This window comes from Pseudomonas sp. B12(2026), assembly GCF_057767015.1.
Genome location: NZ_CM173430.1, coordinates 5,705,491 through 5,760,610, shown reverse-complemented (window position 1 = coordinate 5,760,610; position 55,120 = coordinate 5,705,491). Strand labels below are relative to the sequence as shown.

At 66.7% G+C, this 55,120-nt stretch carries 52 protein-coding genes and 2 rRNA genes (2 of these 54 running past the window's edge); 28 read left to right on the top strand and 26 right to left on the bottom strand.

Annotation, left to right across the window (positions count from 1 at the left end):
• The 9 genes from AC3B6A_RS26740 to AC3B6A_RS26700 form a co-directional block, all read left to right on the top strand.
• A 23S ribosomal RNA gene (locus AC3B6A_RS26740) occupies positions 1 to 1,596 on the top strand (it extends 1,295 nt beyond the left edge of the window).
• Between the two features lie 132 nt (positions 1,597 to 1,728).
• Positions 1,729 to 1,844, top strand: a 5S ribosomal RNA gene (gene rrf / locus AC3B6A_RS26735).
• A gap of 346 nt (positions 1,845 to 2,190) precedes the next feature.
• The gene (gene pstS / locus AC3B6A_RS26730; protein WP_488400110.1) at positions 2,191 to 3,162 is read left to right on the top strand and encodes a phosphate ABC transporter substrate-binding protein PstS; all 972 of its coding nucleotides are present in this window, start codon (positions 2,191 to 2,193) and stop codon (positions 3,160 to 3,162) included.
• A 394-nt stretch (positions 3,163 to 3,556) separates the two neighbouring features.
• Positions 3,557 to 5,590, top strand: coding sequence for an ABC transporter permease subunit (locus AC3B6A_RS26725; RefSeq protein WP_488403728.1), 2,034 nt, complete (start codon positions 3,557 to 3,559; stop codon positions 5,588 to 5,590).
• A 24-nt stretch (positions 5,591 to 5,614) separates the two neighbouring features.
• The gene (gene pstA, locus AC3B6A_RS26720; protein WP_488400109.1) at positions 5,615 to 7,291 is read left to right on the top strand and encodes a phosphate ABC transporter permease PstA; all 1,677 of its coding nucleotides are present in this window, start codon (positions 5,615 to 5,617) and stop codon (positions 7,289 to 7,291) included.
• Between the two features lie 52 nt (positions 7,292 to 7,343).
• A complete protein-coding gene (gene pstB, locus AC3B6A_RS26715; RefSeq protein WP_488400108.1) occupies positions 7,344 to 8,180 on the top strand; it encodes a phosphate ABC transporter ATP-binding protein PstB in 837 nt (278 codons plus the stop codon).
• An 86-nt stretch (positions 8,181 to 8,266) separates the two neighbouring features.
• Positions 8,267 to 9,007 (top strand): phosphate signaling complex protein PhoU, encoded by a 741-nt coding sequence (gene phoU, locus AC3B6A_RS26710; protein ID WP_488400107.1) that lies wholly within the window; start codon positions 8,267 to 8,269, stop codon positions 9,005 to 9,007.
• A 133-nt stretch (positions 9,008 to 9,140) separates the two neighbouring features.
• Positions 9,141 to 10,031 carry a response regulator gene (locus AC3B6A_RS26705; RefSeq protein ID WP_488400106.1) on the top strand — a complete coding sequence of 297 codons (891 nt, stop codon included), beginning with the start codon at positions 9,141 to 9,143 and terminating at the stop codon, positions 10,029 to 10,031.
• 115 nt (positions 10,032 to 10,146) lie between these two features.
• Positions 10,147 to 11,046, top strand: a complete 900-nt coding sequence (locus AC3B6A_RS26700) for a M23 family metallopeptidase (protein ID WP_488400105.1) — start codon at positions 10,147 to 10,149, stop codon at positions 11,044 to 11,046.
• A gap of 171 nt (positions 11,047 to 11,217) precedes the next feature.
• Here AC3B6A_RS26700 and AC3B6A_RS26695 read toward each other — a convergent pair whose 3' ends face one another.
• The 3 genes from AC3B6A_RS26695 to phoB form a co-directional block, all read right to left on the bottom strand.
• On the bottom strand, positions 11,218 to 12,558 hold the full coding sequence (locus tag AC3B6A_RS26695) for a hemolysin family protein (RefSeq protein ID WP_488400104.1): 1,341 nt from the start codon (positions 12,556 to 12,558) through the stop codon (positions 11,218 to 11,220).
• A gap of 84 nt (positions 12,559 to 12,642) precedes the next feature.
• Positions 12,643 to 13,947, bottom strand: a complete 1,305-nt coding sequence (gene phoR, locus AC3B6A_RS26690) for a phosphate regulon sensor histidine kinase PhoR (protein ID WP_488400103.1) — start codon at positions 13,945 to 13,947, stop codon at positions 12,643 to 12,645.
• Between the two features lie 39 nt (positions 13,948 to 13,986).
• Positions 13,987 to 14,676 (bottom strand): phosphate regulon transcriptional regulator PhoB, encoded by a 690-nt coding sequence (gene phoB / locus AC3B6A_RS26685; protein WP_488400102.1) that lies wholly within the window; start codon positions 14,674 to 14,676, stop codon positions 13,987 to 13,989.
• Positions 14,677 to 14,981: 305 nt separating this feature from the next.
• Here phoB and AC3B6A_RS26680 point away from each other — a divergent pair, with 305 nt between their 5' ends.
• Positions 14,982 to 15,350, top strand: coding sequence for a COG4315 family predicted lipoprotein (locus tag AC3B6A_RS26680; protein WP_488400101.1), 369 nt, complete (start codon positions 14,982 to 14,984; stop codon positions 15,348 to 15,350).
• A 48-nt stretch (positions 15,351 to 15,398) separates the two neighbouring features.
• Here the strand turns inward: AC3B6A_RS26680 and ubiA are convergent, their stop codons facing one another.
• Positions 15,399 to 16,289, bottom strand: coding sequence for a 4-hydroxybenzoate octaprenyltransferase (ubiA, locus tag AC3B6A_RS26675; RefSeq protein WP_488400100.1), 891 nt, complete (start codon positions 16,287 to 16,289; stop codon positions 15,399 to 15,401).
• A gap of 26 nt (positions 16,290 to 16,315) precedes the next feature.
• Positions 16,316 to 16,870: a chorismate--pyruvate lyase family protein gene (locus tag AC3B6A_RS26670; RefSeq protein WP_488400099.1), complete on the bottom strand. Its 555-nt coding sequence runs from the start codon at positions 16,868 to 16,870 to the stop codon at positions 16,316 to 16,318.
• Between the two features lie 207 nt (positions 16,871 to 17,077).
• On the opposite strand from AC3B6A_RS26670, the gene AC3B6A_RS26665 reads away from it, so the two are divergent.
• The 5 genes from AC3B6A_RS26665 to AC3B6A_RS26645 all read left to right on the top strand — a co-directional run bounded on the left by AC3B6A_RS26665 (position 17,078) and on the right by AC3B6A_RS26645 (position 19,902).
• Entirely contained in the window at positions 17,078 to 17,245 is a 168-nt protein-coding gene (locus AC3B6A_RS26665; protein ID WP_488400098.1) for a rubredoxin, read from the top strand.
• A gap of 202 nt (positions 17,246 to 17,447) precedes the next feature.
• Positions 17,448 to 17,615 (top strand): rubredoxin, encoded by a 168-nt coding sequence (locus AC3B6A_RS26660; RefSeq protein ID WP_488400097.1) that lies wholly within the window; start codon positions 17,448 to 17,450, stop codon positions 17,613 to 17,615.
• 121 nt (positions 17,616 to 17,736) lie between these two features.
• Positions 17,737 to 18,891 carry an NAD(P)/FAD-dependent oxidoreductase gene (locus tag AC3B6A_RS26655; RefSeq protein WP_488400096.1) on the top strand — a complete coding sequence of 385 codons (1,155 nt, stop codon included), beginning with the start codon at positions 17,737 to 17,739 and terminating at the stop codon, positions 18,889 to 18,891.
• Between the two features lie 202 nt (positions 18,892 to 19,093).
• Positions 19,094 to 19,366 (top strand): HU family DNA-binding protein, encoded by a 273-nt coding sequence (locus tag AC3B6A_RS26650; protein WP_009614168.1) that lies wholly within the window; start codon positions 19,094 to 19,096, stop codon positions 19,364 to 19,366.
• A gap of 134 nt (positions 19,367 to 19,500) precedes the next feature.
• A complete protein-coding gene (locus AC3B6A_RS26645; RefSeq protein WP_488400095.1) occupies positions 19,501 to 19,902 on the top strand; it encodes a helicase in 402 nt (133 codons plus the stop codon).
• Positions 19,903 to 19,958: 56 nt separating this feature from the next.
• On the opposite strand, the gene AC3B6A_RS26640 is transcribed toward AC3B6A_RS26645, so the two are convergent.
• From AC3B6A_RS26640 to oxyR, 4 genes are all read right to left on the bottom strand, one after another.
• Complete coding sequence (locus AC3B6A_RS26640; protein ID WP_488398960.1) at positions 19,959 to 21,287, bottom strand: IS4 family transposase; 1,329 nt, start codon at positions 21,285 to 21,287, stop codon at positions 19,959 to 19,961.
• A gap of 242 nt (positions 21,288 to 21,529) precedes the next feature.
• Positions 21,530 to 22,936, bottom strand: coding sequence for an aminoacyl-tRNA deacylase and HDOD domain-containing protein (locus AC3B6A_RS26635; protein WP_488400094.1), 1,407 nt, complete (start codon positions 22,934 to 22,936; stop codon positions 21,530 to 21,532).
• Between the two features lie 91 nt (positions 22,937 to 23,027).
• Positions 23,028 to 25,103 (bottom strand): ATP-dependent DNA helicase RecG, encoded by a 2,076-nt coding sequence (gene recG / locus AC3B6A_RS26630; protein WP_488400093.1) that lies wholly within the window; start codon positions 25,101 to 25,103, stop codon positions 23,028 to 23,030.
• On the bottom strand, positions 25,100 to 26,032 hold the full coding sequence (gene oxyR / locus AC3B6A_RS26625) for an oxidative stress transcriptional regulator OxyR (RefSeq protein WP_488400092.1): 933 nt from the start codon (positions 26,030 to 26,032) through the stop codon (positions 25,100 to 25,102). Before oxyR ends, recG begins: the two co-directional genes overlap by 4 nt.
• A 93-nt stretch (positions 26,033 to 26,125) precedes the next feature.
• On the opposite strand from oxyR, the gene AC3B6A_RS26620 reads away from it, so the two are divergent.
• From AC3B6A_RS26620 to AC3B6A_RS26610, 3 genes are all read left to right on the top strand, one after another.
• A complete protein-coding gene (locus AC3B6A_RS26620; RefSeq protein WP_488400091.1) occupies positions 26,126 to 26,995 on the top strand; it encodes an NAD-dependent epimerase/dehydratase family protein in 870 nt (289 codons plus the stop codon).
• 1 nt (position 26,996) lies between these two features.
• Positions 26,997 to 27,797: a helix-turn-helix transcriptional regulator gene (locus AC3B6A_RS26615; RefSeq protein ID WP_488400090.1), complete on the top strand. Its 801-nt coding sequence runs from the start codon at positions 26,997 to 26,999 to the stop codon at positions 27,795 to 27,797.
• A 67-nt stretch (positions 27,798 to 27,864) separates the two neighbouring features.
• On the top strand, positions 27,865 to 28,488 hold the full coding sequence (locus AC3B6A_RS26610) for a LysE family translocator (RefSeq protein WP_488400089.1): 624 nt from the start codon (positions 27,865 to 27,867) through the stop codon (positions 28,486 to 28,488).
• A 19-nt stretch (positions 28,489 to 28,507) separates the two neighbouring features.
• Here AC3B6A_RS26610 and AC3B6A_RS26605 read toward each other — a convergent pair whose 3' ends face one another.
• The 6 genes from AC3B6A_RS26605 to AC3B6A_RS26580 form a co-directional block, all read right to left on the bottom strand.
• Entirely contained in the window at positions 28,508 to 29,242 is a 735-nt protein-coding gene (locus tag AC3B6A_RS26605) for a putative periplasmic lipoprotein (protein ID WP_488400088.1), read from the bottom strand.
• A gap of 60 nt (positions 29,243 to 29,302) precedes the next feature.
• Positions 29,303 to 29,683: a deaminase RidA gene (gene ridA / locus AC3B6A_RS26600; RefSeq protein WP_488400087.1), complete on the bottom strand. Its 381-nt coding sequence runs from the start codon at positions 29,681 to 29,683 to the stop codon at positions 29,303 to 29,305.
• 20 nt (positions 29,684 to 29,703) lie between these two features.
• The gene (spoT, locus tag AC3B6A_RS26595; protein WP_488400086.1) at positions 29,704 to 31,815 is read right to left on the bottom strand and encodes a bifunctional GTP diphosphokinase/guanosine-3',5'-bis pyrophosphate 3'-pyrophosphohydrolase; all 2,112 of its coding nucleotides are present in this window, start codon (positions 31,813 to 31,815) and stop codon (positions 29,704 to 29,706) included.
• 60 nt (positions 31,816 to 31,875) lie between these two features.
• Complete coding sequence (gene rpoZ, locus AC3B6A_RS26590) at positions 31,876 to 32,142, bottom strand: DNA-directed RNA polymerase subunit omega (RefSeq protein WP_488400085.1); 267 nt, start codon at positions 32,140 to 32,142, stop codon at positions 31,876 to 31,878.
• A 100-nt stretch (positions 32,143 to 32,242) separates the two neighbouring features.
• Positions 32,243 to 32,854: a guanylate kinase gene (gene gmk / locus AC3B6A_RS26585; RefSeq protein ID WP_488400084.1), complete on the bottom strand. Its 612-nt coding sequence runs from the start codon at positions 32,852 to 32,854 to the stop codon at positions 32,243 to 32,245.
• A 51-nt stretch (positions 32,855 to 32,905) separates the two neighbouring features.
• Positions 32,906 to 33,769, bottom strand: a complete 864-nt coding sequence (locus tag AC3B6A_RS26580) for a YicC/YloC family endoribonuclease (RefSeq protein WP_488400082.1) — start codon at positions 33,767 to 33,769, stop codon at positions 32,906 to 32,908.
• Between the two features lie 166 nt (positions 33,770 to 33,935).
• On the opposite strand from AC3B6A_RS26580, the gene rph reads away from it, so the two are divergent.
• Both rph and AC3B6A_RS26570 read left to right on the top strand, forming a co-directional pair.
• Positions 33,936 to 34,655 (top strand): ribonuclease PH, encoded by a 720-nt coding sequence (gene rph, locus AC3B6A_RS26575; RefSeq protein ID WP_416751264.1) that lies wholly within the window; start codon positions 33,936 to 33,938, stop codon positions 34,653 to 34,655.
• Positions 34,656 to 34,690: 35 nt separating this feature from the next.
• Positions 34,691 to 35,062, top strand: coding sequence for a DUF4870 domain-containing protein (locus AC3B6A_RS26570; protein ID WP_488400080.1), 372 nt, complete (start codon positions 34,691 to 34,693; stop codon positions 35,060 to 35,062).
• 73 nt (positions 35,063 to 35,135) lie between these two features.
• On the opposite strand, the gene crc is transcribed toward AC3B6A_RS26570, so the two are convergent.
• Complete coding sequence (crc, locus tag AC3B6A_RS26565) at positions 35,136 to 35,915, bottom strand: catabolite repression control protein Crc (RefSeq protein ID WP_488400079.1); 780 nt, start codon at positions 35,913 to 35,915, stop codon at positions 35,136 to 35,138.
• An 81-nt stretch (positions 35,916 to 35,996) separates the two neighbouring features.
• On the opposite strand from crc, the gene pyrE reads away from it, so the two are divergent.
• Both pyrE and AC3B6A_RS26555 read left to right on the top strand, forming a co-directional pair.
• Positions 35,997 to 36,638 (top strand): orotate phosphoribosyltransferase, encoded by a 642-nt coding sequence (gene pyrE, locus AC3B6A_RS26560; protein ID WP_488400078.1) that lies wholly within the window; start codon positions 35,997 to 35,999, stop codon positions 36,636 to 36,638.
• 56 nt (positions 36,639 to 36,694) lie between these two features.
• A complete protein-coding gene (locus tag AC3B6A_RS26555; RefSeq protein WP_488400077.1) occupies positions 36,695 to 37,282 on the top strand; it encodes a DUF4124 domain-containing protein in 588 nt (195 codons plus the stop codon).
• A gap of 10 nt (positions 37,283 to 37,292) precedes the next feature.
• On the opposite strand, the gene AC3B6A_RS26550 is transcribed toward AC3B6A_RS26555, so the two are convergent.
• The 5 genes from AC3B6A_RS26550 to coaBC all read right to left on the bottom strand — a co-directional run bounded on the left by AC3B6A_RS26550 (position 37,293) and on the right by coaBC (position 43,101).
• Positions 37,293 to 37,739, bottom strand: a complete 447-nt coding sequence (locus AC3B6A_RS26550) for an acyl-CoA thioesterase (RefSeq protein WP_488400076.1) — start codon at positions 37,737 to 37,739, stop codon at positions 37,293 to 37,295.
• 102 nt (positions 37,740 to 37,841) lie between these two features.
• Positions 37,842 to 38,747, bottom strand: a complete 906-nt coding sequence (gene argB / locus AC3B6A_RS26545) for an acetylglutamate kinase (RefSeq protein WP_488400075.1) — start codon at positions 38,745 to 38,747, stop codon at positions 37,842 to 37,844.
• Between the two features lie 26 nt (positions 38,748 to 38,773).
• The gene (gene algC, locus AC3B6A_RS26540; RefSeq protein ID WP_488403726.1) at positions 38,774 to 40,165 is read right to left on the bottom strand and encodes a phosphomannomutase/phosphoglucomutase; all 1,392 of its coding nucleotides are present in this window, start codon (positions 40,163 to 40,165) and stop codon (positions 38,774 to 38,776) included.
• Positions 40,166 to 41,429: 1,264 nt separating this feature from the next.
• On the bottom strand, positions 41,430 to 41,885 hold the full coding sequence (dut, locus tag AC3B6A_RS26535) for a dUTP diphosphatase (RefSeq protein ID WP_488400074.1): 456 nt from the start codon (positions 41,883 to 41,885) through the stop codon (positions 41,430 to 41,432).
• Between the two features lie 7 nt (positions 41,886 to 41,892).
• Positions 41,893 to 43,101: a bifunctional phosphopantothenoylcysteine decarboxylase/phosphopantothenate--cysteine ligase CoaBC gene (gene coaBC, locus AC3B6A_RS26530; RefSeq protein ID WP_488400073.1), complete on the bottom strand. Its 1,209-nt coding sequence runs from the start codon at positions 43,099 to 43,101 to the stop codon at positions 41,893 to 41,895.
• Positions 43,102 to 43,242: 141 nt separating this feature from the next.
• Here coaBC and radC point away from each other — a divergent pair, with 141 nt between their 5' ends.
• Entirely contained in the window at positions 43,243 to 43,917 is a 675-nt protein-coding gene (gene radC, locus AC3B6A_RS26525; RefSeq protein ID WP_488400072.1) for a RadC family protein, read from the top strand.
• 40 nt (positions 43,918 to 43,957) lie between these two features.
• Here radC and AC3B6A_RS26520 read toward each other — a convergent pair whose 3' ends face one another.
• A complete protein-coding gene (locus AC3B6A_RS26520) occupies positions 43,958 to 45,529 on the bottom strand; it encodes an ABC transporter substrate-binding protein (protein WP_488400071.1) in 1,572 nt (523 codons plus the stop codon).
• A gap of 365 nt (positions 45,530 to 45,894) precedes the next feature.
• Here AC3B6A_RS26520 and rpmB point away from each other — a divergent pair, with 365 nt between their 5' ends.
• Together rpmB and rpmG are read left to right on the top strand one after the other, a co-directional pair.
• A complete protein-coding gene (rpmB, locus tag AC3B6A_RS26515; protein WP_009614118.1) occupies positions 45,895 to 46,131 on the top strand; it encodes a 50S ribosomal protein L28 in 237 nt (78 codons plus the stop codon).
• Between the two features lie 11 nt (positions 46,132 to 46,142).
• Entirely contained in the window at positions 46,143 to 46,298 is a 156-nt protein-coding gene (gene rpmG / locus AC3B6A_RS26510; RefSeq protein WP_488400070.1) for a 50S ribosomal protein L33, read from the top strand.
• Between the two features lie 128 nt (positions 46,299 to 46,426).
• On the opposite strand, the gene AC3B6A_RS26505 is transcribed toward rpmG, so the two are convergent.
• Positions 46,427 to 46,789 carry a cupin domain-containing protein gene (locus AC3B6A_RS26505; RefSeq protein ID WP_488403725.1) on the bottom strand — a complete coding sequence of 121 codons (363 nt, stop codon included), beginning with the start codon at positions 46,787 to 46,789 and terminating at the stop codon, positions 46,427 to 46,429.
• 301 nt (positions 46,790 to 47,090) lie between these two features.
• Between AC3B6A_RS26505 and AC3B6A_RS26500 the strand changes: the two genes are divergently transcribed.
• Positions 47,091 to 48,584 carry an aldehyde dehydrogenase gene (locus tag AC3B6A_RS26500; protein ID WP_488400069.1) on the top strand — a complete coding sequence of 498 codons (1,494 nt, stop codon included), beginning with the start codon at positions 47,091 to 47,093 and terminating at the stop codon, positions 48,582 to 48,584.
• A 157-nt stretch (positions 48,585 to 48,741) separates the two neighbouring features.
• The gene (locus AC3B6A_RS26495) at positions 48,742 to 49,911 is read left to right on the top strand and encodes an MFS transporter (protein ID WP_488400068.1); all 1,170 of its coding nucleotides are present in this window, start codon (positions 48,742 to 48,744) and stop codon (positions 49,909 to 49,911) included.
• Here AC3B6A_RS26495 and AC3B6A_RS26490 read toward each other — a convergent pair.
• The 3 genes from AC3B6A_RS26490 to dadR all read right to left on the bottom strand — a co-directional run bounded on the left by AC3B6A_RS26490 (position 49,908) and on the right by dadR (position 53,461).
• Positions 49,908 to 51,461 (bottom strand): phospholipase D family protein, encoded by a 1,554-nt coding sequence (locus AC3B6A_RS26490; protein WP_488400067.1) that lies wholly within the window; start codon positions 51,459 to 51,461, stop codon positions 49,908 to 49,910. The two genes, AC3B6A_RS26495 and AC3B6A_RS26490, sit on opposite strands and share 4 nt — an antisense overlap.
• 55 nt (positions 51,462 to 51,516) lie before the next feature.
• Positions 51,517 to 52,836 (bottom strand): NAD(P)/FAD-dependent oxidoreductase, encoded by a 1,320-nt coding sequence (locus AC3B6A_RS26485; RefSeq protein ID WP_488400066.1) that lies wholly within the window; start codon positions 52,834 to 52,836, stop codon positions 51,517 to 51,519.
• Positions 52,837 to 52,972: 136 nt separating this feature from the next.
• The gene (gene dadR, locus AC3B6A_RS26480; protein WP_015479539.1) at positions 52,973 to 53,461 is read right to left on the bottom strand and encodes a transcriptional regulator DadR; all 489 of its coding nucleotides are present in this window, start codon (positions 53,459 to 53,461) and stop codon (positions 52,973 to 52,975) included.
• A gap of 162 nt (positions 53,462 to 53,623) precedes the next feature.
• Here dadR and AC3B6A_RS26475 point away from each other — a divergent pair, with 162 nt between their 5' ends.
• Positions 53,624 to 55,120: the 5' portion of an intermembrane phospholipid transport YdbH family protein gene (locus AC3B6A_RS26475; RefSeq protein WP_488400065.1), read on the top strand. 1,062 nt of this gene lie beyond the right edge of the window; 1,497 of the gene's 2,559 nt are visible here — the first part of the coding sequence; the start codon lies at positions 53,624 to 53,626; the stop codon falls past the right edge of the window.

Genomic DNA, 55,120 nt, shown 5'->3' with positions numbered 1-55,120 from the left:
GGGTTCCTGCGCAACGTTAATCGACGCAGGGTTAGTCGGTCCCTAAGGCGAGGCTGAAGAGCGTAGTCGATGGGAAACAGGTTAATATTCCTGTACTTCTAGTTACTGCGATGGAGGGACGGAGAAGGCTAGGCCAGCTTGGCGTTGGTTGTCCAAGTTTAAGGTGGTAGGCCGAACACTTAGGCAAATCCGGGTGTTCAAGGCCGAGAGCTGATGACGAGCTTTCTTTTAGAGAGCGAAGTGGTTGATGCCATGCTTCCAGGAAAAGCTTCTAAGCTTCAGGTAACTAGGAACCGTACCCCAAACCGACACAGGTGGTCGGGTAGAGAATACCAAGGCGCTTGAGAGAACTCGGGTGAAGGAACTAGGCAAAATGGCACCGTAACTTCGGGAGAAGGTGCGCCGGCGAGGGTGAACGATTTACTCGGTAAGCCCATGCCGGTCGAAGATACCAGGCCGCTGCGACTGTTTATTAAAAACACAGCACTCTGCAAACACGAAAGTGGACGTATAGGGTGTGACGCCTGCCCGGTGCCGGAAGGTTAATTGATGGGGTTAGCGAAAGCGAAGCTCTTGATCGAAGCCCCGGTAAACGGCGGCCGTAACTATAACGGTCCTAAGGTAGCGAAATTCCTTGTCGGGTAAGTTCCGACCTGCACGAATGGCGTAACGATGGCGGCGCTGTCTCCACCCGAGACTCAGTGAAATTGAAATCGCTGTGAAGATGCAGTGTATCCGCGGCTAGACGGAAAGACCCCGTGAACCTTTACTGTAGCTTTGCACTGGACTTTGAGCCTGCTTGTGTAGGATAGGTGGGAGGCTTTGAAGCGTGGACGCCAGTTCGCGTGGAGCCAACCTTGAAATACCACCCTGGCATGCTTGAGGTTCTAACTCTGGTCCGTAATCCGGATCGAGGACAGTGTATGGTGGGCAGTTTGACTGGGGCGGTCTCCTCCTAAAGAGTAACGGAGGAGTACGAAGGTGCGCTCAGACCGGTCGGAAATCGGTCGCAGAGTATAAAGGCAAAAGCGCGCTTGACTGCGAGACAGACACGTCGAGCAGGTACGAAAGTAGGTCTTAGTGATCCGGTGGTTCTGTATGGAAGGGCCATCGCTCAACGGATAAAAGGTACTCCGGGGATAACAGGCTGATACCGCCCAAGAGTTCATATCGACGGCGGTGTTTGGCACCTCGATGTCGGCTCATCACATCCTGGGGCTGAAGCCGGTCCCAAGGGTATGGCTGTTCGCCATTTAAAGTGGTACGCGAGCTGGGTTTAGAACGTCGTGAGACAGTTCGGTCCCTATCTGCCGTGGACGTTTGAGATTTGAGAGGGGCTGCTCCTAGTACGAGAGGACCGGAGTGGACGAACCTCTGGTGTTCCGGTTGTCACGCCAGTGGCATTGCCGGGTAGCTATGTTCGGAAAAGATAACCGCTGAAAGCATCTAAGCGGGAAACTTGCCTCAAGATGAGATCTCACTGGGAACTTGATTCCCCTGAAGGGCCGTCGAAGACTACGACGTTGATAGGTCGGGTGTGTAAGCGCTGTGAGGCGTTGAGCTAACCGATACTAATTGCCCGTGAGGCTTGACCATATAACACCCAAACAATTTGTGTGTTAGACGGTGAAGTCGACGAACCGAAAGTTCGTGAGAACCGCAAATACCTGTCACATACCCGAATCCGGATGAGCGTGTGCTGCAAGCCACGAGCGTCCTAAAGAATTGCTTGACGACCATAGAGCGTTGGAACCACCTGATCCCATCCCGAACTCAGCAGTGAAACGACGCATCGCCGATGGTAGTGTGGGGTTTCCCCATGTGAGAGTAGGTCATCGTCAAGCGCCTATCCCAAAGCCCCTGATCAGCCAACGCTGGTCGGGGGCTTTGCTTTTGCGCGCGGGAAAATTGGCGGGTTCTGGGCTGGCCAGGGTGCGGATAACCTCCGCCCTGCGTCGTTCGTGCTCGTCGTCAGCGGCCTGGCCGGGGTCGCGAGCACGCTCGCTCCTACAGAATCCTCAATGGCTCTATTTCCCTGCCTTTATTGCAGCTGTTTTGTCCTGCCAACCGTTCGTACAATTTTCCGATGCTGCTTCATCTGTCTGTCACATTCGTGTCATAGAGTCATCATGCGGCCTGATGAATTTGGCCCCTGTTCCATCCAACCTCATACTCCTCGAGGAGCAAGGCATGAAACTCAAGCGTTTGATGGCGGCCCTGACCTTTGTCGCCGCAGGCGTAGGCACCGCCAGCGCAGTTGCTGCGATCGATCCGGCCCTGCCGGAATATCAGAAAGCCAGTGGTGTGTCGGGCAACCTGTCGAGCGTTGGTTCCGACACGCTGGCCAACCTGATGACCATGTGGGCCGAAGAGTACAAGCGCCTTTACCCGAACGTGAACGTGCAGATCCAGGCTGCTGGCTCCTCTACCGCGCCGCCGGCTCTGACCGAGGGCACTGCCAACCTGGGCCCGATGAGCCGCAAGATGAAGGACGTCGAGCTGCAGGCTTTCGAGCAGAAGTACGGCTACAAACCGACTGCCATTCCGGTCGCCGTGGATGCCCTGGCAATCTTCGTGCACAAGGACAATCCCATCAAAGGCCTGACCATGCAGCAGGTCGACGCCATCTTCTCCTCTACCCGCCTGTGCGGCGCCAAGAAGGAAGTGAAGACGTGGGGCGATCTGGGGCTGACCGGCGACTGGGCCAACAAGCCCGTGCAACTGTTCGGTCGTAACTCGGTATCCGGCACCTACGGCTACTTCAAGGAAGAAGCCCTGTGCAAAGGCGACTACAAGCCGAACGTGAACGAGCAGCCGGGTTCGGCTTCCGTGGTTCAGTCGGTCAGCCAGTCCCTGAACGGCGTCGGCTACTCCGGCATCGGTTACAAGACCGCCAGTGTGAAGACCGTTGCCCTGGCCAAGAAGGAAGGTGGCGAGTTCATCGAGGACAACGAGGCCAATGCCCTGAACGGCACATACCCGCTGTCGCGCTTCCTCTATGTCTACGTCAACAAGGCTCCGAACAAACCGCTGAATCCGCTGGAAGCCCAGTTCCTGAAGATGGTGCTCTCCAAGTCCGGCCAGCAGGTCGTCGTGAAAGACGGCTACATCCCGCTGCCGGCGAAGGTCGCGGAAAAGGCAGCCAAAGAGTTGGGCCTATAATCAGCCCGCCAGCCGGGCGGCCAGAGTCGTCCGGCATGGGCTGAGGGATACTCGACCGGGCCCGCCAGCATGGCTCTGCTGGCGGGTTTTGGCGTGCCATTTCGATGTCATTTTTCTGTCATACAGAGCCGCTAGTCTGTCATCCATGAACGACCTGGCAAAATCCTCGATGACTTCTTCTCTCCCCGAGCGGATCGATTTCAATACGCCAGCGCTGCAGCGCAAGCGCCGCCTGCGCGCGCTCAAGGATCGGCTCACGCGCTGGTACGTCCTGGTCGGTGGCCTCGCAGTACTGGTCGCCATTACCCTGATTTTCTTCTACCTCGCCTACGTTGTGCTGCCGCTGTTCCGCGGTGCCACGCTGGAGGCGCACGACCCTCTGGCTCCGGCCTGGCTGAAGACGGCGCAGGCGCCGCTGCTGCTGAGTCTCGAAGAGCAGAACATGATGGGCCTGCGCGTCGCCGCCAATGGCGAAGTGGTGTTCTTCGATGCGAAGAAGGGCGATGAAGTGGAGCGTGTCGCGCTCAAGCTGCCCGCCGGCAGCAGCGTGACCTCCATCGCCGAGGATCAGCCGGGTCATCCGACCGTGGCGCTGGGCCTGTCCAACGGCCAGGCGCTGGTGTTCAAGCACACCTACATGGTCACCTACCCGGACAACAAGAAAACCATCACCCCGCAGATCAGCTACCCCTACGGCGAAGCGGCGATCACCCTGGACCCCCAGGGACGTCCGCTGGAGCACGTGGCGGTCGTTTCCGGTGATGACGGCCTGCTGCTGGCGGCCTCTACCGGCAGCGAGATGCTCCTGCTCAGCCTGACCAGCCAGGAAAACATGCTGACCGGCGAGACCTCGCTGGAAGAGGAGCGGGTCAACCTGCCGCAGATCGCCGAGCCGGTGAAGGCCCTCTACATGGACCCGCGCAAGCAGTGGCTCTATGTGATCAACGGCCGCGCCCAGGCCGACGTGTTCAACCTGACGACTCACCAGCTCAACGGCCGCTACAAGCTGCTCGATGACGCCTCCGCCGAAGTGACCGCCAGCAGCCAGCTGCTGGGCGGCATCTCGCTGATGGTCGGCAACTCCAAGGGTGGCATCGGCCAGTGGTTCATGGCCCGTGGCGAGGACGGTGATCCACGCCTGTCCCACGTGCGCGACTTCAAGCTCGGCGACCAGCCGGTGACCGGCATCGCTCCCGAGCAGCGCCGCAAGGGCTTCCTGGCCATCGACAAGCAGGGCAACCTCGGCATCTTCCACAGCACCGCGCATCGCACCCTGCTGGTGGAGAACATCGCCCCGGCGGCCGGCCTGATGGCCCTGTCGCCGCGCGCCAACCACCTGATCGTCGAGCAGGGCGGCGAACTGCGCCGCTACAGCGTCAGCAACCCGCACCCGGAAATTTCCTGGAGCGCGCTGTGGGGCAGGGTCTGGTACGAAAGCTATGACAAGCCCGACTTCGTCTGGCAGTCCACCGCTGCGAGCACCGACTTCGAACCCAAGCTGAGCCTGTCGCCGCTGACCTTCGGCACCCTGAAGGCAGCGTTCTACGCGATGATCCTCGCCGCCCCGCTGGCCATTGCCGCCGCTGTCTACACCGCCTACTTCATGGCGCCGGGCATGCGCCGCAAGGTGAAGCCGGTGATCGAGCTGATGGAAGCGCTGCCGACCGTGATCCTCGGCTTCTTCGCCGGCCTGTTCCTGGCGCCCTACGTCGAAGGCCACCTGCCGGGCATCTTCAGCCTGCTGCTGCTCACGCCGCTGGGCATCCTGCTCGCCGGGCTGACCTGGAGCCGGCTGCCCGAACGCATCCGCCTGAGCCTGCCGGCGGGCTGGGAAGCGGCGATCCTGATCCCCGTGGTCCTCGCCACCGGCGCCTTCTCCCTGTGGATGAGCCCGCACCTGGAAACCCTGTTCTTCGGCGGCGACATGCGCCTGTGGATCACCCATGACCTGGGCATCACCTACGACCAGCGCAACGCCCTGGTGGTCGGCCTGGCCATGGGCTTTGCGGTGATCCCGAACATCTTCTCCATCGCCGAAGACGCCGTGTTCAGCGTGCCCAAGAGCCTGACCTACGGCTCCCTGGCCCTGGGCGCCACGCCCTGGCAGACGCTGACCCGCGTGGTGATCCTGACCGCCAGCCCGGGCATCTTCTCGGCCCTGATGATCGGCCTCGGCCGCGCCGTGGGCGAGACCATGATCGTGCTGATGGCGACCGGCAACACCCCGGTGATGGAAATGAACCTCTTCCAGGGCATGCGCACCCTCGCGGCGAACGTCGCGGTGGAGATGCCCGAATCGGAGGTGGGCGGGACCCACTACCGCGTGCTGTTCCTCTCGGCACTGGTACTGCTTTCCTTCACCTTCGTGATGAACACCCTGGCAGAGCTGATCCGTCAGCGCCTGCGCAAGAAATACGCGTCGCTCTAAGCGACGGCGACGAGGCTACGTTCCGTGAAACAGAAACAGGAATCCGTCAAAGCGTGGTTCGCCAGCGGTTCGCCCTGGGTGTGGCTGAACGCGGGTGCGGTGTCCATCGCCGTGATCATGACCATCGGTCTGCTCGCGGTGATCGCCGTGCGCGGTCTCGGCCACTTCTGGCCGGCGGACGTGCTCGAGGCGACCTACACCGTTCCCGGCGATACGCCCAAGACCCTGATCGGCGAGGAAGTGCAGAGCGAACAGGTGCCGCGCGAACGCCTGCGCGCCGCCGGCCTGCCGGTGCCGGAGGATGCCCCGGCGTTCATGACCCGTGAGCTGCTCAAGCTGGGCAACCGCGACCTCTACGGCAGCGACTTCTCCTGGGTGATCGGCGAGTGGCTGAGCGACCGTCACTATCCGGCCGAGCTGGTGACCCTGGAGCGCCGAGAGTGGGGCAACTTCTACGGCTACCTGCTGAAGGTCAAGGAAAGCGGCAAGGTGGTCGCCGAAGGCCCGGCCGCCATGGCCGAGCTGCAGACCCGCCTCAAGCGCGTCGACGAGCTCTACGACAGGCTGTACCGGCTGGAGAAGGGGGACATCGGCGGGATCAACCACGGCCTTGAACGCCTGCGCCTGCGCGAGCGCCGCCTGCAGCTCGACGGCACGCTGGATGCCGCCGCCGAGGCCGACATCGCCGCCGGCCGTGCCGAGCTGAATGCCCAGTACCAGGCACTGGAAAGCCAGCTCAACGGCCTGCACCAGGAATTCAGCCGCGACAGCATCGTCATGCGCGATGCCACCGGCCAGGAAACCGAGATCAGCGTCGGCAGGCTGGTGCACGCCTACCAGCCAAACCAGATGGGCACCTGGGCCAAGCTGGGCTTCTACTTCGAGAAGTTGTGGGAGTTCCTCAGCGAGGACCCGCGTGAAGCCAACACCGAGGGCGGCATCTTCCCGGCGATCTTCGGCACCGTGATGATGACCCTGGTGATGGCGGTGATCGTCACCCCGTTCGGCGTCCTCGCAGCGGTCTACCTGCGCGAGTACGCGCGCCAGGGCCTGCTGACCCGCATCATCCGCATCGCGGTGAACAACCTCGCGGGCGTTCCCGCCATCGTCTATGGCGTGTTCGGCCTGGGCTTCTTCGTCTACGTGCTGGGCGGCTCGCTCGACCGGATGTTCTTCCCCGAAGCGCTGCCGGCGCCGACCTTCGGCACACCGGGCCTGTTCTGGGCCGCGCTGACCCTGGCGCTCCTCGCGGTGCCGGTGGTGATCGTGGCCACCGAGGAAGGCCTGGCGCGCATTCCGCGCGCCACCCGTGAAGGCTCGCTGGCCCTGGGGGCGACCAAGGCCGAGACGCTGTGGAAAGTGGTCCTGCCGATGGCCAGCCCGGCGATGATGACCGGCCTGATCCTCGCCGTGGCGCGCGCCGCCGGTGAAGTGGCGCCGCTGATGCTGGTGGGCGTGGTGAAGCTGGCTCCGGCGCTGCCGGTGGACGGCAACTACCCCTACGTGCACCTGGACCAGAAGATCATGCACCTGGGCTTCCACATCTATGACGTCGGCTTCCAGAGCCCGAACGTCGAGGCCGCGCGCCCGCTGGTGTATGCCACCGCGCTGCTGCTGGTGCTGGTGATCGCCCTGCTGAACTTCTCCGCCATCGCCATCCGCAACCGCCTGCGGGAAAAGTACAAGGCGCTGGAAAACTGATTCTGCCGACGGCGGGCCCGGCCCGCCGCCAAGCCTCCGAGGGAGACTGAGCATGCAACAACACACCGCCAGCCATGGCATCGACATCAGCGCGCTCGGCCGCGGCGATCGCCAGGGCATGGACCTGGGGAGCGAGACCGTCGCCCTCGAAGTGCCCGGCCTGAGCCTGTTCTACGGCGACAAGCAGGCGCTGTTCGACGTCAGCATGAACATCCCGAAGCAGCGCGTGACCGCCTTCATCGGCCCGTCCGGTTGCGGCAAGTCCACCCTGCTGCGCTGCTTCAACCGCATGAACGACCTGGTCGACGGCTGCAGCGTGAAGGGCGAGATCCGCCTGGACGGCCACAACATCTTCGCCAAGGGCGTGGACGTCGCCGAGCTGCGGCGCCGCGTCGGCATGGTGTTCCAGAAACCCAACCCGTTCCCCAAGAGCATCTACGAGAACGTGGTGTACGGCCTGCGCATCCAGGGCATCAACAAGAAGCGCGTGCTCGACGAAGCCGTCGAGTGGGCGCTCAGGGGCGCCGCGCTGTGGGACGAGGTCAAGGACCGCCTGCACGAATCCGCCCTTGGCCTCTCCGGCGGTCAGCAGCAGCGTCTGGTCATCGCCCGCACCATCGCCGTGGAGCCCGAAGTCCTGCTCCTCGACGAACCCTGCTCGGCCCTCGACCCGATCTCCACCCTGAAGATCGAAGAGCTGATCTACGAACTGAAATCCAAGTTCACTATCGTCATCGTGACCCACAACATGCAGCAGGCCGCGCGCGTCTCGGACTACACGGCATTCATGTACATGGGCAAGCTGATCGAGTTTGGTGACACCGATACGCTGTTCACCAACCCGGAGAAGAAGCAGACCGAAGACTACATCACCGGTCGTTACGGCTAGGTTCTCGGTATTGCACCTGCGGTAGAACCTTCCCTGAGAACACATCAAGCCAGCGGCCCGGAGCCTGCGGCTTTCGCGGAGCGAACATGATCAACAAAGAAAGTCTCACCCACCACATCTCGCAGCAGTTCAACTCCGAGCTGGAGGATGTACGCAGCCACCTGCTGGCCATGGGCGGCCTGGTGGAGAAGCAGGTCAACGATGCGGTCAACGCGCTGATCGACGCCGACTCGGGCCTGGCCCAGCAGGTGCGCGACATCGACGACCAGATCAACCAGATGGAGCGCAACATCGACGAGGAGTGCCTGCGCATCCTCGCCCGTCGCCAGCCGGCGGCCTCCGACCTGCGCCTGATCATCAGCATCTCCAAGTCGGTGATCGACCTGGAGCGCATCGGCGACGAAGCCTCGAAGATCGCCCGCCGCGCCATCCAGCTGTGCGAGGAAGGCGAGTCGCCGCGCGGCTACGTCGAGGTCCGCCACATCGGCGGCCAGGTGCGCAAGATGGTGCAGGAGGCGCTGGACGCCTTCGCCCGCTTCGACGCGGACCTGGCGCTGTCGGTCGCCCAGTACGACAAGACCGTCGACCGCGAGTACAAGACCGCCCTGCGCGAGCTGGTCACCTACATGATGGAAGACCCGCGGGCCATCTCCCGCGTGCTCAACGTCATCTGGGCCCTGCGTTCGCTGGAGCGCATCGGCGACCACGCGCGCAACATCGCCGAACTGGTGATCTACCTGGTGCGCGGCACCGACGTGCGCCACATCGGCCTGACCCGCATGAAGGAAGAAGTGCAGGGCATCGGCAACGACGGCAAGCCCGAGTAAGGCTTCCGCCCGCCGCATCGACGAACCCGGCCAGGCGCCGGGTTCGTCATTTTATGCTCGGGCGGTGCCACGCCGATGGCATGTCGCCACCTGGCGAGGCTATCCTTCGCCCTATCGTTCGAAGGAGTCGCCGATGGGCAAGGTCAGTGTACTGGTCGTGGATGATGCCCCGTTCATCCGTGACCTGGTGAAAAAGGGGCTGCGGGACCACTTCCCCGGCCTGCAGATCGAGGAGGCGGTCAACGGCCGCAAGGCGCAGCAGCTGCTCGCGCGCCAGCGCGTGGACCTGATCCTCTGCGACTGGGAAATGCCCGAGATGTCGGGTATCGAACTGCTGGGCTGGTGCCGTGAGCAGGACGCCCTGAAGACCACGCCGTTCATCATGGTCACCAGCCGCGGCGACAAGGACAACGTGGTGCAGGCCATCCAGGCCGGCGTTTCCGACTTCATCGGCAAGCCGTTCTCCAACGACCAGCTGGTGAGCAAGGTGAAGAAGGCGCTGTCCCGCGCCGGCAAGCTCGAAGCGCTGGCCGCCCAGGCGCCGCAGCGCAGCCTGGCCGGCGGGCTGCCCAACGATTCGCTCAGCGCGCTCACCGGCGGCAAGGCCGAGGTGGTGCGTCCGGCTGCCCCCGCGGCGGCGCGCCCCGCCGCCGCTGCCCCGGCGGCCGCGGCGCCTGCCGCGCGCTCCGCCGCGAAGGGCCAGCAGGGCCAGTTGCGCCTGCCCCAGGTCAACCTGCCCTGCGTGATCAAGGCCCTGAGCCTCAAGGAAGCGCTGCTGCTGGTGAAGCGCGGCACACCGCTGCCGCAGGTGCTGGAAAGCGCCGTGCTGGACCTGGAGGAAGACAGCGACGTGGCGCGCCTCAACGGCTACCTGCATGCCGTGGCGGCGCTGGAACCCAGGCCCGACAGCGACTGGCTGCAACTGACCTTCCGTTTCGTCGACCGCGACCCGCAGAAGCTCGACTACCTGTCGCGCCTGATCGCCCGCGGCAGTTCCCAGAAGCATTACGTACCGGGCGCCTGAGCCGCTTGCCGACCGGCGGAGGGGACTGCATCACACCCCGGCCGCCGGCCGGTCGCCCGCCGGGAGCCGCGCTGCTAGTCTTGCCTCTGTCGCCATACCTATAACCAGAGTCGACATGCTAGGGCGCAGTATCTTCCTGTGCGGTCTGCTGGCCGTATCGGGGACGGCTTCGGCCGTGACCATCTACAAGTACACCGACGCCAACGGCGTGGTCACCTACACGGACAAGGCCGTGTCGGGTGCGGCGGTGTTCGTCTTCCGCGACCGCATGGTCGAGCACCTGGAGCAGCAGGTGAAGCTGGAGACCCGCAAGCACGCCGGCGGCGAGACGCTGCAGGTGCGCAACGACCTGTACGCGCCAGTGGAGGTGGAACTGAGCGTGACCGGCGCGCAGAACGCCGTCGGTGCGCCGGAGCGGCCGATCCGCTGGGTGCTGGCGCCGCGCAGCGCCATCCGCCTGGCGACGCTCACCCCGCGCGATCCCGGCAAGCCCATGCAGTACCAGCCCAAGCTGCGCTATGCCCTGGGCGATCCGCGCCTGCAACCGCTGTCCTACCTCTACGCGCTGCCCTGGGTGGGCGGCCCGTTCCGCCTGACCCAGGGCGCCAACGGCCGCTACAGCCATTTCACGCCCAAGGGCCGCTACGCCATGGACATCGCCATGCCGGTGGGCACGCCGATCATCGCGGCCCGTGGCGGCACCGTGGTGAAGATCGAGAATGGCCAGGACGGGCGCGGCAACAACCCGTCCGGCAACTTCGTGCGCATCCTGCATGACGACGGCACCATGGGCGTGTACCTGCACCTGATGCGCGGCTCGGTGCTGGTCCGCGAGGGGCAGCGGGTCGCCACCGGCATGTCCCTGGCGCGCTCGGGCAACACCGGCAACAGCAGCGGTCCGCACCTGCACTTCGTGGTGCAGCGCAACGTCGGCCTGGCGCTGGAGTCGATTCCCTACGACTTCTCCCAGCCGGTGGACAGCCTGCCGAACTTCGCGGTGGTGAAGGGCAACTGAGGCTTTTGGGGCGTGCACCGACGCGGGTGCTTTCGTAGGAGCGGACCTTGTCCGCGAAAGGGCCGACAGACCGCCTGCCGGCGGATCGCGGAGAAGCTCCGCTCCTACGGGAGCCGCACACCGCCCAATAAAAAAGGCTGCCCGAGGGCAGCCTTTTTCGTTCAGGGCCGTTCAGTCCAGCTTCACCACCTTGGCGAGGACGATCTTCGGGCCCTTCATCTTCTTCACGATGATGCGCAGGCCTTCGGCTTCGAGCACTTCCTCTTCCTCGGGCACGCGCTTGAGGGTGTCGTAGACCAGGCCGGCGAGGGTGTCGGCCTCCACATGGTCAAGGTCGATGCTCAGCAGGCGCTCCAGCTTGAACAGCGGGGTGTCGCCGCGCACCAGCAGCTTGCCCGGCTGGTAGGCGACGATGCCGCGCTCGGCCTTGCGGTGTTCGTCCTGGATATCGCCGACCAGCACTTCCAGCACGTCTTCCATGGTCAGGTAGCCGATCACCTTGTGGTCGGCTTCCTCCACCAGGGCGAAGTGCGAGCCGCCCTGGCGGAACTGCTCCAGCAGGCGCGCCAGCGGCATGTGCTTGGTGACCATCTCCAGCGGGTGGGTCAGCTCGTCGAGGTCGAAGGATTCCGGCAGGCTCTCCAGCGTGGTCAGGGCCAGCAGCAGGTCCTTGATGTGCAGCAGGCCGATGAACTCGCCCTTGCCGCTGTCGTACACCGGGTAGCGGCTGTACTTGTGGCGGCGGATGGTGGCGAGGATATCGTCCAGCGGCGCGTTGCGCTCCAGGTAGATCAGGTCCTCGCGGGAGTTGGCCCAGTCCACCACCTCCAGCTCGCCCAGTTCCACCGCCGAGGCCAGCACGCGCATGCCCTGGTCGCTGGGATCGTGGGCGCGGCTGGAGTGCAGGATCAGCTTGAGCTCGTCGCGGCTGTAGTGGTGCTCGTGGTGCGGGCCCGGTTCACCTTGCCCGGCGATCTTGAGGATGGTGTTGGCGCTGGCGTTGAGCAGCCAGATCGCCGGGTACATCAGCCAGTAGAACAGGTACAGCGGCGCCGCCGTCCACAGCGACAGCAGCTCCGGCTTGCGGATCGCCCAGGACTTGGGCGCCAGCTCGCCGACCACGATGTGCAGGTAGGAAATGATGAAGAACGCGGTGAAGAACGACGCGCCGCGGATGACTTCCTCGGAGTGCACGCCGACGGCGCCCAGCAGTGGTTCCAGCAGTTCCGCGAAGGCCGGCTCGCCGACCCAGCCCAGGCCCAGGGAAGCCAGGGTGATGCCGAGCTGGCAGGCGGACAGATAGGCGTCGAGCTGGTTGTGCACCTTGCGCAGGATGCTGCCCCGCCAGCCGTGCTGCTTGGCGATGGTTTCCACGCGGGTGGCGCGCAGCTTGACCATGGCGAACTCGGCGGCAACGAAGAAGCCGTTGAGCGCGACGAGGAGGAGGGCGAAGAGAATGAGACCGAAATCGGCGAAATAGGCGAGCAGGTTGCTACTGGGGGAAGGGTCCATGGTTCTGTTGGATAAGGAGTTGGACGGACAAGGATGCGGTTCACGGGCGCCACTGGCAAGCCCGTCGGGAGCAAACTCGGTGGCTCAGTTGCGGCGCTCGACCTGTTGCGGCGGGAAGTTGCAGGTAAAGCTGCTGCCCTTGCCCGGCACGCTGCTGATGTCCAGGCTGCCGCGGTGGCGCAGCAGCACGTGCTTGACGATGGCCAGCCCCAGGCCGGTGCCGCCGGTGCTGGCGTTGCGGCTGGAGTCGACGCGGTAGAAGCGCTCGGTCAGGCGCGGCAGGTGCTTGGGATCGATGCCGATGCCGCTGTCCTGCACCGCCAGGTGCGCGCCCTGCTCGTCGCCCCACCAGCGAATGTGGATATCGCCGTCCTCGGGGGTGTACTTCACGGCGTTGAACACCAGGTTGGAGAAGGCGCTGCGCAATTCGGCCTCGCTGCCCTTGAGCTTCAGCCGCGCATCGGCCTCCAGGCTGATGCGGTGGTTGCGCGCGCCGGAGAGCGCCTGGGCGTCGTTGCGGATCGACAGCAGCATCAGGTCGATCGCCACCGGCTTGTTGTCGGCCGGATAGTCCGTGGCTTCCAGCTTGGCCAGCAGCAGCAGGTCGTTGAGCAGGGTCTGCATGCGCCCGGCCTGCTGCTGCATCTGCTGCAGCGCGCGGGACCAGCGCGGATTGACGTCCTCGGCGTTGTCCAGCAGCGTCTCCAGGTAGCCGGTGATCACCGTCAGCGGCGTGCGCAGCTCGTGGGAGACGTTGGCGATGAAGTCCTTGCGCATCTGTTCCAGCTGGTGGACGCGGGTCACGTCGCGCACCAGCATCAGGTGCTCGCCGGCGCCGTAGAGGGTGATGTGGAACTGCAGGCGCAGGTGGTCGTTGACCGGCGAGGTGAGCTCCAGCGGCTCGCTGTAGTCCTCGTGCGCGAAGTATTCCTTGAAGCGCGGGTGGCGGACCAGGTTGGTCACCGGCTGGCCGCCGTCCTGCGGGCTTTTCAGGCCGAGCAGGCGTTCGGCGGAGATGTTCCACCATTCCAGGTTGCCGTCGCGGTCGAGCAGGATCATGCCGTCGCGCAGGGCGGCGGTGGATTCCTGCATGCGGTCGATCACCGCCTGCAGCCGGCCGCGGGCCTTCTGGTTGTGCCGCTGCAGGTGATAGATGCTGTCGAACACCTCGCCCCACAGGCCGTAGCCGTCGGGCGGGGCCTCATCGCCCTGGCGGGTCTTCAGCCACTTGTACAGGCGCAGCAGCTGCCAGAGGGTCCAGCCGAGGTAGGCGCCCAGGGCGGCCGCCAGGGCCCAGCCCCATTCGCCGGAGATCAGTCCGACGAGCAGGCCGCCGGCGGCGACTAACAGCAGGTGGCGAATCAGTACGCCACTCCAGTTCTGGGTCACGAAAGTCCGTTCCTTGTACCCGACGAGTCCGAGACCCGATCAGCTCTTGGTCGAGAAACGATAGCCGGTGCCGCGCACGGTCTGAACAAGATTTTCGTAGACCTCGCCGAGGGCCTTGCGCAGGCGGCGGATGTGCACGTCGACGGTGCGCTCCTCCACGTACACGTTGCCGCCCCAGACCTGGTCCAGCAACTGGCCGCGGGTGTAGGCGCGCTCCTGGTGGGTCATGAAGAACTGCAGCAGGCGGTATTCGGTCGGGCCCATCTCGGCCGGCCGGCCGTCGATGGTCACGCGGTGGCTGATCGGATCGAGCAGCAGGCCGCCGACTTCGATCGGCGTCTCGCTGTCGCCGGCACCGGTGCGGCGCAGCACGGCCTTCAGGCGGGCGACCAGTTCGCGCGGGGAGAACGGCTTGGTGATGTAGTCGTCGGCGCCGACTTCCAGGCCCTGGATCTTGTTGTCCTCTTCGCCCTTGGCGGTGAGCATGATGATCGGGATGTCGGCGGTCAGCTCGTCGCGCTTCAGGCGCCGGGCCAGTTCGATGCCGGAGGTGCCCGGCAGCATCCAGTCGAGCAGGATCAGGTCCGGCTTGCGATCGACGATCACCGCGTGAGCCTGCTGGGCGCTGTCGGCCTCGATGCATTCGTAGCCGGCCATCTCCAGGGCCACGGCGATCATTTCCCGGATCGGAGCTTCGTCATCGACGATGAGGATTGTCTTGCCAACCATGCTGCTGCCTCAGGAATTCTGTACTGCGCCGCATTAGATAACGGAATTATTTCAGTGATGTGACATGCCGATGTTAGCCGAAGACGGCGCGCCAGTCGGCTGGCACAGGCTCGTCTATGCTGAACGAGCCACCGCGCAAAGCCCGTCGCAAGGGGCGTGCTGCGCGGTGCCCCGGTCGACGGCAGGCCCGCTGCACGGCTGCCGGAAGCCGCGATCACGGTTGCGAGTGCGCAGTTGACGCCGCCCGGGCCGAGCGCCCTCGCGACAGTACCCGCGCCGCTCCACCTCAACAGAGGAGACACGCGATGAAGAGGTTTCTCCCGGCCCTCGCCCTGGGCCTGGCGCTCCCGACGATGACCGTGCTGGCTGCCGAGCCGGCGATGGAAAAGAACGGCATGCTGGTCGATGCCAAGGGCATGACCCTGTACACCTTCGACAAGGACAGCGGCGGCAAGTCGATGTGCAACGATGGCTGCGCGCAGAACTGGCCGCCGCTGCAGGCCGAGGCGGGCGCCATGGCCATGGAGGACTGGACGCTGGTCAAGCGCGATGATGGCAGCATGCAATGGGCGTACTACGGCAAGCCGCTGTACACCTTCGTTCAGGACAAGAAGCCGGGGGATGCGACCGGCGAGGGCAAGATGGGCGTCTGGCATGTCGCCAAGCCGCAGTAAGTCGAGTCGTGCCGCCCTCTCCCCGGGAGAGGGCGGCGCCCTGCGCATTCAGCGCAGCGCGTAGTCCAGCACCGTACCGAGGAAGATCGCCAGCCCCGCCCAGTGGTTGTGCAGGAAGGCCTTGAAGCACTTCAGCGGCTCGCGGTCGCGGGTGGAATGGAACTGCCAGGCGAAGCAGCCCGCCGCCACGGCCAGGCCCAGGTAGTAATACAGGTGCATCGCCAGCTTGTTGCCGGCCAGGATCAGCAGCAGGAGCATCAGGCCCTGCAGCGTCAGGTTGATCACCCGGTCGGCATCGCCGAAGAGGATCGCCGTGGACTTCATGCCCATCTTCAGGTCGTCCTCGCGGTCGGTCATCGCATAGTAGGTGTCGTAGGCCACGGTCCATAGCACGTTGGCGAAGAACAGCAGCCAGGCCACCGCCGGCAGGGTGCCGCCCGCCGCGGTGAAGGCCATCGGAATGCCCCAGGAGAAGGCCGCGCCCAGCACCACCTGCGGGTAATAGGTGTAGCGCTTCATGAACGGGTAGAGCGCCGCCACCGCCGCGCCGCCGAAGGACAGCCAGATGGTCTGCGCATTGGTGCACAGCACCAGCAGGAAGCTGGCGCCCAGCAGCACGAAGAAGGCGATCCAGGCCTCGCGCACCGTGATCCTGCCGGTGGCCAGCGGGCGGGCCTTGGTGCGCTCGACGTGGCCGTCGAGCTTGCGGTCGGCGAAGTCGTTGATCACGCAGCCGGCGGCGCGCATCAGCACGGTGCCGAGGGTGAAGATCACCAGGTTCTTCACGCTCGGCACGCCGCCGCTGGCCATCCACAGCGCCCACAGCGTCGGCCAGAGCAGCAGGTAGATGCCGATCGGCTTGTCCATGCGCGTCAGCTGGAGGAAGTCCCAGGCGCGGGGATGCAGGCGGGCGAGGGGTTTGATCAGGGCGACGAACATGGCGGCCTCCGGAAGCGATCCGGGGATTATACGGACTGTTCTTCCAGCCGGTGCCAGAGCGTGGGCAGGAATACTTCGGCGACCAGCACGCCGAGGCCGTCGCGGCTGAACAGCGAGCGGCGCCCCCAGGGGCGCTCGCAGCGGACTTCGGCGGGCATGCAGGCGGCCGGGTAGCGGCACACCTCGATGGGCCCGCGCTGGAAGGCGCGGTCGCTGAACAGCAGCTCGCCCAGGGAGCGGCTGCCGAGCAGGCGCAGGTCGAAGCCGGAGCCTTCCAGGGCGTTGCGCGCGGCGACGCTGCGGGCGAACACCCAGGGCTGGCCGTGGCCCTTCAGGTACACCTCGCGGACCCAGCCCAGGCTGCCGTCGGCCACGCCCAGGGCGGCGCATTCGTCCGCGCGCATCCGGTGCCAGCCCTCGGCCAGCGGCTGCACCGCGAAGCCGCCGGCGGACAGGGCGGTCAGCCGGCGCGTCAGCGAGCCTTCGTCGAACAGCCAGTCCAGGACCTGGGCGGAGGGCGCGGGGTGCAACTGGGCGGCGGAAAGCCAGCGGGGCGGATGGGACAGGGCGGCGTCGGGCACGGTGGTGACTGCGGGTGACCAGGGACGCGGCAGCTTAACATGGCGGCTTTGCGTGGCCGATTGCGTTCTGTGCAAGAGTGCCTTACGCCGTACCCCACCAAAGGTTTGGCCGGTCGGTCGGTACTTGCGCGCCGGGCCCATCGCCAGTACAAAGCCGACACAGGACGCAACGACGTTCCAGGGTACGAGAATGCGAGGTGGTAGCCGATGAAGAAGTGGCAGTGCGTGGTGTGTGGCCTGATCTATGACGAATCCAAGGGTTGGCCGGACGAGGGCATCGCCGCCGGAACCCGCTGGGAAGACGTGCCGGCAGACTGGCTGTGCCCGGACTGCGGCGTCAGCAAGCAGGACTTCGAGATGATCGAGATCGGCTGATCCCGCCCGGCTCGACCCGCGACGGCGGCCTTCGGGCCGCCGTCGGCGTTTCTGGCCCCCGGCGGGCCGCCCTGTCCCTGACGGCGTAGACTCAGGGGCAGCGCCGGGTTGACCCTGCTGACGAGGCCCGGCGGCGCGCCCGCCGTTGGCCGATGCGGGCAAATCCATTAGTTTCACCGGCAATCCGCGGAGGACCTGGCCGATGCGCAAATGGCAATGCGTGATCTGTGGCTTCATCTATGACGAGGCGCTGGGGCTGCCGGACGAAGGCATCCCGCCCGGCACCCGCTGGGAAGACATTTCCCCGGACTGGGTGTGCCCGGACTGCGGGGCCGGCAAGCAGGACTTCGAGATGATCGAAATCTCCTGAGAATCCCTCCCTGGCCCGGCTGCGCGCCGGCGGAACAAGGTTCTGGATGGATTCCAGGTTTCAGCACAGACGGCCGTCGTGCCGTCTTTCCGAAGTGGCATCTTTTGAGGTGGACAGAGCAATGAGCGAGAACGCACCGCTGGTGATCATCGGTACCGGCCTGGCCGGCTACAACCTGGCGCGCGAGTGGCGCAAGCTCGACGGCGAGACGCCGCTGCTGCTGATCACCGCCGACGACGGCCGGTCCTATTCCAAGCCGATGCTCTCCACCGGGTTCTCCAAGGACAAGGACGCCGACGGCCTGGCCATGGCCGAGCCGGGCGCCATGGCCGAACAGCTCAAGGCGCGCATCCTCACCCACACCCGCGTCACCGGCATCGACCCGGAACGCCGGCGCATCCGGATCGGCGAAGAGGAAGTCCGCTACCGCGACCTGGTGCTGGCCTGGGGCGCGGACACCATTCGCGTGCCGGTGGACGGCGACGCCCGGGAGCTGATCTTCCCGATCAACGACCTGGAGGACTACGCGCGCTTCCGCCGCGCCGCCGCCGGCAAGCGCCGCGTCCTGCTGCTGGGCGCCGGGCTGATCGGCTGCGAGTTCGCCAACGACCTCTCCAGCGGCGGCTTCCAGATCGACGTCGTGGCGCCCTGCGAGCAGGTGATGCCCGGCCTGCTCCACTCGGCCGCCGCCCAGGCGGTGCAGCGCGGCCTGGAAGGCCTCGGCGTGCGCTTCCACCTCGGTCCGGTGCTCGACCGCCTGCAGCACGCGGGCGAGGCCCTGGAGGCGCACCTCTCCGACGGCAGCGTGATCCCCTGCGACCTGGTGGTTTCCGCCGTCGGCCTGCGTCCGCGCATCGACCTCGCCGCCGCCGCGGGGCTGGAGGTCAATCGCGGCGTGAGGGTCGACCGCGAGCTGCGCACCTCCCACGCCAACGTCTACGCCCTGGGCGACTGCGCCGAGGTCGATGGCCTCAACCTGCTCTACGTGATGCCGCTGATGTCCTGCGCCCGCGCGCTGGCGCAGACCCTGGCGGGCAAGCCGACCGCCGTGGCCTACGGCCCGATGCCGGTGACCGTGAAGACCCCGGTGTGCCCGCTGGTGGTCTCGCCGCCGCCGCGCGGCAGCGCCGGCGAATGGCAGGTGGAAGGCTCTGGCGCGGACCTCAAGGTGCTGTGCCGCGATACCGCCGGTCGACTGCTCGGGTATGCGCTGACCGGGGCCGCCGTCAGCGAAAAACTCTCGCTTAACAAGGAGTTGCCGGCTCTTCTGGCGTAAAAGACCTCTATGGTGGCGTTTTTGCCGTGGGAATGTGTTCGCAAATTGTCAGACGATACTGGCGCACCTGCGTACGGCGTGCCATCCTCCCCCCGTCTGCCGCAGCCTAGAGCCTGTACGGCAAGCCTGCGGTGCCTTGGGCGCTGTTGGGAAGACAGCACGGACACAACAACAACAAACCGTCAAAGAGGCATCTACACCTATGCGTAAACCAGAACTCGCCGCCGCGATCGCCGAGAAGGCCGACCTCACCAAAGAACAAGCCAACAAGGTACTGAACGCGCTGCTGGATGAAATCACTGGCGCGCTCAATCGCAAGGACAGCGTCACCCTTGTCGGTTTTGGCACCTTCATCCAGCGCCACCGTGGCGCCCGCACCGGCAAGAACCCGCAGACCGGCCAGCCGGTAAAGATCAAAGCCAGCAACACCGTCGCCTTCAAGCCGGGCAAGGCGCTGAAAGACGCGGTCAACTGATCGCCTGGAACCCGGAGCCGAGCGGCTCCGGGTCGCCTCATCCTGTTACCTTTCCCCTCCTAAAGATCGGATGTAGTCCCTTTCCAATATGGCTACAATGCGCGGACTTTTGTCTCGAACATCGAGGTTTGTGCATGAAATTCCGTCTTTTGCTGTGGCTGCTCGGACGCATGATGGCCAAGGCCAGCCAGGAGAATCCGGCGTTCCGGAAGCAACTGGAAGGCAAGGACCTGGTGTTCCAGCTGCACACCCTCGACGGCAAGGTCGCCCGCCACTACATCGTCAGCAACCTGCGCGTCACCGCCCGCCGCGGCAGCCACCCGCAGCCGGCCTTCGCGCTCGGCTTCAGGGACGGCGCCTACGGCTTCGCCACCATGACCTCGAAGAACCCGCAGCTGGCGTTCATGCAGGGCATCCAGAACAAGGACATCCGGATCCAGGGCAACCCGGCGCTGGTGATCTGGTTCCAGGGGCTGGTGAAGTACCTCAAGCCGAAGAGGAAGAGCGCCCCGGGCAGCGACAAGAAGGCTGCCTGAGCAGCGGCGGAGAGAAGCGCGCGGACGGAAAAAGGCCCCTGACAGGGTAATGCTGTTCACTTAAGCGGAGCGGCCTTGCGGTCTACCGGGTAGCGGGTCTTGGACATCTTCACCGTCCGGGGTCGTGAAGGCCTTGGGCGGTGATCCAGGAACAACCCGCCGATTCCCGCCCGCAACTCCGATAAGCGTCGTCCTGTCGCGGAAACCGGGTTGGCCGCCGCCATCACGATCAGTTGCACGGCGATGTAGTGAGCCACCGGCTTGAAGCGGATGTCGCCGGGAGCACGGCCAAAGGCCACTGCGGCCTGGCTCGCCTCGCGGCGAATGATGTTGTAGGCCAGCAACAGTCCCCAGACTTCCTGGTAGATCAGTTCGATTTTCTTACTGCGCAGGGTCACTGCGTTCTGTTGCAGGGAGCTCTTGATATCGCGGAAGCCCAGTTCGATCTCCCAGCGTTCCTGATACAGATTGGCAATGGCCTTGGCGCTGTAGATATCGGCTGGCAGCGAGGTCAGTACGGTTTTGACCTTGCCCTGTCTCTCGTAGCTGACTTCCCGCACCTCCCAGTAGCAGGGCAGATTCGGATTGCGCTTCCTCGCCTGGGCTGACACCCGCATCCGCAGCAGGCGGTCCCCTTTGCCGTAGCGATCGATCTCCTCGCTGACCAACGCCTTGCGGGCCGGAATCAACCAGTGACGGTTGTCGCCGCTGGCCAGGCCCAGCAACAGGTTGGCACTCCAGAATCCCTTGTCGAACAGCGTCACCGAATGGCTGGGAATCTGCTGCACAAACGCATCAGCCAGGCGCATTTCACTGCGCCGGTAGGGGCTCAGTTGGGCATCCAGAATCAGGTGCGAGCGCACGTTCATCAGGGCTACGAGGCGCAGCATGGGAAACGGCGTCTGGCGGTCGGTGGCGGTATTACCGGAGCCGAAATGCTCCCGTAGCTCGGGGGTATCCGGGGTGCGCAGGAGCGCACCGTCCACGGCCAAGACCTGCAGGCCCTGCCAGGTATCACCGTCATAGCGCTCGCGCCCCCAGTGGTGACCGGTCTGGCGAAACAGCCACTCCACCGGATCGGCCCCTAGCCGTTTGCGGGCCTCGGTGACCCCGCTGCGGGCCAGCAGGTCGTGAGAGGCCAGTCCCTGGGCGCAGATGTTCAGGCGCCGCGCCACCTCATGGACCGGCTCGTCGCGGAACAAGGCCATGCCGAGCACCAGCCAGAGCACCTGATCGCTGGGCAGGCGCCGCCGTCGGATGGTGGCCTGCGCGGAAAGACCCAGTGCCGACGCCACCCACTCGATCGGGATGTTCTGGGTGAAGGTGCTGAGATCCGAGAAGTTGAACAACTCGCCCAGATCGAGCAATTGCTGTTGGAAAGACATAAAAAATCCGATGCCAGAGACCTGGCATCGGATTCTCGGGGAGCCCGGGCAACAGCTCAAATGCTTAAGTGAACAGCATTACCCTGACAGGGGCCTTTTTCATTTTCGATGGGTAAGTTGCGCCGAGTGCCGCCACGTAGGATGGGTGGAGCCTAGGCGATAGCCATGCTGTGAACGCAGCGTAGACATCGATGGGTATCGCTTCGCTCCACGCCATCCTACGGGCGAGGCAGAGCCTGCTGTCAGTGCCCCGGGCTGAACTGGCTGGCCAGTTCGCGCAGCACGGCTTCGGCTTCGAGCACCTTGCGCACGGCGTCCTCGGCCTTTTCGCGGGGAATGTCCAGGCGGTCCAGCAGTTCCTGCGGGATGCTCGTCTCCGGACCGCTGCCGATGCCGTGGTTGCGCAGCAGGCGGGTGGCCAGGCACACCAGGTTGGCGTAGGTCGCGCAGTCGCCGGCGTAGGACGGGTCGTGCTGGAAGCGCAGGGCGGTGTAGATCTCCTCGGGCATGTCCCAGGCGCGCATCAGCCAGGCGCCGATCTGCTCGCGGGTGATGCCCAGCAGGTGCTGCTCGACGAGGTTGTGCTCGACGTGCGGGTTCACTTCCAGGTGCCGGCAGATCAGCGAGAAGTGCGGCGGGAAGATGTGCGCCAGGACCAGGTAGCCGATGCTGTGCAGCAGGCCGCCGAGGTAGGTCAGGCCGGCTTCCGGGCGCTCGGCGCGCGGGATGGCGCGGGTCAGGCCCTCGATCACCGCGGCGGTGTAGATCGCCTGGTGCCAGTAGGGCGTGGCGTGCTGCGGCTGGTCCTTGGGCAGGCTGAGGGTCTTGCCCAGCGCCAGGCCCAGGGCCAGGTTGATCACCAGGTCGAAGCCCAGCACGCGGACGATGGCGTCTTCCACCGAGCGGATCTTGCCGGGCGCGGCGTAGTAGGGCGAGGCGGCCCAGCTGACCACCTGGGCGGCCAGCGCCGGGTCGGTTTCGACCACGCCGGTGATGTCGTCCACCGTGGCGTTGGGGTCGACGCGCAGCTTGATGATCTTCTGCGCGGTTTCCGGCAGCGGCGGAATCTCGATGGTTTCCTCCAGGCGCTGCTGGATGCGGCGGGCGGTGAACGCCTGCACTGCCTGGGTGATCTCGGCGCGGTCGTCGTCCGGGCGGTCGAGGTTCGGCCGGATGGCCTCCAGCAGCACGCCGAAGCGCGCGGCGCTGGCTTTTTCCAGCAGGCCGCGGAACGCCGGGGTGTCGATCTCCAGCAGGGTGCCGGCGGCGCCGGACTCGATCAGCAGCTGCGGCTCCTGCAGCAGGCGCTCGTCATACAGGCAGGGCGAACTGGTCAGCGGCGGCAGCGCCGGCAGGCGGCCGAGCCGGTGCTTGCCGAGCATGCGCTCCAGGCGTTCGGGCTTGATCGCCACCAGCTTGCGGCCGGTGAGTTCGGCCAGGCGGTTGAGGTCGAGCAGCTGGTTCTGCGGGAATAGCACCAGCAGCGTGCCGACGCCGTCCTCCAGCAGGCCGGCTTGGACACGGCGGGAGCTGGGCAGGGTCGGGGTATCGCGGACCTCGCGATAGGCGATCCCCAGCTTGTCGAGCAGCTGCAGGATGACCTCGGGGGCCTGCGATGAAGGGGACGGGGCGCGGGCGGCGTCGCTCATGAATGTGATCCGGTTATCAACGGCTGGGTCGGAGTATAACCAGCTAGCGAGCGTGACCGGCCAGTCAGCCGACCGGCGAGAGTGAGCTACGTCACACTTGCCCGTATTGCTGGCCGTGGCGCAGCCAGCGTGCCAGCAAGGGGCTGACCGATTGCGGCCAGTGCGCCAGCAGCGCCTGGGCGGCATCGCGCACCGCCGGCAGCAGGTCGGCGTCGCGCATCAGGTCGGCGACCTTGAACTGCAGCAGGCCGGTCTGGCGGGTGCCGAGCATCTCGCCGGGGCCGCGCAGCTCCAGGTCCTTCTCGGCGATGACGAAGCCGTCGCAGGTCTCGCGCATGATCCCCAGGCGTTCGCGGCCGATCTGCGACAGCGGCGGGTGGTAGAGCAGCACGCAATGGCTCGCCGCGCTGCCCCGGCCGACGCGGCCGCGCAGCTGGTGCAGCTGGGCGAGGCCGAGGCGCTCGGGGTTCTCGATGATCATCAGGCTGGCGTTGGGCACGTCCACGCCGACCTCGATCACCGTGGTCGCCACCAGCAGCTGCAGCATCCCTTCCTTGAAGGCTTCCATCACCACGGCCTTGTCCGCCGGCTTCATGCGCCCGTGGATCAGGCCGACGCGCAGTTCGCCCAGCGCCGAGGACAGTTCCTCGTAGGTGGTTTCCGCAGCCTGGCAGGTCAACTCTTCCGATTCCTCGATCAGCGTGCAGACCCAGTAGGCCTGGCGCCCTTCGCGGCAGGCGGCGCGCACCCGCTCGATCACCTCGATGCGGCGGCTGTCGGCCACCAGCACGGTGTTCACCGGGGTGCGGCCGGGCGGCAGTTCGTCGAGGATCGAGGTGTCCAGGTCGGCGTAGGCGCTCATCGCCAGGGTTCGCGGGATGGGCGTGGCGGTCATGATCAGCTGGTGCGGGCAGAGCCGGCCGTCCACGCCTTTCTGGCGCAGGGCGAGGCGCTGCTGCACGCCGAAGCGGTGCTGCTCGTCGATGATCACCAGGGCCAGGCGCTTGAACTTCACTTCGTCCTGGAACAGCGCGTGGGTGCCGACGATCATCGGCACGCCGCCGCCGATCTGTTCCAGCGCGGCGGCGCGGGCCTTGCCCTTGAGCTTGCCGGCCAGCCAGGCGACCTCGATGCCCAGCGGCTGCAGCCACTTGCTGAAGTTGAGGAAGTGCTGCTCGGCGAGAATCTCGGTCGGCGCCATCAGCGCCACCTGGTAGCCGGCTTCCAGCGCCTGCAGCGCGGCGAGGGCGGCGACCACCGTCTTGCCGGCGCCCACGTCGCCCTGCACCAGGCGCAGCATGGGTTCGGGCTGCGCCAGGTCGTAGGCGATTTCCGCGCCGACCCGCTGCTGCGCGCCGGTGGGCTTGAAGCCGAGGTTCTTCAGGTACAGCGGCGGCAGGCGCCTGGCCGGCGGCAGCTGCGGCGCGGCCTGGGAGCGCACGCTTTCGCGCAGGCGCTGCAGCGACAGCTGGTGGGTCAGCAGCTCCTCGAAGGCCAGGCGGTGCTGCGCCCAGTGGCGGCCTTCGGCAAGTTCTTCCAGGTCGGCGTCCGGCGGCGGCCGGTGCAGGTAGCGGATGGCCTCGTCGAGCGGGCCGAGGCGGTAGTCGCGGGCCAGTTCCGCCGGCAGCCAGTCCGGCAGGCTCGACGGGCCCAGGCGCTGCAGCGTCTGCTCGCTGAGCTGGCGCAGGCGCTGCTGGGTGAGGCCTTCGGTGGTCGGGTAGATCGGCGTGAGCGTCTGCTCCACCGGCGCCGCGGCGGCGTCGGTGAGCGAGCGGTATTCCGGGTGGTAGATCTCCAGGCCCGAGGCGCCGGGGCGCGCTTCGCCGTAGCAGCGCAGGTGCGTGCCGCGCTTGAGGTTTTCCTTCTGCGCCTGGCTGAAGTGGTAGAAGCGCAGGCTGAGGGTGCCGGTGCCGTCCTGCAGGCGCACCAATAGACTGCGGCGCTTGCCCATCACCACGTCGGCGCCGGAGACCACGCCTTCGACCACCGCATCCTGCCCCGGCCGCAGCGCGCCGATGGGGGTGATGCGGGTACGGTCCTGGTAGCGCAGCGGCAGGTGGAAGAGGATGTCCTGGAGGTTTTCCAGGCCGACCTTCGCCAGTTTTTCTTCCAGCGCCGCGCCCACGCCCTTGAGCGCGGTGACCGGAACGTTCGACAGCTCGGTCATGCCGGCTCGGCTTCACCCTTGACGGTCGGCTTGGCGACCGAGCACAGGCGGATCGAGTCGGCCAGCACCTCGATGGCGCGCGGCCGCGGGAAGCTGGCGCGCCAGGCGATGGCGACGGTGCGGAAGGGCACCGGCGCGGTGAACGGGCGAACCTCGATCACCCCGGGTGCGTAGTGGTGGCTGTCCACCGCGGAGAACGGCAGCACCGACACGCCCAGGCCCGAGGCGACCATGTGGCGGATGGTTTCCAGCGAGCTGGATTCCACCGTGGTGTGCTTGTTCTCGTCGCCCTTGCGGGTGGTCGGGCAGGCTTCCAGCACCTGGTCGCGGAAGCAGTGGCCTTCGCCCAGCAGCAGCAGGCTCTTGTCGTTGAGCAGTTCGGCATCGATGCTCGGCTTGGTCGTCCACGGGTGGTCTGCGGGCATCAGCACGTAGAACGGCTCGTCGAACAGCGGCAGGGTCAGCACGTCGGCTTCCTGGAACGGCAGGGCGATGATGATCGCGTCCAGCTCGCCGGTGCGCAGCTTGTCGCGCAGGATGTGGGTGAAGTTTTCCTCGATGTACAGCGGCATCTGCGGGGCGACCCGGTGCAGCTGCGGGATCAGGTGCGGGAACAGGTACGGGCCGATGGTGTAGATGGCGCCGACCTTCAGCGGCGAGGTCAGCTGGTTCTTGCCGGCCTGCGCCAGTTCGCGGATGCCCTGCGCCTGCTCCAGCACCTTCTGCGCCTGCGCGACGATGCCTTCGCCCACCGGGGTCAGGCGCACGGCGCTCTTGCTGCGCTCGAAGATCAGCACGCCGAGCTCGTCTTCCAGCTTCTTCACGCCGACCGAGAGGGTCGGCTGGCTGACGTGGCAGCGCTCCGCGGCGCGGCCGAAATGTTGCTCCTGGGCAAGCGTGACGATATAGCGCAGTTCGGTGAGGGTCATGGCGACTAATCCGTTGAGGTGGCCCAAGCATAGCGGCTGCACCGCCGCGAACCAACCGCGCTAAACTCGCTGCCCCGATTCACGGAGCCGAGCATGAGCACGAGCACCTTCCCGAGCCTGATGATCGTCGGATGCGGCGACGTCGGCAGCCGTCTGGGGCGGCAACTGGCGGCGCGCGACTGGCGCGTCCACGGCCTGCGCCGCAACATCGCCGCGCTGCCCTTCGAGGTGCTGCCGGTGGCCGGCGACCTGGCGCAGCTCGAATGTCCGGACACCTGGCCGGTGGGCAGGCTGGATTACCTGGTGTTCTGCGCGGCCGCGACCCAGCACGACGAAGCCGGCTACCGCACCGCCTACGTCGACGGCCTGCGCAACACCCTCGGCTGGCTGCAGCAGCGCGGGCAGGTGCCCCGGCGCCTGTTGTTCGTCTCCAGCAGCAGCGTGTATGCCCAGCGCGACGGCGAGTGGATCGACGAGACGTCCCCGGCCGAGGCGCAGAGCTATTCCGGCAGCGTGATGCTCGAAGCCGAGCGGCTGGCGCTGCGGAGCGGCATTCCCGCCAGCGTGGTGCGCCTGACCGGCATCTACGGCCCCGGCCGCGAATGGCTGCTCAAGCAGGTGCGCGACGGCTACCGGGTGGCCAGCGAGCCGCCGCTGTACGCCAACCGCATCCACGCCGAGGACGCCGCCAGCCTGCTGGCCGCGTTGCTGGAAGCCGACCGCAGCGGCGTAGCGCTGGAAGACTGCTACCTCGGCGTCGATGACGACCCGGCGGCGCTGCACGACGTGGTCGCCTGGCTGCGCGAGCAGATGGGCGTCAGCCGCTGGTCCGACGAGCAGAGCGTGCGCCGCGCCGGCAGCAAGCGCTGCAGCAACGCCCGCGCCCGCGCGCTGGGCTGGGCGCCGCGCTACCCGAGCTTCCGCGACGGCTACGCGGCGATCCTCGCCGGCAAGGACGACTGAGATGGACGCCAACCGGCTGCTGGCGCGCCCCTGGTTGCCGGGGGTGGAGTTGTTCCATGCGGACTTCTCCGGCCAGCCGTTCGGCCGTCACAGCCACGATGCCTTCGCCATCGGCGCCATCCTCCACGGTGCCGGCGGCTACCAGTGCCGCGGCACGCACCACGTGCTGCCCGCCGGCACCCTGTCGCTGATGAACCCGGAGGAGCCGCACACCGGCAATGCCGAGTCGGAGCGGCTGATCTACCGCATGCTCTACATCGAGGAAGCGCGCCTGCTGCCGCTGCTCGGGCGCAAGCAGTTGCCGCGCGGCTTCCAGGCGCTCAATCCGCCTGACGACGGCCAGGTGGCGGCGGCGCTCAAGCGCGTGGTCACGGAGTTCGAGCGCAACGATGCGCTGGCGCTGGAGAGCGAACTGCTGGCGCTGCTGGAACTGGTGTTCGTCCGCCACGGCGGCCTGCGCGCGGCGCCCTCGGCGTCCCGCGACGGTGGCGTCACCGCGCGCCTGCGCGATTACCTGGAGGCGCACTACCGCGAAGCCGTGAGCCTCGACGAGCTGGCGGCCCTGCTGCAGCGCCATCCGCGCCACCTGATCGAGGCCTTCCGCACGGCCTACGGCGTGCCGCCGCACACCTACCTGCTGCAGCGCCGCGTCCGCGAGGCCAAGCGCCTGCTGGTGGCGGGCGAGAAGCCGCTGGAGGTCGCGCTGGCGCTGGGTTTCTACGACCAGGCGCATTTCTCCGGGACCTTCCGCCGCTTCACCGGCGTCACCCCGGGACGCTTCCTGCGCGCCACGCGCACCTGAGTTTCTTCCAAGACTGGCGGACCCCGGCGATTCCAGACTGCCGCTCCGCCGCTCTCGGGAGATCGCCATGTTCGCCGCCTTCGCGCTGGTCGCCAGCACCCACTTCGCCGCCCTGCTGTCGCCGGGGCCGGACTTCTTCCTGCTGATCCGCGCCGCGCTGCTGCGCGGGCGCCGGCATGCGGACGGCTGCGCGGCGGGCATCACCCTGGCCAATCTGGCGAGCATGTTGCTGGTGCTGTTCGTCCTCGGCCTGTTGCCGGAGGTGGCGAGCCGCGGGCTGCGCGTGGTGCAGTTGCTCGGCGGTGCCTATTTCGTCTGGCTCGGCAGCCAGGCGCTGCTGGCGCGGCGGGAGCTGGAGATTCCCACGGAGTCGGGCCGGCAGCGCGCCGGAGGATTTCTGCGCGGGCTGCGCGAGGGCTTCCTGGCCAGCAGCCTGAACCCGAAGCTGCCGATCTTCTACACCGGGCTGTTCGGCGTGCTCGGCCAGTTCCACCTGCCCGGCTGGGCGCTGGGCGCCTGCGTGCTGTGGATGGGCGCGGTGGTGCTGCTGTGGGACCTGTTGCTGGTGCGCCTGCTGGACCGCCCGCGCTGGCGCGGCTGGCTGAAGCGCAAGGTGACGGCGCTGGACCGGATTTGCGGCGGCCTGCTGCTGGCGCTGGGCGGGTGGCTGCTGTGGAGCGGGCTGCATTGATACAGCCCGCTCCCGAGGATCAGTCGCGTTCCAGCGTCCAGACCTTGTTGCCCGGCACGTACTGCGGCATCTCGTCGGCCTGGGCGCGGTTCACCGCTTCGAACAGCTCCAGCGTGTCGCCGTCGCGTTCGAACAGGTATTCGCGGCCCTGCTGGCCCTGTTGCAGCCAGATGCTGTCGTTGTCGCCGCTCATGGCCGCGCAGTCGCCGGCCAGGCACAGCGCGTAGCGGTCGGCGCCGGGCATGCCTTCGAGGCCGCCGTTGGGCAGGAACTTCACCTCGCTGCCCTTGCCCTGGCCTTCCTCGATCACCCAGGTACCGCTCAGGTAGGCGGCGTACAGGGCGTTCTCGAAGGTGCTGCCGGCCGGGCTCTGCGCGGCGGGCTGCTGCTTCGGGCGGAGGAAGCGCTGCTCGGGCCAGTTGTCGCTGCCCACCTGCACCAGTTCCTTGCCGTCCAGTTCCAGGGTTTCCTGGTTGCTGCCGTAGAAGTCGACGCGGTAGTGCCTGGGATCGACCTGGGTCAGCTGGCCTTCGCCCAGCTCGAAGCCGTTGCTGAAGGTGGCCTGGCTGGCCTTGGTGTCGATCTTCCATTCCAGGTTCGGGCCGTAGCCCAGCAGCGCCTCGCGCAGCTTGCCGCCCTTGCCGGCGGCGTCGATGGCAGCCTGGTTGACCCAGACGCCGGAAGGATCGGGCGGGGTGCCGGCACAGCCGGTGAGCAGGCCGATCAGGGCGCTCAGGATCAGGGCGCGACGCATGTTTGCTCCTAGCAGACAAGAGAACGGGGCCGCTGGGGCCCCGTGGGAATGCCGTATCGCTTATTCCAGGACGACGATGGCGTCCATCTCGACCTGGGCGCCCTTGGGCAGGGCGGCGACGCCGATGGCGGCGCGGGCCGGGTAGGGCTGGGTGAAGTACTTGCCCATGATCTCGTTGACCTTGGCGAAGTGCGACAGGTCGGTGAGGAAGATGTTCAGCTTGGCCACGTCGTGCAGGTAGCCGCCGGAGGCTTCGATCACGGCCTTGAGGTTCTCGAAGACCTGGACGGTCTGCTCTTCGAAGCCCTCGACCAGTTCCATGGTCTGCGGGTTCAGCGGGATCTGACCGGAGACATAGACGGTGTTGCCGGCCTTGATCGCCTGGGAATAGGTGCCGATGGCGGCAGGGGCCTTGTCGGTGTGGATAACGCTCTTGGTCATGTCGACTCCTTGGGGTGGGATCAGCTGCGCATGCGGGTGATGCGACTCACGCCCTTGAGCGCGCGCAGCTTCTTGATGACGCGGGCCAGGTGCACGCGGTCATGCACGCTGACGACCAGCTGGACCACGCTGATGCGGCCATCGCGCTCGTCCATGCTGATCTTCTCGATATTGCCGTCGGCGGCGTTGACGCTGGTGGCGAGCAGGGCGATCAGGCCGCGCTGGTGCTCCAGTTCGACGCGCAGTTCGACGTTGAATTCCCCGGTGACATCCTTGGCCCAGCTGAGCTGGATGCATTTTTCCGGGTTGTGGCGGATCTCGCTGATGTTCTTGCAGCTTTCCAGGTGCACCACCATGCCCTTGCCGGCGGACAGGTAGCCGACGATCGGGTCGCCCGGGATCGGCGTGCAGCACTTGGCGTAGCTGAGCACCAGGCCCTCGGTGCCGCGGATCGCCAGCGGCCCTTCGCTGCTCGGCGCGGCGCCCTCGCCCTCGCTGGACAGCAGGCGGCGGGCGACCACGTAGGCCATGCGGTTGCCCAGGCCGATCTCTTCCAGCAGGTCCTCGAAGACCTCCATGCGGTACTCGGCGAGCACGGCCTGGATGCGTTCCTGCGGGATCTTCTCCAGGTGGCTGTCGAAGCCGGCGAGGGTCTTGTTCAGCAGGCGCTCGCCGAGGTTGATCGACTCGGAGCGGCGCTGCAGCTTGAGCGCGTGGCGGATGTGCGTGCGCGCCTTGCCGGTGACCACGAAGTTGAGCCAGGCCGGGTTCGGCCGGGTGCCCGGCGCGGTGACGATTTCCACCGTCGCGCCGCTCTGCAGCGGTTCGGACAGCGGCGCCAGGCGGCGGTTGATGCGGCAGGCGATGCAGCTGTTGCCGACGTCGGTGTGCACCGCGTAGGCGAAGTCGACCGCCGTGGAGCCCTTGGGCAGCTCCATGATGCGGCCCTTGGGCGTGAAGACGTAGACCTCGTCCGGGAACAGGTCGATCTTCACGTTCTCGATGAATTCCAGCGAGTTTCCGGCGCGCTGCTGCAGTTCGAGGATGCCCTTCACCCACTGGCGGGCGCGGGCGTGGGTGCCCTTGGGCGACTCGTCCTCGCTGGACTTGTACAGCCAGTGCGCGGCGATCCCGTGGTTGGCCATCTCTTCCATCTCGCGGGTGCGGATCTGGATCTCGATGGGCACGCCGTGCATGCCGAACAGCGTGGTGTGCAACGACTGGTAGCCGTTGGCCTTGGGAATCGCGATGTAGTCCTTGAAGCGGCCGGGGAACGGCTTGTACAGGTTGTGCACGGCGCCGAGCACGCGGTAGCAGGTGTCGACCTTGTCGACGATGATGCGGAAGGCGTAGACGTCCATGATCTCGGTGAACGCCTTGCGCTTGCCGCGCATCTTCTTGTAGATGCTGAACAGGTGCTTCTCGCGGCCCAGGACCTGGCCTTCCATGCCTTCGCGGGCGAGGCAGTTGACCAGCGATTCCTGGATCTTGCCGACGATCTCGCGGCGATTGCCGCGGGCCTTCTTCACCGCCTGGCGGATGCGCTCGGAGCGCATCGGGTGCATGGCCTTGAAGCCCAGGTCCTCGAATTCCACGCGCATGCTGTGCATGCCCAGCCGGTTGGCGATGGGCGCGTAGATTTCCAGGGTTTCCTTGGCGATGCGCCGGCGCTTCTCGCCCGACAGCACTTCCAGGGTGCGCATGTTGTGCAGGCGGTCGGCCAGCTTGACCAGGATCACGCGGATGTCGCGCGCCATGGCCATGGCCATCTTCTGGAAGTTCTCGGCCTGCGCCTCGGCCTTGGACTCGAAGTTCATCTGGGTCAGCTTGCTGACCCCGTCCACCAGCTCCGCGACGGTTTCGCCGAACTGCGCGATGAGCGCCTCCTTGGCGATGCCGGTGTCCTCGATCACGTCGTGCAGCATGGCCGCCATCAGGCTCTGATGGTCCATGTGCATGTCGGCGAGGATGTTGGCGACGGCGAGCGGATGGGTGACGTAGGCCTCGCCGCTGCGGCGGCGCTGCCCGTCATGGGCCTGCTCGGCGTAGTAGTAGGCGCGGCGGACCAGGTTGACCTGGTCCGGGCCTAGGTAACTCGACAGTCGGTCGGCGAATGCATCTATGCCCGGCATGGGTTCACCCCCTGCCGAGCAGAACGTCGCGGCGCGCCTTTTCGTCGGCCCGACATCGACTTACAGGGCCTCGTTGTTGGCCTCGTCTTCGAATGCAGCGAACAGCGGCTCTTCTTCAACCACGTCCTCCTGCTGAACGATTTCAGCATCCACCAGACCGGAAGCGATCTCGCGCAGAGCGACCACGGTGGGCTTGTCGTTTTCCCACGGCACCTTGGGCTCCTTGCCGCCGGTGGCCAGTTGGCGCGAACGCTTGGTGGCGAGCATGACCAGCTCGAAACGGTTATCGACGTTGTCCAGGCAGTCTTCAACGGTGACGCGGGCCATGGTGTTCCTCGTTACGAAAATGAATGCCCGGAAAATACCGGGCGGACTGAATAGTCTAAAAAATCGCCAATCTTTATGGAAGAGCCTTCGCGCTTCCCATTCAGGCCAGCAATTGTTGCAGCAGTTCGGTATGGCGCTGCTGCTGGGCGTCCTGGCGCAGCTGGCGGGCACGGAAGATCGCCTTGAGGTCCTCCAGCGCGTGGGCGAAGTCGTCGTTGATCACCAGGTGATCGTACTCGACGTAGTGGCTCATCTCGCTGACGGCTTCGAGCATGCGCCGCTCGATCACCTCGTCGGCGTCCTGGCCGCGGTTGGTCAGGCGCTGGCGCAGGGCTTCCTGGCTCGGCGGCAGGATGAAGATCGACTGCGCCTGGGGCATCAGCCGGCGCACCTGCTGGGCGCCCTGCCAGTCGATCTCGAGGATCAGGTCGAGGCCTTCCTTGAGGGTCTTCTCCACCCAGCGCTGCGAGGTGCCGTAGAGGTTGCCGAAGACTTCCGCGTGCTCGAGGAACTCGTCGCGTTCGAGCATGGCGGTGAAGGTGTCGCGTGCGACGAAGTGGTAGTTCACCCCGTCCACTTCGCCCGGGCGCATGCCGCGGGTGGTGTGGGAGACGGAGACGCGCACGGCGGGCATGGCGTCGAGCAGCGCCTTGACCAGGCTGGTCTTGCCGGCGCCGGACGGAGCGGAAACGATGTACAGGGTGCCGGACATGGCGCTTTCCTGGAGTTGCGGTTGACGGTTGGTAGCCGGGAAACGCCCGGTTTACTCGATATTCTGGACCTGCTCGCGCATCTGCTCGATCAGCACCTTGAGGTTGACCGCGGCCTGGGTGGAGCGCGGGTCGAAGGCCTTGGAGCCCAGGGTGTTGGCCTCGCGGTTGAGCTCCTGCATCAGGAAATCCAGGCGGCGCCCGGCCGCGCCGCCGGCCTTGAGCACGCGGCGCACTTCGGTGACGTGGGTGGTCAGGCGGTCGAGTTCCTCGGCGACGTCGCTCTTCTGCGCCAGCAGGACCATTTCCTGCTCCAGGCGCTGCGGGTCGAGCTCGGCCTTCATCTCGGCGAAGCGGTCGAGGATCTTCTGGCGCTGGTTGGCCAGCATTTCCGGCACCAGCTGGCGCAGGCTGGCGACTTCTTCGAGCATCGAGGCCAGGCGTTCGTCGATCAGCTTCGCAAGCTCCGCGCCTTCGCGGGCGCGGCCGGCCTTGAGGTCATCGAGGGCCTGGTTGAACGCGGCCATGGCGGCGGCGTTGAGCGCCTGCGGATCGGCGGCGTCGGCCACCAGCACGCCCGGCCAGGCGAGTACGGCCAGCGGGTCGAGCGGCGCGGGCTGGCGGATCAGGCCGGCGACGGTCTCGGCGGCGGCGACCAGTTGCGCGGCGCGCTCGCGGTCGACCTGCAGCGGCTTGCCGGCGTTTTCCTCGATGAAGCGCAGGGTGCACTCGACCTTGCCGCGCGACAGGCCCTGGCGCAGCGCCTCGCGCACCGCGCCTTCGAGGTCGCGGAAGGCTTCGGGCAGGCGCAGGTTGGGTTCGAGGTAGCGGTGGTTGACCGAGCGCAGCTCCCAGCTGAGCGTTCCATGGGTCCCGGCCCGCTCTACGCGGGCGAAGGCGGTCATGCTGTGCACCATGGAGCTACCTCGCTGAAGTCTGGAGAAAACGCCCGACAAGTCGTCGGAAACCGGTAATTGTACCCCAGCGTGGCGCGCAGCCGCACGCCGGCGGTGGTTGCGCCCGTCCGCTGGCCTCTATAATGGCGGACATTCCCCCGCCAGCAACTCTGTACAGGATGCCTCGATGAACCGTCCCAGTGGCCGCGCCGCCGACCAACTGCGCCCGATCCGTATCACCCGCCATTACACCAAGCACGCCGAGGGTTCCGTGCTGGTCGAGTTCGGCGACACCAAGGTGATCTGCACCGTCAGCGCCGAATCCGGTGTGCCGCGCTTCCTCAAGGGCCAGGGCCAGGGCTGGCTGACCGCCGAATACGGCATGCTGCCGCGCTCCACCGGCGAGCGTAACCAGCGCGAGGCCGCGCGCGGCAAGCAGGGTGGCCGCACCCTGGAAATCCAGCGCCTGATCGGCCGCTCCCTGCGCGCCGCGCTGGACCTCTCCAAGCTCGGCGAGAACACCCTGTACATCGACTGCGATGTGATCCAGGCCGACGGCGGCACCCGCACCGCGTCCATCACCGGCGCCACCGTGGCGCTGATCGATGCGCTGGCCGTGCTGAAGAAGCGCGGCGCGCTCAAGGGCAACCCGCTCAAGCAGATGGTCGCCGCGGTTTCCGTGGGCATGTACCAGGGCGAGCCGGTGCTGGACCTGGACTACCTGGAAGACTCCGCCGCCGAGACCGACCTGAACGTGGTCATGACCGATGCCGGCGGCTTCATCGAAGTCCAGGGCACCGCCGAGGGCGTGCCCTTCCAGCCGGCCGAGCTGAATGCCATGCTGGAGCTGGCGCAGCAGGGGCTGCGCGAACTGTTCGAACTGCAGCGCGCCGCGCTGGCCGACTGAGCCGACGGGCGGCGTGCCCGACAAGGAGCGAGAGGATGAGCGAGGAACTGCCGGTACAACACAGCGAACCGAGCCGGGAAGCCCGGCAATGGGCGATGTTCTGTCACTTCGCGGCGTTCTTGTGCCTCGTCTTCCCCTTCGGCAACCTGATCGGACCGCTGATCGTCTGGCAGATCAAGCGCGAGTCGGACCCCTTCGTGGACCGGCAGGGCAAGGAGGCGATGAACTTCCAGATCACCGTGACCCTGGCGATCGCGCTCAGCTGCCTGCTGATGCTGGTGGTGGTCGGCTTCTTCCTGCTGGGGCTGGTGAGCATCGGCGCGCTGGTGCTGGTCATCATCGCCGGGATCAAGGCCAACGAGGGGGTCGAATACCGCTACCCCTTCACCTGGCGTCCGATCAAGTAGCCGTACCGCGGACATGAAAAAGCCGGCTCGAAGCCGGCTTTTTTCTGTCCGCCTCGCGGCGGTACGGGCGGACTCAGATGCTCAGCGTCCAGTCGTAGTCCACGATCAGCGGCGCATGCTGGGAGAAGCGCGGCTGGCGTGGCAGCTTGGCGCTGCGCACGAAGCGGCGCAGGCCCGGGGTCAGCACCTGGTAGTCGAAGCGCCAGCCCAGGTTGAGCATCTCGGCCTGTTCGCTGTCCGGCCACCAGCTGTACTGGTCGCCTTCGCGATTGACCTCGCGCAGGGCGTCGACGTAACCCATGGTGCCGAACACTTCATCCATCCAGCCGCGCTCCGGCGCCATGAAGCCGGGCATCTGCTGGCATTCGCGCCAGTTCTTCACATCCAGCTTCTGGTGCGCGACGTACAGCGAGCCGCAATAGATGTATTCGCGGCGCTTGCGGCGCTGCTTGTTCAGGTACTGGGCGAAATCGTCCATGAACTTGAACTTGTGGTTCAGGTTCTCGTCCCCTTCCTGCCCGGTAGGCAGCAGGAGAGTGGCAATACTCACCTTATCGAAATCGGCTTGCAGGTAGCGCCCGTAACGATCGGCCATCTCGAAGCCCAGCCCGCTTATGACGGCCTTGGGTTGCAGACGGCTATAGATTGCGACGCCACCCTGGGTGGGCACTTCGGCATCGCAGGCGTACAGGAAGTAGCCGTCCAGTTGGTAGGACGGGTCATCCAGATCGAAAGCGGAGGCGCGGGTATCCTGCAAGCAGATCACGTCGGCATTCTGGGCTTGCAGCCAACTGAGCAATCCACGCTCGGCTGCAGCCTGAATACCATTCACGTTCACACTGATGATCCGCATAAATGGCCCCCAAAATCACGTGTGTGTATGATACCCGAGCTCAAACGGTTTAGCTAAATTCATACCGGCCGGTTCTCTCCCATGCAGGCATATCAACGCGATTTCATCCGCTTCGCCATCGAGCGCGGCGTACTGCGCTTCGGCGAATTCACTCTCAAGTCCGGGCGCACCAGTCCGTACTTCTTCAATGCCGGGTTGTTCAATACCGGCGCTGCGCTGTCCCAGCTGGGGCGTTTCTATGCCAGCGCGGTGGTCGACAGCGGCATTTCCTTCGACGTGCTGTTCGGCCCGGCCTATAAAGGCATCCCGCTGGCAGCCGCCACGGCGATCGCCCTGGCCGAGCAGCATGGCCGCGACCTGCCCTGGTGCTTCAACCGCAAGGAAGCCAAGGACCACGGCGAGGGCGGCACGCTGGTCGGCGCTGCGCTCAGCGGGCGCGCGCTGATCATCGACGACGTGATCACCGCCGGCACCGCCATCCGCGAAGTCATGCAGATCATCGACGCCCAGGGTGCCCAGGCAGCCGGCGTGCTGATCGCGCTGAACCGCCAGGAGCGCGGCAAGGGCGATCTGTCGGCGATCCAGGAGGTCGAGCGCGACTTTTCGATCCCGGTCGTCAGTATTGTGTCGCTGGAGCAAGTGCTGGAATATCTCGCCGGTGATGCACAGCTGAAACAGCATCTGGCCGCTGTCGAGGCGTATCGCGCGCAATACGGTATCTAACACGCAACAAGGTGTCGGGCATGGCCGAGCAGGGTGCTTTCCGCAATAGGGTATTGATGGGGCTACTGGGGGCCATGCTCGCGGGCCAGGCGCTGGCCGCCGGACAGCCCGGCGGTCCGGTCGAGATGTACCGCTACACCGACGACAAGGGCGGGACCGTCATCGACCGTCTGGGCGTGCCGTCGGAGTACATCGGCAAAGGCTACGAGGTGCTCAACGACCAGGGGCGGGTGATCCGCGTGGTGCCGCCGGCGCCGACGGCTGCCGAGATCGAGCAGCGCAAGGTCGATGCCGCGCGCGCCAGCGCCGATGCGCAACTGCTGCGCCTGTACACCGGCGTGACCGATGTGGACCGTGCGCGTGACCGCAAGCTGACGGAACTGGATGCCCTGAGCAGCGTGACCAAGGGCAACCTGCAGGCGCTCAAGACCCAGCAGGCCGGCCTGCAGGCCCGTGCCGCCGACCAGGAGCGCGCCGGTCGCCAGGTGCCCGCTGACCTGGTGGCCCAGCTGTCCAACCTGCGCGACGAAGAGAAGCGCCTGGTGCAGGACATCGGCCGCTATCGGCAACTGCGCGAGCAGGCCATCACGAGTTTCGCCGCTGACCGCGCGCGCGTGGCGCAATTGCTCGGCGATTCCCACTGAGCCTTGCGGCTCACTGCTCCGGCGAACGCCTTTCGAATTCGTTGATCTTCCCCCGCAGCCAGTCCGGCAAGGGCTGGCTCGTCCGGTCTGCGCCGGCATAGACGTAGATCAGCTCGCCCAGCGTCAGCAACTGCTCGTCGCACCAGATCGCCAGCTGGAAGCTCAGGCTGCTGCGCCCCAGGCGGCTCACCCGCACGCCCAGCTCCAGCCAGTCGTCGAAGCGTGCCGGCGCCAGGTATTCCAGGGTGGTCTTCACCGCGAACAGATCGCCGCCGCCGCGCAGCAGGTCGGCTGGATAGTTCATGCCCAGGTGGCGGTAGTACTCTGTGGTGGCGACGTCGGCGTAGGTCAGGTAGTTGCCGTTGAAGACGATCCCTTGCGGATCGACCTCCGACCAGCGCACGCGCAGGCCGTGGAAGAAGCTGAAGTCATTGCGGGAAACGGGAGACGCGGCCATGCGGAACTCCGTAGGAAGCGGTTCAAGGCCTCGCCTTCGACGAGAGCTTGAGCCGCTTCTGGGAAAAACACCCGCGAGGATCGCTCCTGGCGGGTGTCTCGATCAGCGCTGCTTGCGGTTGGTGATCAGGGTACCGACGCCGCTGTCGGTGAAGATCTCCAGCAGCACGGCGTTGGGCACGCGGCCATCGATGATGTGCGCGCTGGTCACCCCGCCCTGCACCGCTTCCAGGGCGCAGCGGATCTTCGGCAGCATGCCGCCGTAGATGGTGCCGTCGGCGATCAGCTCGTTGACCTGCTCGGTGGTCAGGCCGGTGAGGACCTGGCCCTGCTTGTCCATCAGGCCGGCGATGTTGGTCAGCAGCATCAGCTTCTCGGCCTTCAGCGCCTCGGCCACCTTGCCGGCCACCAGGTCGGCGTTGATGTTGTAGGACTCGCCGTTGGCGCCCACGCCGATCGGCGCGATGACCGGGATGAAGTCGCCCTTCACCAGCATGTTCAGCAGCTCGACGTTGACCCCGGTGACTTCGCCCACATGGCCGATGTCGATGATTTCCGGCTTGGTCATCTCCGGCGTCTGGCGGGTGACGGTGAGCTTCTTCGCGCGGATCAGCTCGGCGTCCTTGCCGGTCAGGCCGATGGCGCTGCCGCCATGGCGGTTGATCAGGTTGACGATGTCCTTGTTCACCTGGCCGCCGAGGACCATCTCCACCACGTCCATGGTCTGCGCGTCGGTGACGCGCATGCCATCGATGAAGTGGCTCTCGATCGACAGGCGCTTGAGCAGGTCGCCGATCTGCGGCCCGCCACCATGAACCACCACCGGGTTGATGCCGACGGCTTTCATCAGCACCACGTCGCGGGCGAAGCTGTTCTTCAGCTCGTCCGTTTCCATGGCGTTGCCGCCGTACTTGATCACCAGCGTCTTGCCGACGAAACGGCGGATGTAGGGCAGGGCTTCGGCAAGGACGCGGGCAACCTGGGCGGCGTCATCGCGGCTCTGGGTCATGGTGGGCTCCGGCATAGTGCTACAGGTCAAAAGGGCAGGCTGAGGGCGGGATCGACCGCTTTCAGCTGGGTGCGGAACACGTCCTTGATGCGTTCCAGTTCTTCCTGGGAATCCGCCTCGAAACGCAGCACCAGCACCGGGGTGGTGTTGGAGGCGCGTACCAGGCCCCAGCCTTTGGGGTAATCCACGCGCACGCCGTCGAGGGTGGTGAGGTTGGCTTCACCCCACTGGCCGCGGGCCTGCAGCGCTTCGATCAGGGCGAACTTGCCCTCGTCGGTGACGGTGATGTTGATTTCCGGGGTGGAGATGTCCATTGGGAAGGCGGCGAACACGCGTTCGGCGTCGCGCTTGTCCTGGCTGATGATTTCCAGCAGGCGCGCGGCGCTGTAGATGCCGTCGTCGAAGCCGAACCAGCGCTCCTTGAAGAAGATGTGGCCGCTCATCTCGCCGGCGAGCAGGGCGCCGGTTTCCTTCATCTTCTTCTTGATCAGCGAGTGGCCGGTCTTCCACATCACCGGGCGGCCGCCGTAGCCGCTGATCAGGGAGATCAGGCGGCGGGTGCATTTGACGTCGAAGATGATGTCGGCGCCCGGATTGCGCGAGACCACGTCCTTGGCGAACAGCATCAGCAGGCGGTCCGGGTAGATGATGGTGCCTTCGTTGGTCACCACGCCCACGCGGTCGCCGTCGCCGTCGAAGGCCAGGCCCAGGTCGGCGCCGGTCTCTTTCACCTTGGCGATCAGGTCTTCCAGGTTCTCCGGCTTGCCCGGGTCCGGGTGGTGGTTGGGGAAGGTGCCGTCGACGTCGCAGTACAGCGGGATCACGCTGCAGCCCAGGGCTTCGATCAGTTGCGGGGCGATCACCCCGGCCACGCCGTTGCCGCAGTCCACCACCACCTTCAGCGGCTTGGCCAGGGCGATGTCGTCGCGGATCTGCTGGAAGTAGCGCGGCAGGATGTCGAGCTGCTGCGCGCTGCCCACGCCGGTGGCCAGGTCGTTGCTCTCGATGCGCTGGCGCAGGGCCTGGATCTGCTCGTTGGCCAGGGTTTCGCCGGCGATGACGATCTTGAAGCCGTTGTAGTCCGGCGGGTTGTGGCTGCCGGTGAGCATCACGCCCGACTTGCCTTCCAGCACGTTGGCCGCGTAGTACAGCACGGGCGTGGGCACCATGCCGATGTCGGTGACGTTGCAGCCGCAATCGAGCAGGCCCTGGATCAGGTGCTGCACCAGTTCGGGGCCGGACAGGCGGCCGTCGCGGCCGACGCTGACGTTCGGCTCGCCGCGCGCCAGGCTCTCGGAACCGATGGCGCGGCCCACCCAGTAGGCGGTCTCGGCGGTCAGGGTATCGCCGACCACGCCGCGGATATCGTAGGCGCGGAAGATGCTGGCGGGCAGTTGCGGGGCTTTAGGCGTGCTCATAGCGGTGGTTTGCTCCAATCCCAGGAGGTCCTGGTCTTCATCAAGTATGTCGATATCCAGAATATCGGTGTTCTGGAACAACGGATCGACCAATGGCTTCTCGGCGGCAGCCGGGGCGCGCGCCGCGCCGGCCTCGGGGGCCGGACGGGCGGGGGCATCGGGGCTGCTGGCGCCGGGGGGTTCGGCCTTGCGACGTGGTTGGCGGGCCAGCGCCTGAGCCACCGCCTGCAGACTCGGCAGGCTCAGCTCAGGGACTTTGGCAGTGCGTTGGCCGGCGAGTTCCTGAGCGAACTGGCCGAGGGCCTGGGCGTCCCTGGTCACGCGGCGCTGCAGGCCGCTCTGCGCCAGGTACACGCCGAACAGCGCGCCGACCAGCGCGAGCAGGCCGGCGAGGCCCAGCAGCGCGGGGGAATACAGCGGGGCGACCAGGGCCGGGCCGGCGGTGAAGTCGAGCTTCCAGTTCGGATTGCCGCTGCTCAGCGCTTGCGCCTGCTCGTCGGCGGCCTGGCCGGACTGCAGCAGCACCTGCGCCGGCGAATTGCCGAACTGCTGTGCCAGACGCAGCTGGCCGATATCGGCGGGCATCGGCGGCAGGCCGTTCAGCAGGCGCTGCAGGTCGACCACCAGCAGCAGGCTGCCCTGGATCGAGTTGTCCGCGGCGCGCAGCGCGGTGGCGCTGTACACCAGCCAGCGCTGGCCGACCTTGTAGGCCTCCGGGGCGACGCTCTGGCCGCCCTCGACGCGGTGCAGCATGTCCAGCGCCGCGTAGTTCAGCGGGCCGGGACGTTGTGTGTCCTGCACGGCCTGGCCGTTGGCGTTCAGGTGGACATCCACCAGGCCGTCCAGGTGCCATTGCGCGAGGGTCTTCTCCAGCGCGGCGATGCGGGCCGGGTCGTTGCTCTGCAGGGTCGGCAGCAGCTCCGGGTTGCCGGCGATGGTGCGGTTGTCGGCGGCCAGCTGGTTCAGCGACTGGTGCAGGGCGCCGGCCTGGCCTTCCGCCCAGGCGTTGGCCAGCTGCTGCCGGTGAACCTGCTCGGCGCTGCCGAACAGGCTGAAGCAGAGCAGCGCGCCGGCGGCGGCAACGCCGGCCACGGCGGCGGCGATCGCGGGCGCCAGGGGCTTCAGGTCGGTCTTCGCGGCGGTGGGCACGCGCTTGGTTGCCTTGCCGGCCGGCACGATGTCCGACAGGTCAGCTGCGTCCTTGGCGGTGCGTTGGAAAAGTTTCATGCAACGTCTCCTCGGCGATTCATCCTGAAATGAGCGATCAGTGGCTGCCCGAATGTCCGAAGCCGCCGGCGCCGCGCTGGGTTTCGTCGAAGCTTTCGACCAGCTCGAAATGCGCCTGCACCACCGGCACCAGCACCAGTTGGGCGATGCGTTCGCCGACGGCGATGTTGAAGGCGGTCTGGCCGCGGTTCCAGCAGGACACCATCAGCTCGCCCTGGTAGTCCGAGTCGATCAGGCCGACCAGGTTGCCCAGCACGATGCCGTGCTTATGGCCCAGGCCGGAGCGCGGCAGGATCAGCGCGGCCAGGCCGGGATCGGCCACGTAGATCGACAGGCCGGTGGGGATCAGCACGGTCTGGCCCGGTTCGAGGAGCAGGTCCTCCTTGAGCATGGCGCGCAGGTCGAGGCCGGCGGAACCCGGGGTGGCGTACTGCGGCAGCGGGAATTCGCTACCCAGGCGGGAGTCGAGGATCTTGGCTTGCAGAGAGTGCATTGAGTTCTCAGTGTCGTTTGGTGCGGTCAGCGATGAAGGCGATCAACTGGCGGGCGATCTTGCCCTTGCTGGTCTGGGCGAACGCAGTTTCGTGCAGCTCGCGGTCGATGACCGTGATGGCGTTCTCTTCGCTGTTGAAGCCGATCGACGGATTCGCCACGTCGTTGGCCACGATCAGGTCGAGATTCTTGTCCTTGAGCTTGCGCGCGGCGTACGCGAGCAGGTTCTCGGTCTCGGCGGCGAAGCCGACGCTGAACGGGCGGTCGCTGCGCTGCGCGAGGGTGGCGAGGATGTCGGGATTGCGCACCAGCTGCAAGAGCAGGCCGTCACCCTTGGTGGGGTCCTTCTTGAGCTTCTGCGCGGCGACCACTTCCGGGCGGTAGTCGGCCACGGCGGCGGCGGCGATCAGGATGTCCGCCGGCATCGCGGCCTCGCAGGCGGCGAGCATGTCGCAGGCGCTGACCACGTCGACGCGGTTGACCCGGTCCGGGGTCGGCAGGTGCACCGGGCCGGTCACCAGGGTGACGCGGGCGCCGGCCTCGGCCGCGGCCTCGGCCAGGGCGAAGCCCATCTTGCCGGAGCTGTGGTTGGTGATGTAACGCACCGGGTCGATGTTTTCCTGGGTCGGGCCGGCGGTGATCAGTACGTGCCGGCCGGTCAGGTCCTTGACTTCGAAGCAGTCGGCGGCGCGTTGCGCCAGTTCCTCGGCTTCCAGCATGCGCCCCGGGCCGACATCGCCGCAGGCCTGGCTGCCGGCGGCAGGGCCGAAGAAATGCAGGCCGCGCGAACGCAGCAGCTCGGCGTTGACCTGGGTGGCCGGGTCGCGCCACATGGCCTGGTTCATCGCCGGGGCGAGGGCGATCTGCGCATCGGTGGCGAGCACCAGGGTGGTCAGCAGGTCGTTGGCGATGCCCTGCGCCAGGCGCGCCATCAGGTCGGCGGTGGCGGGGGCGATCAGCACCAGGTCGGCCCAGCGGGCCAGCTCGATATGGCCCATGGCCGCTTCGGCGGCGGGGTCGAGCAGGTCCAGGTGCACCGGATGGCCGGACAGCGCCTGGAGGGTGAGGGGGGTGATGAATTCGCGGCCGCCGTGGGTCATCACGACTCGCACCTCGGCACCCTGGTCGCGCAGGCGGCGAACCAGTTCGGCGCTCTTGTAGGCCGCGATGCCGCCGCCGACGCCCAGGACGATGCGTTTACGATAGAGCCGCTGCATAGGTCGCCTTGATTTACGGAAATGGATGACGCGCGCTGAGGCCGGCGACGCCTCCCCAGGCCTCCGGCTGCGCGAAGCGAGGGGGCTAAGATAGCACAGCGCCCGCATGGGAACAGCGGGCCGGCCTGACTGGGAGGTCCTGTGAGCATTCGTGATTGGCCCGCGGCGGAACGCCCGCGGGAAAGACTCCTCGAACGGGGAGCGGCGAGCCTGAGCGACGCCGAACTGCTGGCCATCTTCCTGCGTACCGGCGTGGCCGGTTGCAGCGCCGTCGACCTGGCGCGGCGGCTGCTGGGCGAGTTCGGCAGCCTGCGCGCCCTGCTGGAAGCCGACCTGGATTCCTTCTGCAGCCACCTGGGCCTGGGCGTGGCCAAGTACGTGCAGCTGCAGGCGGTGCTGGAAATCGCCCGGCGCCACCTCGCCGAGCAGCTCAGCCGCGACTCGGCGCTGGAAAGCCCGCAGGCCGTGCGCGACTTCCTCAAGGCGCGGCTGCGCCATGAGCCCCACGAGGTGTTCGCCTGCCTGTTCATGGACAACCGCCATCGGGTGCTGGGCTTCGAGGTGCTGTTCCGCGGCTCCATCGACAGCGCCAGCGTCTACCCCCGGCAGATCGTCAAGCGCGCGCTGGCGCACAATGCGGCGGCGCTGATCCTCACCCACAACCATCCGTCCGGCATCTGCGAGCCGAGCCAGTCCGACCGCGTGCTGACCCGGCGCGTCATCGATGCGCTGGCGCTGATCGACGTGCGGGTGCTCGATCACTTCATCGTCGGCGACGGCGAACCGCAATCAATGGCCGAGCTCGGGATGCTCTGAGACGCGCCGCTGGATATCGCGCAGCAGGCGGTCTAGCCGCTCAGAGTTGCACCTTGGAAAAGTCCTGGCGGCCGAACGGGTTCACCGCATAGCCCTTCACGTTCTGCCGGGTCAGGGCCGAGGCGGTCGGGTGGGCCAGTGGCAGCCACAGTGCCTGGTCGTGGATGATCTGCTGGGCCTGGTGGTACAGCTCGCTGCGTTTGCCCTGGTCGGCCACGGCCTTGCCCTGGCTGATCAGGCTGTCGAGCTTGTCGTCGCAGTAGCGGGCGAAGTTCAGCCCGGATTTCACGCTGGCGCAGGAGAATTGCGGGGTGAGGAAGTTGTCCGGGTCGCCGTTGTCGCCGGCCCAGCCCATGAACAGCAGGTCATGCTCGCCGGCCTTGGCGCGGCGGATCAGTTCGCCCCACTCGATCACGCGGATCTCGGCCTGGATGCCGATCTGCGCCAGGTCCGATTGCAGCAGCTGCGCGCCGACACTGGGGTTGGGGTTGAGCAGGCTGCCGGACGGGCGGGTCCATATCGTGGTCTTGAAGCCGTCCTTCAGCCCGGCCTCGGCCAGCAGGGCGCGCGCCTTGTCCAGGTCGCGCGGGTAGCCGGGGATGTCCTTGGCGTAGCTCCAGGTGTTGGGCGGGTAGACGCCGTCGGCGGCGATGGCGCTGCCGGCGAATACGCTCTTCAGGTAGCTGCCCTTGTCGAAGGCGAGGTTGATCGCCTGGCGCACCTTGGGGTTGTCCAGCGGCGCGTGCTGGCTGTTGATGCCGACGAAGGCGGTCATGAAGGCCGGGGTCTGCTCGACCTTGAGCTCGGCGCTTTTCGCCGCCGCCTCGACATCCAGCGGCTTGGGCGACAGGGCGATCTGGCACTCGCCGCGCTTGAGCTTCTGCAGGCGCACGCTGGCATCCGGGGTAATGGCGAACACCAGGTTATCCACAGCCGGCTTGCCGCCGAAGTACCCGGGGTTGGCGGCGTAGCGCACCACGGCGTCCTTCTGGAAGCGCTTGAAGACGAAGGGGCCGGTGCCGATCGGCTGGGCGTTGAGCTTCTCCGGGGTGCCGGCCTGCATCAGCTGGTCGGCGTATTCGGCGGAATAGATGGAGGCGAAGCCCATGCTGAGCATCGCCAGGAAGGTGGCGTCCGGGTGGTTGAGGGTGAAGCGCACATGGTGCGGGTCGACCATCTCCACGGCATTGACCAGGCTCGGCAACTGCATCGACTGGGCGTGGGGGAAGCCGCTCTGCGCCACCTTGTGCCAGGGCTGCGCCGGGTCGAGCATGCGCTGGAAGCTGAACACCACGTCGTCGGCGGTCAGCGCGCGGCTCGGCGTGAAGTAGTCGGTGTGATGGAAGGTCACGCCGTCGCGCAGCTGGAAGTCGTAGGTCAGGCCGTCAGCGGAGACCGTCCAGCTCTCGGCCAGGCTCGGCACCACTTCGCCGCGGGCGGCGTCGAAGTCCACCAGGCGGTTCATCAGCACGTCGGCCGAGGCGTTGGTGGTGGTCAGCGAGTTGTACTGGACCACGTCGAAGCCTTCGGGGCTGGCTTCGGTGCACACGCTCAGCGAGGCGGCGCTGGCGAGGGCGGGGGATAGCAGGAGGGCGAGCAGGGCGAGACGCATGACGGACTCCGTGTGAGCTGGCAAGATGCCCATCCGCGAGGCTGGGCGGGTCATGCAAGGCTGTTGGCAGCCTCGAAGGGGCTACCCTAGACCAAGCCGCCGGCTGTCACAACGATGACAGGCGACGAACGGCACGGGTGCCACGCCCCATGGGGGCTGGCGCGCAGATTCCAGAGTAGTGCCCGCCCTTGCGGCGCGAAGTGTCTTTCTGATATAAAGCTGCGCTCTTTTCTGGGGCCCTGCTCTGATCTTGCGAAGCGATCGCGGCGATGTGGCAGTTAAGACCCCGGTGAAACTGAGAATCCAATCGAGTTAAGCAGCCAACCCATGCCGGGTTTGGCATGTGGTTTACAGAGGGCTGAGCCATGTCGAGAGTTTGCCAAGTGACCGGTAAGGGTCCGGTTACCGGGAACAACATTTCCCACGCACACAACAAAACCCGCCGTCGTTTCCTGCCGAACCTGCAGCACCACCGTTTCTGGGTTGAATCCGAGAAGCGCTTCGTGCGTCTGCGCGTTTCCGCCAAAGGCATGCGTATCATCGACAAGCGTGGCATCGAGGCCGTTCTGAACGACCTGCGCGCCCGCGGCGAAAAATTCTAAGGAGCACCGTCATGCGCGAACTGATCCGTCTGGTGTCCAGCGCCGGTACCGGCCACTTCTACACCACCGACAAGAACAAGCGTACCAAGCCTGAGAAGATCGAGATCAAGAAATACGATCCGGTTGTTCGCAAGCACGTGATCTACAAGGAAGGCAAGATCAAGTAATTGGTCTGCGCCCTTGTGAAGAAACCCGCCCTGGTGGCGGGTTTTTTCTTGCCTGCGGATTCCTCTCCGGGGCGCCGCCCGCGCAGAAAAAAGCCCGCCGATCGGCGGGCTTTTTCATGGCCGGGGGATCAGGCCTTCTGTTCGAAGATCACGTAGACCTTGCGGCACGGCTCCAGCACTTCCCAGGTGCCCTGGAAGCCGGCCGGGATCACGAAGCGGTCGCCCGCGCGCACGGTCTTGGCGCCGCCGTCCGCATCGCGGATCACCGATACGCCCTGGAGGATCTCGCAGTATTCGTGCTCGGTGTAGCTGACGTTCCACTGGCCCGGCTCGCCTTCCCAGATGCCCACGTTGAACTGGCCGCAGGGGCTGGCGTAGTGGTTGCGCACGTTCTGCGCCGGGTCGCCCTTGATGATCCGCTCCGGGGCGGGGCGGTAGTGTTCCGGGGCGGTGGTGGCCTGGGCGAAATCGACGATCTGGGCGACGTTCATGGCGGTCTCGATTCTTGTGTTGTTGGCGAGAATGCGTGCGTGCACGCGCAGCGACGTTGGATATTTACTCCAGTACGGCTGTCGGAAAATCATCAGCCGACGATTCCGGGGAGTCTATGTTTAATAAAACGAACGTAGCAAGGCTGTTTTGCCGCCTAGTGTAAAAAATATTGAAAATTACCGGTCTCCGGTTTAGGGTGGCGAACAGCATGCGTTTGCCCCGCCTTGCGGAATATTTGACAGCGCGCCCGCTCGGGCGCCTGGACCTTGGATAAGTACATTAATAAGAGGACACGTTGTCATGGGTACCCTCACTCGCGCCGATTGGGAAGCTCGCGCCAAGGATCTGAAGATCGAAGGCCGCGCCTTCGTCAACGGTGAATACGTCGACGCCGCATCCGGCGCCACCTTCGATTGCATCAGCCCCGTCGATGGCCGCTTCCTGGCCAAGGTCGCCAGTTGCGACACCGCCGATGCCGAACGTGCCGTGCAGGCCGCCCGTGCCGCCTTCGACTCCGGCGTGTGGTCGCGCATGGCGCCGGCCAAGCGCAAGAAAGTGATGATCCGCTTCTCCGAGCTGCTGCTGGAGAACGCCCAGGAGCTGGCCCTGCTGGAAACCCTGGACATGGGCAAGCCGATCAGCGACGCGCTGAGCATCGACGTGAACAGCGCCGCCAACAGCCTGCGCTGGAGCGGCGAGGCGATCGACAAGATCTATGACGAAGTCGCCGCCACCGCCCACAACGAACTGGGCCTGGTCACCCGCGAGCCGGTCGGCGTGGTCGCCGCCATCGTGCCGTGGAACTTCCCCCTGCTGATGTCCTGCTGGAAGCTCGGCCCGGCGCTGACCACCGGCAACTCGGTGATCCTCAAGCCGTCCGAGAAGTCCCCGCTGACCGGTATCCGCATCGCCCAGCTGGCCATCGAGGCCGGCATCCCGAAAGGCGTGCTCAACGTCCTGCCGGGCTTCGGCCACACCGTGGGCAAGGCCCTGGCCCTGCACATGGACGTCGACACCCTGGTGTTCACCGGTTCGACCAGGATCGCCAAGCAACTGATGGTCTACGCCGGCGAATCGAACATGAAGCGCGTCTGGCTGGAAGCCGGCGGCAAGAGCCCGAACATCGTCTTCGCCGACGCCCCGGACCTGAAGGCCGCCGCCGAATCCGCCGCCGCCGCCATCGCCTTCAACCAGGGCGAAGTCTGCACCGCCGGCTCGCGCCTGCTGGTGGAGAAGTCGATCAGGGCCGAATTCGTGCCGATGGTGGTCGAGGCCATCAAGGGCTGGAAGCCGGGCAACCCGCTGGACCCGGAAACCAACGTCGGCGCGCTGGTCGACACCACCCAGATGAACAACGTGCTGAGCTACATCCAGGCCGGCCACGACGACGGCGCCAAGCTGGTGGCCGGCGGCAAGCGCGTGCTGGAAGAGACCGGCGGCACCTACGTCGAGCCGACCGTCTTCGACGGCGTGAGCAATGCCATGCGCATCGCCCGCGAGGAAATCTTCGGGCCGGTGCTGTCGGTCATCGAGTTCAGCGATGCCGAGGAAGCCGTGCGCATCGCCAACGACACCCCGTACGGTCTGGCCGCCGCGGTGTGGACCAGCGACCTGTCCAAGGCCCACCTGACCGCCAAGGCGCTGCGCGCCGGCAGCGTGTGGGTGAACCAGTACGACGGTGGCGACATGACCGCGCCGTTCGGCGGCTTCAAGCAGTCCGGCAACGGCCGCGACAAGTCGCTGCACGCCTTCGACAAATACACCGAGCTCAAGGCCACCTGGATCAAACTCTGATCCCGGGCTAGGCCAGGCCGGCCCCATCCCGGGGCCGGTACTGACAAGAGCCATACCCGCGGCCGGGTTTCCCTCTGGGAAGCCCGGCCGCCGTGCATTGCGCATCGGGCATCCTTGCGGGCCCGGCGTGCGCTCCGGATGGAACAGGAGAAAGACAATGCGTTGGGGTGCCTATTCTGCGGTGAGCCTGTCGGTCATCAGCATCGGTCTGGCCCTCGGGCTGACCATGCCGCTGGTGTCGTTGCGCCTCGAGGGCTGGGGCTACGGCAGTTTCGCCATCGGCGTCATGGCGTCGACGCCCGCGGTGGGCGTGCTGCTCGGCGCGCTGCTCGCCGGCCGGCTCGCGGCGCGCGTCGGTACGCCGCGGCTGATGCAGCTGTGCCTGATCTCGGGAGCCTTCTCGATCGGCCTGCTGGCGCTGCTGCAGAGTTATCCGGTGTGGCTGCTGCTGCGCCTGCTGATCGGCGTGCAACTGACCGTGGTGTTCATCCTCGGCGAAAGCTGGATCAACCAGCTGGCCGTCGAGAAATGGCGAGGCCGCCTGGTCGCCCTGTACGGCACCGGCTATGCGCTGAGCCAGCTGTCCGGCCCGGTGCTGCTGACCTTCATCGGCACCAGCGACGACCGCGGCTTCTGGTTCAGCGTGTGCCTGCTGATCGGCGGTTCGCTGCTGCTGCTCGGCCGCGGCGGCGCGCCCAGGGTCGATCCGCACAGCACCTCCGGGCGCGGGCTGTTCGGCTTCTGCGCCAAGCTGCCGGCGATCGCCTGGGCGGTGGTGCTGTTCGCCGGTTTCGAGGCGATGATCCTCACCCTGCTACCGGTCTACGGCGTGCGCCAGGGCTTCCCGCAGACGGTGGCGCTGGCGATGGTCAGCACGGTGGTCATCGGCGATGCGCTGCTGCAATTGCCGATCGGCTGGCTGGCCGACCGCATCTCCCGGCAGACCCTGTTCAAGGCCTGCGGCATGGTGCTGCTGGCGAGCAGCCTGGGCATTCCGCTGTTGCTGCACGGCCCGGCGATCTGGCCGTTGCTGGTGCTGTTCGGCGCCAGCGCTGGCGGGCTGTTCACCCTGTCGCTGATCCTCATCGGCGAGCGCTACCGGGACGACGCGCTGGTCCGCGCCAATGCGCACATCGCCCAGCTCTGGGGCATCGGCTGCCTGATCGGCCCGCTGGCCACGGGCGCCGCGAGCCAGTGGATCAGCGGCCACGCGCTGCCGATGGTGATGGCGCTGGGCGCCGCGGGCTTCGTCGTGCTGGTGTCCTACCGCGGCCTGCCGCCGGCGATGCAGGCGACCGACGCCGAGCTGCAGCAGGAGCGCTCCTAGAGCATCTCCTCCAGCCCGATGGCGCCGGCGACCCAGGCATTGAAGCGGCGCCACAGGCTGCCCGGCTCGTGGTGCCGCGCATGCTGCTGGCCGTCGCGCTCGTTGACCCAGACCAGCCGGGGCTCCGCGCCATCGCGGTCGATCTTCACCTGGTAGCTGACGTTCGGCGACATGCCGGCCAGCGCCAGGCGGCGCACCTGCTCGGCCAGCTCCGGGCTGTCGACGATGACCCCGACCTCGGTGTTCCACAGCACCGAGCGCGGGTCGAAGTTCAGTGAGCCGACGAACACCTGCCGCCGGTCGAACACCGCCGCCTTGGTGTGCAGGCTGGCGTCGCTGGAGCCGCGCACCATCCAGGGCGCGCCGGCGATGTGGCGGTCCGGTTCGGCGCGCAGCTCGAAGAGCTTCACCCCGTGCTCCAGCAGGGTCATGCGGTACGGCGCGTAGCCGGCGTGCACGGCGGGCACGTCGGTGGCTTCCAGCGAGTTGGTCAGCAGGAGCACGCTGACGCCCTGGTCGGCGCGTTGGGTGAGGTAGTCGACCCCGGCGCGGGTCGGCACGAGGTACGCCGAGACCAGGATCAGCTCCCGGGAAACCCCGTAGAACAGCGGGGCGAGCTGGGTGCCCGCCATCTGTCCGGGCCTGGGCTGGCCGCCGTCGAGCACTTTCAGCGGGGCGTCCCAGATCGCGCGGGAGGGCGCCCAGACCAGGTCATCCAGCCAGTTGTCCAGGTGCGGCCGGTTGCTGTGGTGGTCGAGCCGGGTGACATAGCTCGAACGCTTCACCCGCGGGCGCTCCAGGTAGTGGTCGAGCCGGCGCCGGGCGCCGTCCAGCTCGTCCTTGCCCGGCCGGCTCCACAGGTAGTCGTCGATGGGCCGGCTCAGGGCGCTGTTCCAGTACTGGTCGAAGCTCAGCCCGAGGGACTGGGCGACCGGCCCGGCGCCGAGCAGGTCGAGGTCGCTGAAGTTCATCTCGGCCTTGGCGTCGAAATACTCGTCGCCCAGGTTGCGGCCGCCGACGATGGCCACGCTGTCGTCCGCCAGCCACAGCTTGTTGTGCATGCGCCGGTGCTGTTCGGAGAGATTGAGCAGGCGCCCCATGTTGCGCGTGAGGCCGGTGCTGCGGCCCAGGTGCAGCGGGTTGAACACGCGGATCTGGATGTTCGGGTGGGCGGCGAGGGTGCCCAGTTTGTAGTCCCAGCCATCGCTGCTGGTGTCGTCGATCAGGATGCGCACGCGCACGCCGCGGTCGGCGGCGTGCAGCACCTCGCGGATCAGCGCGCGGGTGGTGAGGCCGTCGTGGACGATGTAGTACTGGATGTCGAGGCTGCGCTGGGCCTTGCGCGCCAGCTCGGCGCGGGCGAGGAAGGCATCGATGCTGGAGGGCAGCAGGTGGAAGCCGGACTGCCCCGGGTGCTCGTTGGCGTGCTGGCGGACGGCGCTGTCCAGGGCCGTCCCCTGCGCCGGGAGAACGTGCGACGGCGCGGGCGGCGGCGCGCTGGCGCAGCCGCCGAGGACCAGCAATGCCAGCAGCAACAGGCGTGGGAGCAAGACAGGGTCTCCGGCAGTCCCGCCGTGGCGGACCGCCGGAGATTCTAGACGCTGCTCAGCCAGACAATGCCTCCTTGAAGCGGTGCCAGGCCATGCCCAGGGCCAGCAGCGGCGAGCGCAGCATTCTGCCGCCGGGGAAGGTGATGTGCGGCACCTTGGCGAACAGCTCGAAACCGCGGCTGTGCTGCCCGGCGATGGCCTCGGCGAGCAGCTTGCCGGCCAGGTGCGTGGCGTTCACCCCATGGCCGACGTAGGCCTGGGCGAAGTACACGTTGGGCTGGTTCGGCAGGCGGCCGATCTGCGGCAGGCGGTTGGCGCCGATACCGATCATGCCGCCCCACTGGTAGTCGATGCGGACGTTCTCCAGGTGCGGGAACACCTTGAGCATCTTCGGCCGCATGTAGGCGGCGATGTCCGCCGGGTCGCGTCCGGAGTAGTGACAGGCGCCGCCGAACAGCAGGCGCCGGTCGGCCGAAAGCCGGTAGTAGTCCAGCGCCACGCGCTGGTCGCACACCGCCATGTTCTGCGGCAGCAGGGCGTGGGCCTGCTCGGCGGACAGCGGCTCGGTGGCGATCACATAGCTGCCGGCCGGCAGCACCTTGCCGTCGAGGTAGTTGTTCAGGCCGTTCTGGTAGGCGTTGCAGGCGATCACCAGGGTCCTGGCGCGCACGCTGCCGCCGGCGGTGCGCACGCGCACCTCGCTGCCGTAGTCGATCGCGGTCACCGGCGAATTCTCGAACAGGCGCACGCCCAGGCTCTGCGCGGCGGCGGCCTCGCCCAGGGCGAGGTTGAGCGGGTGCAGGTGGCCGGAGCCCATGTCGACCATGCCGCCGACGTAGAGGTCGGAGCCGACGATGGAGTGCATGTCGTCCTTCGCGACCATGCGCAGCTCGTGGCGGTAGCCCAGGCCTTTGAGTTCTTCGAGGTCTTCGCGGAAGCCGTCGAGGTCCGACGGCTTGTTGGCCAGGTCGCAGTAGCCCCAGGTCAGGTCGCAGTCGATGCCGTAGCGCTCGACGCGGCGGCGGACGATCTCCACCGCTTCCAGGCCCATCAGCTTGAGTTCGCGCACGCCGTCGGCGCCGATCACCGGCGCGAACTGCTCGACGCCGTGGCCGACGCCGCGGATCAGCTGTCCGCCGTTGCGCCCGCTGGCGCCCCAGGCGATCTGCCGGGCCTCCAGCAACACCACCGAGAGGCCGCGCTCGGCCAGCTCGATGGCGGTGTTCAGCCCGGAGAAGCCACCGCCGATGATGCACACGTCGGCCTTTTCCTCGCCGGCCAGGGGCGGCACTTCGATGCGGCGGTTGACGCTCGCGGCGTAATAGGAAGGGGCGTGACGGTCGGTATGCACCGGCTGGCGAACGCGGGCGTTCATGTGCGATATCCTGATTTTTGTGTTGTTAAAATTTTACGCAGGATAAACGCCGACTTCCCGCCACGCCAATAGCCGGAGCCGTAAAAAGAGCCTGGAAGTTGTAAAAGTCCGGCAGATTGCCGCGAACGGCGGGGAATCAGTCCGGGATGGGCAAAGTCAGGCTTTCCTTGACTTCTTCCATGACGATGTAGCTCTTGGATTCGCGCACGTGCGGCAGCTTGAGCAGGATGTCGCCCAGCAGCTTGCGGTAGGAGGCCATTTCCGAGATGCGCGCCTTCACCAGGTAGTCGAAGTGGCCCGAGACGAGATGGCACTCCAGCACGTGGGGCAGCTTGAGCACCGAGCGGCGGAAGTCCTCGAAGGTATCGCCGGACTTGTAGTCCAGGCTGATCTCGACGAACACCAGCAGGCTGGCCTTGAGGTACTGCGGATTCAGGCGGGCGTTGTAGCCCATGATGATCCCCTCGCGCTCCAGCCGGCGCACGCGCTCGGTGCAGGGCGTGGTGGAGAGGCCGACCCGCTCGCCCAGTTCGGTGAAGGAGATGCGACCTTCCTCCTGCAGGATGCGCAGGATGTTGCGATCGATCTTGTCCAGTTCGCGGCGGCTTTGATGCTGGGTTCTCATGGGGAGGCGTGGCGTCGGCTTTTGGGGGAATGTCGGCAATATAGTCGGTTATGCAGGGAATATCACTGGCAGCGCTTGAACTTCCGTCAACCCTTGGCCAGCCTGTAGACCCATGCTCCCGCCGCAAGGTTCGGAGCCGGACGTTTTCCCCTGGAGCCCGGCATGTCGCTAGCGCGCCTGCGCACTGTCCTTCTGCTGCTGTTGCTGATCCTGGCGCTGGCCGTGGGCGGCGCGTGGCTGGCGTTGCCGCGCCTGCTGGCCGGCGCCGGGGTGAGCATCGAGCAGTGGCAGGGCCTGGGCGTGTCGCGCGCGGGGCTGCTGCTGGAGCGGCTCGCGCTGCAGCGGCAGACGCCGGACGGCGGCCGGCTCGCGGTGCGCGTCGAACGGCTGCGGCTGGGCTGGCCGCAACATGCGGACGGCCGCTGGCGGCTGGCGGAAGTGTCCGTGGGCAGCCTGGAGGTGCAACAGTGGCCGGGTACGGCGCCGAGCTCCGGCGCGCTGCCCGCGCCGGAGCAGTTGGGTCGCTGGCTGGCGCTGATGCCCGGGCGGCTGTCCCTGGAGCGGGTGAGCCTCGAACTGCCCTGCGCCCGTGAAGGGCGCTGCGCGCTGAACGGCAGCACGCACTGGGAGCAACTGCCGGATGGCGCCGCCGCGCTGGGCGGCGAGCTGCGCCAGGGCGGCCAGCAGCTGGCTTTCAATGGATTGTTGCAGCCCGGCGAGGGACAGTGGCGCCTGCAGCTGGACAGCTATCTGGACAACCAGCCGCTGCTGTCCCTGCAGTCGAGCTGGACCCCGGCTTCCCGCCGGCTCACCGGAACCCTGGCCAGCCCTGCGGTGCCGCCGATCCAGGCGGTGCGCAACTGGCTGGGCATGTGGCTGCCCACGCCGAACCTGCCGTTGCCGATTCCCGAGGCCGGGCGCCTGCGCCTGAGCTGGGACGCCACCCTGGCCGGCGCCGCCGCCTGGCCGGACTGGACGGGCCTGCGCGATGGGCGCGGCAGCGTCGATCTCGCCGTGCAATTGCCGCAGCCCTGGCCGCTGCCCGGCCTGGGGAACCTGCAGGGCGACCTGCGGCTGCTCGCCAGCGCCGGCGACAGGGGCTGGCGGCCCTCGATGATCGGCGGCGACCTGCGCCTGTCCGATCTCTACGGCGACTGGTTGCAGGCGCTGCCGGTCGGCCTGCGCCCGGCGCGCCTGACCCTGCATCTGGAGCCGGGCGTCGACGACGAAGCCGGCAGCGTGCGCGCCGACCTGCATGCCGTCGGCGCCGCCGACCTGCGCCTGCGCTCGCGCGTGGCGCTGCTGGAGGCGACTCCGCTGGCGCTGCAACTGAACGCCGCGCGGCTGCAGGGCAAGGTTCCGCACCTGGAAGTGGCCGGCCTGCGCGCGGACAACAGCCGCATCGACCTGGGCTTCGAAGGCCGCCTGGACAGCCAGTCGGCGACCCTGGCCTTCGCCGCCGGCCCGCAACTGCGCATCGACACCCTGAGCGGGCCGCAGGGGCTCAGGGCCAGCCAGCTCAGCGCGACCCTCGGCAACGGCGCCTTCAACCTGAATTACGCCAGCGACTCACCGCTGGCGCTGCAACTGGCGGCGCCGTTGCAGCTGGCGCTGGGCGAGCTGCGCCAGGCGCACCTCAGGCCGCTGGCCTGGAACGCC

Bases quoted from the DNA above. Each gene is read 5' to 3' on its own strand.
- pstS (WP_488400110.1), top strand. From the start codon at position 2,191: ATGAAACTCAAGCGTTTGATGGCGGCCCTGACCTTTGTCGCCGCAGGC.
- pstB (WP_488400108.1), top strand. From the start codon at position 7,344: ATGCAACAACACACCGCCAGCCATGGCATCGACATCAGCGCGCTCGGC.
- phoU (WP_488400107.1), top strand. From the start codon at position 8,267: ATGATCAACAAAGAAAGTCTCACCCACCACATCTCGCAGCAGTTCAAC.
- AC3B6A_RS26705 (WP_488400106.1), top strand. From the start codon at position 9,141: ATGGGCAAGGTCAGTGTACTGGTCGTGGATGATGCCCCGTTCATCCGT.
- AC3B6A_RS26700 (WP_488400105.1), top strand. From the start codon at position 10,147: ATGCTAGGGCGCAGTATCTTCCTGTGCGGTCTGCTGGCCGTATCGGGG.
- AC3B6A_RS26695 (WP_488400104.1), bottom strand. From the start codon at position 12,558: ATGGACCCTTCCCCCAGTAGCAACCTGCTCGCCTATTTCGCCGATTTC.
- phoB (WP_488400102.1), bottom strand. From the start codon at position 14,676: ATGGTTGGCAAGACAATCCTCATCGTCGATGACGAAGCTCCGATCCGG.
- AC3B6A_RS26680 (WP_488400101.1), top strand. From the start codon at position 14,982: ATGAAGAGGTTTCTCCCGGCCCTCGCCCTGGGCCTGGCGCTCCCGACG.
- ubiA (WP_488400100.1), bottom strand. From the start codon at position 16,289: ATGTTCGTCGCCCTGATCAAACCCCTCGCCCGCCTGCATCCCCGCGCC.
- AC3B6A_RS26665 (WP_488400098.1), top strand. From the start codon at position 17,078: ATGAAGAAGTGGCAGTGCGTGGTGTGTGGCCTGATCTATGACGAATCC.
- AC3B6A_RS26660 (WP_488400097.1), top strand. From the start codon at position 17,448: ATGCGCAAATGGCAATGCGTGATCTGTGGCTTCATCTATGACGAGGCG.
- AC3B6A_RS26655 (WP_488400096.1), top strand. From the start codon at position 17,737: ATGAGCGAGAACGCACCGCTGGTGATCATCGGTACCGGCCTGGCCGGC.
- AC3B6A_RS26650 (WP_009614168.1), top strand. From the start codon at position 19,094: ATGCGTAAACCAGAACTCGCCGCCGCGATCGCCGAGAAGGCCGACCTC.
- AC3B6A_RS26645 (WP_488400095.1), top strand. From the start codon at position 19,501: ATGAAATTCCGTCTTTTGCTGTGGCTGCTCGGACGCATGATGGCCAAG.
- AC3B6A_RS26640 (WP_488398960.1), bottom strand. From the start codon at position 21,287: ATGTCTTTCCAACAGCAATTGCTCGATCTGGGCGAGTTGTTCAACTTC.
- AC3B6A_RS26635 (WP_488400094.1), bottom strand. From the start codon at position 22,936: ATGAGCGACGCCGCCCGCGCCCCGTCCCCTTCATCGCAGGCCCCCGAG.
- recG (WP_488400093.1), bottom strand. From the start codon at position 25,103: ATGACCGAGCTGTCGAACGTTCCGGTCACCGCGCTCAAGGGCGTGGGC.
- oxyR (WP_488400092.1), bottom strand. From the start codon at position 26,032: ATGACCCTCACCGAACTGCGCTATATCGTCACGCTTGCCCAGGAGCAA.
- AC3B6A_RS26620 (WP_488400091.1), top strand. From the start codon at position 26,126: ATGAGCACGAGCACCTTCCCGAGCCTGATGATCGTCGGATGCGGCGAC.
- AC3B6A_RS26615 (WP_488400090.1), top strand. From the start codon at position 26,997: ATGGACGCCAACCGGCTGCTGGCGCGCCCCTGGTTGCCGGGGGTGGAG.
- AC3B6A_RS26610 (WP_488400089.1), top strand. From the start codon at position 27,865: ATGTTCGCCGCCTTCGCGCTGGTCGCCAGCACCCACTTCGCCGCCCTG.
- AC3B6A_RS26605 (WP_488400088.1), bottom strand. From the start codon at position 29,242: ATGCGTCGCGCCCTGATCCTGAGCGCCCTGATCGGCCTGCTCACCGGC.
- ridA (WP_488400087.1), bottom strand. From the start codon at position 29,683: ATGACCAAGAGCGTTATCCACACCGACAAGGCCCCTGCCGCCATCGGC.
- spoT (WP_488400086.1), bottom strand. From the start codon at position 31,815: ATGCCGGGCATAGATGCATTCGCCGACCGACTGTCGAGTTACCTAGGC.
- rpoZ (WP_488400085.1), bottom strand. From the start codon at position 32,142: ATGGCCCGCGTCACCGTTGAAGACTGCCTGGACAACGTCGATAACCGT.
- gmk (WP_488400084.1), bottom strand. From the start codon at position 32,854: ATGTCCGGCACCCTGTACATCGTTTCCGCTCCGTCCGGCGCCGGCAAG.
- AC3B6A_RS26580 (WP_488400082.1), bottom strand. From the start codon at position 33,769: ATGGTGCACAGCATGACCGCCTTCGCCCGCGTAGAGCGGGCCGGGACC.
- rph (WP_416751264.1), top strand. From the start codon at position 33,936: ATGAACCGTCCCAGTGGCCGCGCCGCCGACCAACTGCGCCCGATCCGT.
- AC3B6A_RS26570 (WP_488400080.1), top strand. From the start codon at position 34,691: ATGAGCGAGGAACTGCCGGTACAACACAGCGAACCGAGCCGGGAAGCC.
- crc (WP_488400079.1), bottom strand. From the start codon at position 35,915: ATGCGGATCATCAGTGTGAACGTGAATGGTATTCAGGCTGCAGCCGAG.
- pyrE (WP_488400078.1), top strand. From the start codon at position 35,997: ATGCAGGCATATCAACGCGATTTCATCCGCTTCGCCATCGAGCGCGGC.
- AC3B6A_RS26555 (WP_488400077.1), top strand. From the start codon at position 36,695: ATGGGGCTACTGGGGGCCATGCTCGCGGGCCAGGCGCTGGCCGCCGGA.
- AC3B6A_RS26550 (WP_488400076.1), bottom strand. From the start codon at position 37,739: ATGGCCGCGTCTCCCGTTTCCCGCAATGACTTCAGCTTCTTCCACGGC.
- argB (WP_488400075.1), bottom strand. From the start codon at position 38,747: ATGACCCAGAGCCGCGATGACGCCGCCCAGGTTGCCCGCGTCCTTGCC.
- algC (WP_488403726.1), bottom strand. From the start codon at position 40,165: ATGAGCACGCCTAAAGCCCCGCAACTGCCCGCCAGCATCTTCCGCGCC.
- dut (WP_488400074.1), bottom strand. From the start codon at position 41,885: ATGCACTCTCTGCAAGCCAAGATCCTCGACTCCCGCCTGGGTAGCGAA.
- coaBC (WP_488400073.1), bottom strand. From the start codon at position 43,101: ATGCAGCGGCTCTATCGTAAACGCATCGTCCTGGGCGTCGGCGGCGGC.
- AC3B6A_RS26520 (WP_488400071.1), bottom strand. From the start codon at position 45,529: ATGCGTCTCGCCCTGCTCGCCCTCCTGCTATCCCCCGCCCTCGCCAGC.
- rpmB (WP_009614118.1), top strand. From the start codon at position 45,895: ATGTCGAGAGTTTGCCAAGTGACCGGTAAGGGTCCGGTTACCGGGAAC.
- rpmG (WP_488400070.1), top strand. From the start codon at position 46,143: ATGCGCGAACTGATCCGTCTGGTGTCCAGCGCCGGTACCGGCCACTTC.
- AC3B6A_RS26505 (WP_488403725.1), bottom strand. From the start codon at position 46,789: ATGAACGTCGCCCAGATCGTCGATTTCGCCCAGGCCACCACCGCCCCG.
- AC3B6A_RS26500 (WP_488400069.1), top strand. From the start codon at position 47,091: ATGGGTACCCTCACTCGCGCCGATTGGGAAGCTCGCGCCAAGGATCTG.
- AC3B6A_RS26495 (WP_488400068.1), top strand. From the start codon at position 48,742: ATGCGTTGGGGTGCCTATTCTGCGGTGAGCCTGTCGGTCATCAGCATC.
- AC3B6A_RS26485 (WP_488400066.1), bottom strand. From the start codon at position 52,836: ATGAACGCCCGCGTTCGCCAGCCGGTGCATACCGACCGTCACGCCCCT.
- dadR (WP_015479539.1), bottom strand. From the start codon at position 53,461: ATGAGAACCCAGCATCAAAGCCGCCGCGAACTGGACAAGATCGATCGC.